Source organism: Bifidobacterium platyrrhinorum, from assembly GCF_010667645.1.
Classification (GTDB): domain Bacteria; phylum Actinomycetota; class Actinomycetes; order Actinomycetales; family Bifidobacteriaceae; genus Bifidobacterium; species Bifidobacterium platyrrhinorum.
This window is the reverse complement of record NZ_WHZV01000013.1, coordinates 1-56,879: the sequence shown is the minus strand read 5'-3', so window position 1 is coordinate 56,879 and position 56,879 is coordinate 1. Positions and strand designations below refer to the sequence as shown.

The following is a 56,879-nucleotide window of genomic DNA, read 5'->3' as shown; positions in this document are numbered from 1 at the left end:
AGTAGCACGTCGCCGCTATTAACATACTGGACCCCCGGTCGAGCACAGCTCCCGGGGGTCCTTCGCATACCCACACACAACCAACAAACAAACCGGGAACATCAACGGGGAGCACGGTATCCAAGCTCATCCGCCATGTTCCCTACCAAACGGTGGATAACCATCATCCATCCACATTCCATCCACAACACGGCCGACATTGCCAAGCTCTGTACACATAGGTGCGCATCGTTTGCCCGCTTCGGCACGGATGACGCAAGCTGATGTCCATCGAAGAGGCGCATGCAACGGTGGTGCACCCCGCATAGGCGGAGTCCTTTTGCCATCGGCGTCGATGCGGTATGTCGAGGACCGCCGTTGCCTGTCCTGCCGTCTTCGACATAACCGAAAGCACAACCAAACAGGACTGGTAAGCATCTGAACGATGTCGGCAGCGTGGCCGGCAGGGAAGGACCAATCATGGGCATCCAACAAGCGCTGGTGACCGTCACTGGCAATCTCGGGGCGAGTCCCGTCTCCTTCGTCACGGGCAAGGACGTCCCCGCCTGCTCGTTCAGGGTCGGGGTGACTCCACGGTATTACGACGCGAACAGCGGGCAGTGGCGTGACCGCGGCACCTCATGGATCGGCGTGTGCGCCTATCGCGCGCTGTCGATGAACGTGATGGGGTCGCTACGCAAAGGTGATCCGGTGATCGTGACCGGCACGCTGCGTACGGAACGATGGCAGAAGGACGGCGTCGACCGGCTGTCCCCGGTCATCGACGCGACGGCGGTCGGCCCGGATCTCAGCCAGGGCGTGTCCACATTCAGCCGTCGTAGCGGCCGCAAGCCGGGCAGTGTGGATGCCCCGGACGGTGCGAACGCTTCCGGTGTCGGCGCGCCGGCGAATCCTCTATTGCAGACCGGAGGCGGGCAGCCCGGTGTGGGAGCTGGCGACGCTTCCATGAACGGCGTCGTACCGCCCGTGAGCATCGATGTCTCCCGGACGCCTGGTACGACCGCCGGCACGGATATGGGCGTGCCGCGGAACACCGCGGATATGGAGACGCAGGTCGTCGTGGACGAAGCCACGGGCGAAGTGGCGGCGGATGGCGTGGATGCACCGCCCTCGTCCATGGAGACGGACACGCAGCCGACAGGCGTACAGGCCCAATATGGTCAGGATTCCATCCCGGGAGCGTCCATGACCGGCGACGGCGGCAATCCCGCCGACGGCACCGGAGCCGAATTCTGAGACGTGGTTTCGACGTGGTTCCGACGCGGTGCGGTTGCGGTGCGGTACGCCGGTCCCGTTTTCGCATACGGCTTATCGCCGTGTGCGCATATGCCGGCCACCGCGGGGAACGTGCGAACGGGTTCCTGATCGCATCCTGATCGCCTCTGATCGCATCACGAAAGTGACGCATACGAATGTGGCGTATGGACGCGGCTTCGCATCCATACGCCACAGGTATTACGCCACAGGCATCACATGCCGTCGCCCCCCACCCGATGAATCAACCCCATCAGGAGAGCGGGGCGAGGCCGTTACCGGCAGGTCACCAGATATGGACGCGCTCCTGCGGGGCCAGCCACATGGCGTCGCCCTCCTTCACGTCGAAGGCCTTGTAGAACAGGTCCACGTTGCGCACGATGCCGTTCGTACGGCATTCGGCGGGGGAGTGCGGGTCGATCTGCAGGTACTGTTCGGCCAGCTCGTCGCGGTTCTTCGTGCGCCAGATCGTGGCGTAGCTCAGGAAGAAGCGCTGCAGACCGGTGAACCCGTCGAGCTCCGGCGCGGTCGCGAGCGACGCCTCGATCGCCGCGGCGGAACCGTCCTCGGGGCGGCCGGCGGCCTTGTCCAGCGCGAACGCGTACGCCTTGAGCGCGATGTTCACGCCGCCCAGGTCACCGATGTTCTCGCCGATCGTCAGCGCGCCGTTCACGTGCGGGGCCTTGTCCGGCTCGTCCGCGTACTTCTCGGCGAGCTGCTTCGGCACGAACGCGTTGTACTGTTCGATGAGCGCCTTCGTGCGCCGTTCGAAGTTCGCCTTGTCGTCGGCCGTCCACCAGTCGTCGAGCTTGCCGTCGCCGTCGTACTGGGCGCCCTGGTCGTCGAAGCCGTGGCCGATCTCGTGGCCGATCACCGCGCCGATGCCGCCGTAGTTGGCCGCGTCCTCCGCGTCCGGGTCGAAGAACGGGGGCTGCAGGATCGCCGCGGGGAACACGATGACGTTCATGGTCGGCTCGTAATAGGCGTTCACCGTCTGCGGGTTCATCAGCCACTCGTCCTTGTCGACCGGCTTGCCGGCCTTGCCCAGCTCGTAGCCCATCACGTACAGGGCCACGGCCTTCATGTTGTCGGCGAACACCGCGTCCTCGTGCACGTCCAGCGCGGCATAGTCGCGCCAGTGGTTCGTGTAGCCGATCTTCGGCGTGAACTTGGCGAGCTTCTCCAACGCCTTCGCCTTCGTGTCCTCGCCCAGCCAGTCCGAGTTCGTGATGGACACGCGGTACGCGTCGATGAGGTTCGCGACCAGCTGCTCCATGCGCTTCTTCGAGCTTTCCGGGAAGTGACGCCGCACGTATTCGCGGCCCACGTCCTCGCCGCAGACGCCGTTGACCATGCTCACGCCGCGCTTCCAGCGGTCGCGCTGCTTCTTCTGGCCGGACAGCACCTTGCCGAAGAAGTCGAAGTTCGTCCTGTCGAACTCGTGCGACAGGTAGGAGGCCGCGCCGACGATCATGTGGACGCGCGCCCACAGCTTGAGGTCCTCGAGGTCGGCGGCCTCCCAGAACGCGTCGAGCCCCGTCAGGAAGCTCGGCTCGTGCACGATCACGCGGCCGAAGATCGCACGGAAGTCGAGCGGCTGCACGCTCGCCGCGGGCTTGGTGTCGTAGCCGGCCTGGCAGGCGTCGATCCACGCTGCGATGTCGAAGTGCCTGAGCATCGCGGCCAGGTCGGCGAAGTCGGTGGGATTGTAGGTCTTCACCGAGTCGCGCGTCGCCACGTTGTCCCAATGGTTCGCGGCGATGCGGGTTTCCACGTCGAGGAAGCGGCGGGCCATGTCGAGGGCCGCCTCGCTCGGCGTCGGGATCGGGGCCCCGTCTTCGGCGACGTCGTGCTCGTCTTCGCCGTGCGACGGCAGCTCGTCGCCGACGTTCGGGTTCTCCTCGGCGGCGGGCGCGTAGCCGGCGTTCACGAGTTGGGTGGCGACCATGTGCACGTACGCCTCGCGCACCGGCGCGTAATGATCCTCGCGGTAGTACGCCTCGTCCGGCAGCAGCAGGCCGGCCTGTTCGATGTGCAGGATGTTGTGGTCCGGGTCTCCCGGGTCGCCGTAGACGGCGATGCCGAGGATGTCCGATCCGCCCTCGGCGTTGAGCTCGCCGAGCGCGCGCGTCATGCCCGCCTTGTCGGTCACGGCGTCGATGATGTCGAGCGCCGGTTTGATCGGCGCGATGCCGGCCTTCTCGATCGCATCGGTGTCGAGGAACGAACGGTACAGGGCGCGCGACTTCGCGCCGGGTTTGTCACCCGCGGCGGCGCCATCGGCGTCGTCCTCCTCGAGGATGTCGCGGATCTGGTTCTCCGCGTCCTCGGCGAGCTTGTCGAACGAACCGTAGCGGGAACGGTCGTCGGGCAGGCGGTACGTGTCGATCCACGGGCCGTTCACGTAACGGAACAGGTCTTCGGAGGGCTTGACGACGCCGGAGAACGACGCCGGGTCGATGCCGGACTTGAGCGTGCCGGCGGCGTTGGTTGCAGATGTTTCACTCATACCGCCCAGCCTAGTCGGTGGACGGCCGGCCCGCCGGGATATGCCCGCGGCGTCCGTCGTCCACCGTCGGTTGCCCACCATCCGTCGTCCGTCGTCCACCGTCGGCTGTCCGTTGTCCGGCATCCGTCGTCCGCCGGCGACGTCATCGGCGGACGACGAACAGCGGGTAGGAGGACGGAACGGTCACAGCAGGATGATCTGGCGGTTGAGGATGGCGTCGTTGTTCTTCGTCGGCACGGTCTTCCAGTCGACGGTCCCGAAACCGCCGCGGCCCGCATGACGGTCCACGTACTTGTGCAGCCATTCGAAGCACTGCTGCGTCTGGATGGCGTCGCTCAGCGCGCGGTGCTCCTCGTTGTCGGCGATGTCGAACCGTTGGATCAGGTCGAGCAGGCGATGATGGCGCTCATGGGAGAACAGCGTGCGGCTGATCTGCATCGTGTCGAAATCCACGCAGGAGAACGGGCCGTCCAGCACCTTGCGGGCGTTCCAATCAAGGAAACCCAGATCGAAGCGGATGTTGTGGCCGATCAGCGGCTCGATCATGGTGATGCCGGGCGCGGCGGCCGCGGTGCCGTCGCCGGTGCTCTCCGCGTCCGCTCCCTGCCCCAGCCAGGCGACGAACTCGGGCAGCACCTGGTCGATCGGGTCGAGCCCCGCGACCATATCGTCCGTGATGCCGGTGAGCCGCACCACCGCCGCCGGAATCGGCTTCAACGGGTTCACCAGACGCTGGAACCGGTCCACGATGCGCCGGTCGCGCACGCGCACGGCGCCGATCTCCGTGATCGCGCAGCTGTTCGGATAGAAGCCCGTGGTCTCCAGATCGAGCGCCACGTAATCGGTCGGGAACCCCTCGATGCCTGCAACGGTCATGGAACACTCCTGTCTGTCGTCCTGCCTTCGTCTGACCGCACGGCCCGTCCGACGGGTCCGATGCGCATCCCATAGTAAAGGCGCGTACGGAATACGGAACATATCTACCGGTTTTCGCCCCGCCGCGCGTGTCAACGCGTGCGTCCCGCGTCCGCCGCCGGTCCGGTCGGCTCCCGCCGGCGTCTATATTGGGAAGGTACGCGCTGCGGCGAACGGGCTTCGCGGGCGCGACGGCCGCCGGCGAAGCCGCGCGGCATGTCCGGCGCGACCGGCGGTTTCGCGAATGGAGAAAGGAAGCTGATGAAACGGATCGTGGCGGGAATCGTGGCGCACGTGGACGCGGGCAAGACCACGCTCTCCGAAGCCCTGCTCTACCGCACCGGCGAGATCCGCAGACTCGGCCGCGTCGACCACGGAGACGCGTTCCTCGACACGAACGCGCTCGAAAAGGCCCGCGGCATCACCATCTTCGCGCACCAGGCGCTCGTCGACTACGGCGACCTGGACCTCACCCTGCTCGACACCCCCGGGCACGTCGACTTCGCCGCCGAAACCGAACGCGTGCTGCGCGTGCTCGACTACGCGATCCTCGTCGTCTCCGGCACCGACGGCGTGCAGGGGCACACCGAAACGCTGTGGCGCCTGCTCGCCCGCTACCGGGTGCCCACGTTCGTCTTCGTCAACAAATGCGACGCCGCCGGCTTCGACCGCGAAGCGACGCTCGCGCAACTGCGCCGCCGGCTGGGCGACGCCGTGTTCCCGCTGCCGATGCCCGAATCCGGCCAAGGCGGCGCCGCGCCCGACGACGGCGAGACGGTCGACCTGGGCGACGCCGCCGAGGACGTGGCCACGCTCGACGAGTCCGCGATGGACGAATACCTTGAAACCGGCGCGCTGTCCGTGGGCACGCTGCGCGCGATGATCGCCGGGCGTGCGCTGTTCCCCGTGTATTTCGGCTCCGCGTTGAAGCTCGACGGCGTCGGCGAATTCCTCGACGGACTGACCGCGTACACGCGCGAGACCGAGTGGCCGCGCGGATTCGGCGCACGTGTGTTCAAGATCTCGCACGACGACAAACACAACAGGCTCACCTGGCTGCGCGTCACCGGCGGCACGCTCAAGGCCAAGTCGATGGTGGCGGTCGGGACCGGGAACGCGGCGGGGGAGACCGAGACCGGTCGATCGGAGGACGGTCCCGGGAAGACCGACGAGAAAATCGACCAGGTGCGCATCTACAACGGCGCGAAATCCGAAATCGTCACGGAACTGCCCGCCGGCGCGGTATGCGCGGTCACCGGACTCGAACGCACGTTCCCCGGAGCCGGATTGGGAATGGAGCCGGACGCCGGCAGCCCTGAAATGCAGCCGGTGCTCACCTATACGGTGCTGCCCGCCGGTGTGCAGGACGCGGAGGCGGCGGGCGGATCCGCCGGGGCCGCCGAGGCCGGCGACGACGGGAGCACGGGGGAGAGCGCCTCAGACCGCCCGCGCTTCGACGACCTCACCCTGCACCGGGTGATCGCCGCGCTGCGCGAGCTGGAGGACGAGGACCCGCTGCTGCGCGTCGACTGGGTGGAACGCGTGCAGGAACTGCGCGTGCAGCTCATGGGCGCCGTGCAGCTGGAGATCGTCCAGCAGACCCTGCACGACCGGTTCGGACTCGACGTGACGTTCGGCGCCGGCGCGATCCTCTACCGCGAGACCATCACCGCACCCATCGAAGGCGTCGGGCATTTCGAACCGTTGCGCCACTACGCCGAAGCGCACATCCTGATCGAACCGGGGGAGCCGGGCAGCGGCGTGACCGTCGCGTCGGCGATGGGCGTGAACGACCTTGACCGCAACTGGCAGCGGCTCATCCTCACCCACCTGACCGAACGCGACCATCTCGGCGTGCTCGTCGGCGCGCCGCTCACCGACGTGAGGATGACGCTCGTCGCCGCACGCGCGCACCTGAAGCATACGGAGGGAGGCGACTTCCGGCAGGCTACCTACCGTGCGATACGGCAGGGGCTGATGGAGGCGCGCGCCGGCGTGACGGGCCGGCCGGTCGTGGACAGGGACACCGCCGCGCCCGCATACGAGCCGCCGGAGGAGGATGCCGCGTCCGGGAACGATGCGAACGACGGGAATGGCCGGACCGCGGGCGAGGGACGCGACGTCGACGCCATGGTGAAGGACGTCGCCTCGGACCCGGGCAACTGCCGTCTGCTCGAACCGTGGTACCGGTTCCGTCTCGAGGTGCCGAGCGACATGATCGGGCGCGCCATGGCCGATGTGCAACGCATGTCCGGCACGTTCGACCCGCCCGCGGACGACGGCGAATACGCCGTCATCGAAGGCGGGGCGCCGGTGAGCGAGATGCGCGACTACGCGATGGACGTGAACGCGTACACGCACGGCCGTGGGCGCTTCTCCGCCTCGTTCGGCGGCTACCGGCCCTGCCATGACGAACGGCGCGTGATCGAAGCGGCCGCATACGATCCGGAGGCCGACCTGGAGAATACGCCCGACTCCGTGTTCTGCGCCCACGGCGCCGGATACCCGGTCAAATGGTACAAGGTGCCCGAATTCGCGCACGTGGCGTACGCGACGGCGTGAGGGCGCCGAGACAGGTATATGGCCATAGGTATGGGCGAAGCGCAGGGAGACTGATCTAGGGAAAGGCGTCGGTGTCGGTCCGGGCTTTTCGTACTGGGATTCGTCCGTTGCGGTACCGGATCGGCCCCTTTCTCCGCCGAAGCCGGCTGCTTCCGGTACCAAGGCGGCCCCGCCCGTTCTTCCGAGTTTTGCGGCGTGGGTTTCGCTGAATTCCTCCGAAGTGTTCGTAGTGCTCCGTAATAGCCATGGCGCTCGCAGTACGTTCGCCGGGGTGTTTTCCGCGTCCATCCGGTCGGACGTACGCTGAGGAATCGTAAGCGTACGTCCGACCGGATGCCGAGTGAAAAAGCCCGTATGGACGTACGCCCGTAGTCCGGCGGTCTGGTCGAGGTGAGGACGGTTCGGGACAGGGGGATCCGCTCTGAGTGTCACGCCTCCTTGTCTTGGATTCTGCGTGGTGTGGATGGTGAAGTGGGGGATACTTCGCCTTCGGTGTGTTGCGGATTGACGATAATAATTCAATATGATTTAATAACTCATGTCGATGATGACGACATCCCTTTGAGGAAAAGAAGTTCTAGCGAAGGAGCAAAGAATGAAGACCGGTAAACTCTTCAAGGTGGCCGCGGTCACCCTTGCCGCGTGCATGGCCCTCGCGGGCTGCGGGGGGGGGTCATCGGCTTCCGATGACAACACCATCAAGGTGATGTACTACAAGACGGATTCCTTCACCCAGTTCGACACCCTGATGAAGAAGGTCAAGGCGAAGATCGAGAAGGAGAATCCGGGCAAGACGGTCGAGCTGCAGCCGGTCACCGCCAGCGACACCGATTACAAGACCAAGCTCGCGCTGGCGCAGCGTTCCCCCGAGACCGCGCCGGACGTGTTCTATGAGGACTCCTCGCAGATCCGCGCCGATGCGGATGCGGGATACCTGCTCAACCTCGACGAATACCTGAACAAGTGGGACGACTGGAACAACGAGTTCACCGCCGCCGCCAAGAAGGTCGGCCAGGGCAAGGACGGCACGTACGCCGTCCCGCTGAGCACCGACACCCGCGTCATCTGGTACAACAAGCACGTGTTCGAGAAGGCGGGCATCGAGACCCCGTGGCAGCCGGAAAGCTGGCAGGACATCCTCGACGCCGCCGCGAAGATCAAGGCGAACGTGCCCGACGCGGTGCCGTTCAACATGTTCGCGGGCACCGCGATCGCCGAGGGCAGCGTGATGCAGAGCTTCTACGAGCTGCTCTTCGGCACCAAGCTGGGCGATGACGCCCTCGTCGACAGCTCCACCGACAAGTGGGTGATCGGCTCCCAGGGTATGAAGGACTCCCTGAACTTCATCAAGACCCTCTACGACAAGGGCTATGCGCCGACCGCCGCCCAGGCGCTGGACGCGAACCTCGGCAGCACCATCGCCAACGAGTGGCTTCCGCAGGACAAGATCGGCGGCACCGTCGACGGCAGCTGGATGCCCTCCACTTGGATGAAGGGCGGCTCCTACGAGTGGCCCGACTACGAGAACGTGATCGGCGCCGCGCTCTTCCCGACGCAGAAGGGCGGCGATCCGGGCTACGTGTCGATGTCCGGCGGCTGGACCCTGGCCGTGGGCTCCAAGACCAAGAACGCGCAGCTCGCGTTCGACTTCGTCAAGGAGGCGACCAGCAAGGACAACTCCCTCGACTACGTCAAGAAGATGTCCCTGACCGCCGTGCGTAACGATGTCGCCGAGGACAAGGGCTACCTGGCCTCCACCCCGTACACCAAGACCACCACCGAGGCTGTGAAGTACACGCACTTCCGCCCGAGCACCACCGAGTACACCAAGGTGTCCGCGGAGATCCAGAAGGCCATGGAAAGCGTCATCACCGGTCAGGCTTCGGTGAACGAGGCCGCCAAGACCTATGACGAGGCCGTCACCAACATCGTCGGCGAGGAGAACGTCATCAAGAAGTAATCCTCTCCGGTCGACATACCGATTCCCCATTTCCGATCCCGAGGCCGCCCGTGCGCGTTCTTCCCCTTCGCCGGGCGGCCTCTCCATACCTATCGTTTCATCCATTTCATCAGGAAAGGATCTGTCCATGCGTGATTTCACCAAACGGTATTGGACGGTGCTGCCCGCGATAGTCCTGCTGTGCGTGTTCATGGTGGGTCCGATTCTGTGGGCCTTCTATGGCTCCATGACGAACATGTCCCTCACCGGCGTCACCGCCACGGACACCTCGTTCGTCGGCATGAGGAACTACCAGAAGCTGTTCACCGACAAGTCGTTCCCCCAGTCGGTGTGGCTCACCGTCATCTTCGTGGTGGTCAGCGCCATCATCGCCCAGAACCTTCTGGGCATGACCGTCGCCGTGCTGCTGTCCCGCGCCAACCGCACCGTCGGCCAGTTCGTCTCGGTCGCGGTCATCTCCGCCTGGGTGCTGCCCGAGATGGTCGCCGGCTTCGCCTGCTACGCCTTCTTCTCCAAGAACGGCACGCTCAACCAGTTGCTCGGATTGTTCGGATTGGGCAATACGGAATGGCTGTACACGTTCCCGATGTTCGCCGTGATCCTCGCCAACGTGTGGCGAGGCACCGCGTTCTCGATGATGAACTACCAGGCCGCCATCGGCGAAGTGGACCGTTCCCTGACCGAGGCCGCCGTCGTGGACGGCGCGAACTCCTGGCAGGCGTTCATCCACGTGACCATCCCGGTCATCAAGCAGACCATCATGACCAACCTCATGCTGATCACCCTGCAGACCATGTCCGCCTTCACGCTCATCTTCGTGATGACCGCCGGCGGCCCCGGCGACAAGAGCTCCACGTTGCCGATCTTCGCCTACAAGGCCGCGTTCAAGTTCGGCGACATCGGCTACGGCAGCGCCATCGCCGTCGTGATGCTCATCATCGGCGCGATCTTCGGCCTGGTGTACGTCCGCGCCCTGAAGGACGAGAAGGGAATTACCAATGAGTGAGGCAACCGTTTCGACCACACGTCGCGCCGCCCGCGGGAACGAACGCCGGCGCCCGCACCTGAACACCCCGACCTCGCCCCGTCACGGAGCGTCCGCGTTCTTCGCCTACCTGGCGATGGCCATCATCTTCATCGTGTTCATCACGCCGATCCTGTGGTTGCTCTTCGCGGCGTTCGACATGAAGGCCACGTTCCAGACCAAGATCCCCACCCATTGGACGTTGGACAACTTCTCGGCCATCATGACCACGGACCTGACGTTCCGACCCCTGTGGAACAGCTTCGTGCTCTCCCTGGCCGTGACGCTGATCGTGTTGGTCTGCTCCGTGCTGTGCGCCTACCCGCTGTCCAGGTACCAGTCCCGCTTCAACAAGCCGTTCCTCTACACGGTCCTGTTCGGCACCTGCCTGCCGATCTCCTGCCTGATGGTCCCGGTGTACGCGCTGTTCGTGTCGATGGGCCTGCTGGACTCCACGGTCGGCACCATCCTGTTCATGGCCGCGTCCTCGCTGCCGATGGCGATCTGGATGACGAAGAACTTCATGGACTCCGTGCCGATCGAGCTCGAGGAGGCCGCATGGGTCGACGGCGCGAGCCTGCTGCGCTCCCTGCGCCTGATCGTCGTGCCGCTGATGAAGCCCGGTCTGGCCGTCGTGAGCATCTACGTGTTCATGGGCGCGTGGGGCAACTTCTTCGTGCCCTACATGCTGCTCCTGTCGCCGAGCAAGCAGCCCGCCGCCGTCACGATCTACTCGTTCTTCGGCCTGTACGGCACAGTGGCCTACGGTCAGCTGGCCGCATTCTCGCTGATCTACTCCATCCCCGTGATCGTCATGTACATCATCTCCAACAGGTTCCTCGGAACCTACTCCCTGGCCGGCGGCGTCAAGGGATAAGGGAATACAGGCACCAAACCCCGCCGTCCCGGCTTCGAACGAATAAGCCGGGACGGGCATCATGAAAGGAAACGCATATGGCAAGGATGACATATGACGAGAAGGTGACGATGCGCGTCGAACGCGCCATCCGCCAGCATCTCGCCGACGCCGTCTACCCGCAGCGCGTCCCGGTCTCCATCGAATGCTGGAAGGTCGGGGGAGAGCCCGTCCCGTTCGAGACGGCCAAGAACGCGCAGTACCGGCCGTTCGAGGTCGGCGAAACATGGGGCGCCGCATGGGACACCTGGTGGTTCCATGTCACCGGCACCGTGCCCGCCTCCTGGAAGGACATCGAGGGGACCCGCCCCGAGTTGGTGGTGGACCTCGGCAGGATCGGCCTCGGCCCGGGATTCCAGGCGGAAGGTCTGGCCCGCACCCCGGACGGCGAAGTGGTCAAGGCCATCGAGCCCTACAACGCCTGGGTACCGCTGCCGGAGCCGGGCGAACCCTTCGAGTTCTACATCGAGGCCGCAGCGAACCCGCAGATTCCCAACGGTTTCCCCTACCTGCCCACCGACCTCGGCGACGAAGGCGTCAAGGACGGTCCGGAACTGTACCGCATGCAGCGCATGGACGCGTCCCTGCTCGATCTGGAGGTCTGGCAGCTCACCCAGGAGCTGAAGGTCCTTCTCGGGCTCGGCAAGGAGACCGACCCGCAGCGTACCCGTCATGCCGACATCATGATCGCGCTCGAGAACGCCGTCGACCGCATCGACCCCAACGACGTGCACGACACCGCGGCGGCCGCCCGCAAGGCCCTCGTCGACGTGCTGGCCGCCCCCGCCCCGGACAAGGGACATACGGCGTTCGCCGTCGGCCACGCGCACATCGACACCGCATGGCTGTGGCCGTTGCGCGAGACGAAGCGCAAGGTGGCCCGCACGTTCAGCAACGTGGTCGAGCTGACCGACGAGGACGACGACTTCGTGTTCGCGGCCTCCTCCGCCCAGCAGTACAAGTGGCTCAAGGAGAACTACCCCGAGGTGTTCGCCAAGGTCAGACGCAAGGTCGACGAGGGCAAGTTCATCCCCGTCGGCGGCATGTGGGTCGAATGCGACGCGAACATGCCCTCCGGCGAATCCCTCGCCCGCCAGTTCCTGCAGGGCACCCGTTTCTTCGAGGAGAACCTCGGCGGCTGCTCGCCGGTGGTATGGCTGCCGGACAGCTTCGGCTACTCCGGCGCGTTCCCCCAGATCGCCCGTCTCGCGGGATACAGGTACTTCCTCACCCAGAAGATCTCCTGGAACGACACCAACACGTTCCCCCACCACACGTTCCTGTGGCAGGGCATCGACGGCACCGAGATCTTCACCCACTTCCCGCCGTCCGACACCTACAACTCCGACATGTCCCCGGCGGACGTCGCGAAGACCGAACGCCAGTATTCCGAGAAGGGTAAGGGCGCTTCCAGCCTCATGCTCTTCGGATGGGGCGACGGCGGCGGCGGTCCCACGCGCGAGATGCTCGCGTCCGCGCACCTGCAGAGGAACATCGAGGGCGCCCCGAAGGTGAGGATCGCCACGCCGCTCGAGTTCTTCGAACAGGCGGAACGCGAGCTGGAGCATCCGGCGCGCTGGAACGGCGAACTGTACCTCGAGCTGCACCGTGGCACCCTCACCTCCCAGTCCCACACCAAGCACGGCAACCGGCGCACCGAGTCGCTGCTGCGCGAGGCCGAGACGTGGGCCACCGCGGCGACCGTCCTGGAAGGCCGCGACTACCCGTACGAGGAGCTCGCGGAGATCTGGCAAAGGACCCTGCTCTACCAGTTCCACGACATCCTGCCCGGCTCGGCGATCGCATGGGTGTACAGCGAGGTCGAACGCAACTACGCGGACATGGAGCGCAGGCTCGAGGCGATCATCGCCGAATCCATCGAAGCGCTCGCCGGCAAGGGCGACAGGCCCATGCTCGCGAACGCCGCGCCGCTCGCCCAGCTGGGCGCGCCCGCGGCCGGCATCGCCTCCGCCCCGGTCTCTGTTGCGGCGACGGCGACGGCCCTCGAGGACGGCGCCGTCCGCATGGGCAACGAGCATGTCTCGTTCACGCTCGACGACCATGGCCGCATCATTTCCGCCGTCGACCTGAAGACCGGTCGCGAGGCCATCGATCCGTCGCAGCCCGGCAACGACCTGCAGCTGTTTGTGGACGCCCCGGCCGAATGGGATGCGTGGGACATCGAGAAGGGCTACGAGAACGGTCGTCTCGATGCGGTGACCGTGTCCGGCTCCCGCCTTGGCGAGGACGGCGTCATGACCGTGGAGGGCGTCATCGGGAACTCCCCGTACACGCAGACCATCGGCCTGGACGACGATGTGGACGCCCTCACCATCCGCACCCACATCGACTGGAAGGAAAGCGACAGGCTCCTCAAGCAGGCGTTCCCCGTCAGGGTGTACGCCACCGAGGCGCAGTCCGAGATCCAGTACGGGCACATCACCCGGCCCATCCACCGCAACACCACGTGGGACGAGGCGCGCTTCGAAACGCTCGCCCACCGCTGGGTGCACGTCGAGGAAGGCGACTTCGGCGTCGGCATCGCCAACATGGCGAACTACGGCAACGACATCCAGCAGATCACCATGGCGGACGGCAGGCCCGGCACCAGGATCAGGCTGTCGCTGCTGCGCGCGCCCCACTTCCCGGCCCCGCACGCCGACGTCGGCAAGCACGACTTCGCCGTGTCGTTCACCGTCGGCGCCGGAACCGAACGGGCCATCGCGCAGGGCTACCGTCTCAACGTGCCGGCCCGCGAGGTTCTCGCGGACCACGAGGTGGCGCCGTTCGTGTCGGTCGACGGCGAGGGCGTGCTCGTCGAGGCCGTGAAGATGGCCGAGGACCGTTCCGGCGACGTGATCGTGCGCCTGTACGAATCCCTGGGCACGCAGAGCGCCGTCACGCTGCGCACCGGCTTCGCGTGGAGGACCGTCAGCGAGGTCGGACTGCTCGAACGCGAATGCGACGCGGTCCGTCCGGCCGTGATGGACGCCGATTCCGGAAAGTCGAGCGTCGACATCCAGGCGCATCCGTTCCAGATCGTGACGTTGCGCTTCTCCCGTGCATAGTCCGAACGCCGAAACGACCGAATCGCGATGCATGATGCGCCGCCCGTGACATCCACGCGGGCGGCGCATCCTTATACGGGAGTACGGGCCCATCGTCGGGCGGAGACCAAGGGCATCGCCGCCCGCACGGACCTTATAATTGACAAGTTGCAATGCCGCGCCCTTACCGAGCAGAAAGCTGGTTTCACATGTGTGATGTCCGCTCGTCGTTCCGTAAAGGAACGAACATGCCCGCCGTCGCCGGGTATAACAGCAGCGTCGTCCTCGAAGCCGTCCGCAAACGTGAGGGATTGAGCCGCAGCGACATCGCGAAGCACACCGGGCTGACCGCCCAGACCGTGTCCAACATCGTTCGGAAGCTCCTCGACGACGGGCTGATCGAGGAGACCGGCACCCAGGCGGGCAGGTCCGGCAAACCGCGCACCCTGCTGCAGCTCAGGGCCGACAGCCGGTTCGCCCTCGGCGTGCATCTCGACCCCATCGTGACCACCATCGTGCTGGTCAACATCGCCGGCGAGGTCGTCGCACGCTCCCATCCCGCCATCACCGGGGACGCGGGCGCCGCCATACGCGACATCGCCGATTCCTGCGAGCGGCTCATCGCCTCGAGCGGCGTCGACAGGTCGGCCGTCATCGGTCTTGGTCTGGCGATGCCGGGGCCGCTGGACGTGCGGACCGATACGGTCCTCAACCCGCCCAACCTCAACGGGTGGCATGAAGTGCCCGTCGTCGAACGGCTTTCCGAAGCGCTGGACATGCCGGTGATCCTGGAGAAGGACGTCACCGCGGCCTGTTACGGCGAGTCCTGGGTGGGCGGTGGCGCCGCCGACCGTGATTTCCTGTTCTTCTACCTTGGATTCGGTCTGTCGTTCGGCGTCTCGCGCCACGGCGACGTCTACCGGGGGCATACGGGCAACGAAGGCGAGATCGGCCATATCGTCGTGGATGTGGATGGGCGCGAATGCTGGTGCGGACAACGCGGTTGCGTGTCGATCTCATGCGATCCGACGGCCATCGTGCTCAAGGCCGTGCAACGCGGCGTCTACGACGGTGCGGAGGAGATCGACCTGACGGACATGTTCGCCATCAACGGCAGGTTCAACGACGTGTGCTCGAAGGCGCGGCAGGGAGATAAGACCTGTGACGCGATCCTCCATGAGACCGGTCGGGGCATCGGGCGTGCGGCGGTCATCCTCTCCGATCTGTTCGACATCGACCACATCGTGCTCGGCGGTCCCAACTGGAAACAGCTCGAGCACGCGTATCTCGAAGAGATCGAGCCGATGCTGCGCACCAAGACGGTCATGCGGCACGTGCACGATTTCAAGGTCACCTCGACCGCCGTCGGCGACGACGTCGCCGCGTTGGGGGCCGCGGTGTCGGTGCTCGACCGCAAGCTCAGCCCCAAGGCGGCGCCTCTGCGGTTCGTGCGCGAATAAGGAAAGTGGACGCGTTCGTCGCCGCAGGTGGGCTGCTGCCGTGGATTCCTGACCTTGGGGTCCGTTGATTTCTCTGATGGATGATGGCGGCCGCAAATTTATTGGGCAATGTGACCAATTGTGCCGATGGTGGGAATTAGACAGTTTGTCTAGCATGGGAACCGGTATCGGACATAAGGAGGTCATGATGACGAACGCCGACTATGATCCCGGCGATCCGTATGCGGGACGCCCCGCCGATGCGCAGGGGAACGGTCAACCCGAATACGGACAGTACGCCCGGGCAGGGCAGGGGCGCTACGATTCGGCAGGACAGGGCAGCCAGGGCGGAACCCCGCAGGACGGACGTCCGCAGGACTCCCGGTACGGCCGGCCGCAGGCCGGGCAGGACGGCAACCCGTACGCCAACCCCTACGTGAACAACGCCGGCACCAATCCGTACAACGGCTGGAACCCGAACGATCCGAACGCCGCGTACGGCGCGAACGGCAACCCGTACGGCGGCCCGCAGGGTTGGAGGCCCGTCGACCCGTTCAAACTCGTCGAAAGCATGCTCCCGCAACCCGCCAAGAACTGGGTGCGCGGCTTCTACGCCGTCATCGGCGTCGCCGCCGTCGTCCTCGGCGCGGCGCTGCTCGTCTGGCCCGGCATCACGCTGAAGATCGCCGCCGTCCTGCTCGGTGTGTACTTCGTGGTCTCCGGCCTGGTGCGCGTGGTCACCGCCATCGTCGAACTCGGGCTTCCCGGCGGCTGGCGCGTGCTCGACATCCTCGTCGGCGTGCTGCTCGCCGTCGGCGGCGCGGCCATGCTCAAGAACGCCGCCGTCTCCGGCCAGGCGCTCGCCCTGCTCCTGACGATGACCGTCGGCATCGGCTGGATGCTCGAAGGATTCATGGCGCTTGTCGAATCGTGGCGCCTGCCCAGCTCCGGATGGGCCGTGCTGTACGCGATCGTGTCCATCATCGCCGGATTCGTCGTACTCGTCTCCCCGGTCGCCTCCACCGTGTGGCTCGTCGTCTTCGGCGGCTGCGCGCTCGTCGTCATGGGCGTCTCCGCCATCGTGCGCGCCTTCACGTTCGGGCGCCTACCGAAGAACCGTCGCTGACGGCCGTCCGTGTCCCGGCCGCGCCGGCGTCGCGGCGGGAGGCGGCCGGCGGGAAGCGGACGGTCCGGCCGGGACGTGCGGGCGAGGCGAATGACGAGGCGACGCACTATCGTTAGGACCCAGTCGCGGCGGGGCGTCTATCCCGCCGAGCCAAGGCAGAACAAGGTAGAAAGAATCCCATGATCGAACTGAAGACCCCTCGCGAAATCGAGGAGATGAAGCCCGCCGGCCGCTTCGTCGGCTCCATCCTGCGCGAGCTGAAGGAATACACGAAGGTCGGCACCAACCTGCTCGACATCGACGAGTTCGTCCACAAGAAGATCGTCGACCGCAAGGGCGCCGAATCCTGCTACGTGGACTACGCGCCTGACTTCGGCACCGGCCCGTTCGCCCACTACATCTGCACCTCCGTCAACGACGCGGTGCTCCACGGCGTGCCCTACGACTACAACCTCAAGGACGGCGACCTCGTCTCCCTCGACCTCGCGATCAGCGTCGACGGCTGGGTGGGCGACTCGGCCATCAGCTTCGTGGTCGGCAAGGACAAGGACCCGGAGGACCTGCGCCTCATCAAGTGCACCGAGGAGGCGCTCGCCGCCGGCATCGAAGCGGCCCAGCCGGGCAACCGCCTCGGCGACGTGTCCAGCACGATCGGCGACATCGCCCGCGAATACGGCTACCCGATCAACCTCGAATTCGGCGGCCACGGCGTCGGCCACATCATGCACGGCGACCCGCACGTGCCGAACGACGGCAAGGCGCGCCACGGCTACAAGCTGCGCCCGGGCCTGGTCATCGCCATCGAACCGTGGTTCCTCAAGACCACCGACGAGATCTACCAGGATCCGAAGGACGGTTGGACCCTGCGCTCCGAGGACGGCTCCCGCGGCGCCCACAGCGAGCACACCATCGCCATCACCGAGAACGGCCCGGTGATCCTCACCACGCGCGACTAGTCGCCTCGCGGTCGGTTTCCGCCGGATCCGCGGCATCCCGTCCCACGCTCCCCGCGGAACGACCCTTTTGAGACGTCGCAGGCCGGCGTGCGTTCGCCCTTGTTAGGATGAGCGCACGCCGGCCTTTTCGCATCCGATCCGCTCGTCCCCGATGGCCGGAACGGCATCCGGCTTCCCCAGGACCCGGCGTCCCGCGTATCGACCACCGGCCGGTGGCGGTAACACGGGCGGGCTAAGGTGACCGGCGAATCATCAAGCAGGAAGAGGTACCCATGGCAACAGCACAGCTGAACGTCGACGATAGCAAGTACACGCTGCCGGTCGTCAAGGCCAGTGCCGGCCCGGACGGCATCGTGGTGTCCAAGCTGCGCAACGACGGATGGGTGACGCTCGACCCCGGATTCCTCACCACCGCGCAGTGCGAATCGAAGATCACGTACATCGACGGGCAGCACTCGATCCTGCGCTACCGCGGCTACCCGATCGAGCAGCTGTGCGAGAACTCCGACTTCCTCGAGGTCGCCTGGCTGCTGCGCCACGGCGAACTGCCCAACAAGGAACAATACGAGAAATTCGTCTCCGCCATCAACCACCGCACGATGGTGGGGGAGGACTTCCGCACGTTCATGGGATCGTTCCCGCGCACCGCGCATCCGATGAGCGTGCTCGCCTCCGCGATCAACGCGCTCGCCACGTTCTACCCGGACACCACCGACATCACCGACTCCGACCAGCTCGACGAGTCCGCGATCATCATCATGGCGAAGGTGCGCACCATCGTCTCGTACATCTTCCGCCGCCGGCGCGACGAGCCGATGCTCTACCCGGACTACGCGCGCGGCTACGTGGACGATTTCCTGCGCATGTGCTTCGCCGTGCCGTACGAGCCGTTCGAATCCGACCCGCTGTACGTGCACGCGCTCGGCCGTCTGCTCATCATCCACGCCGACCACGAGCAGAACTGCTCCACCTCGGTAGTGCGCATCGCCGGCAGCGCGCACGCCAACCTGTATTCCGCGGTCGCGGCCGGCGTCAACGCGCTGTCCGGCCCGTTGCACGGCGGCGCGAACGAGGCCGTGCTGCGCCAGCTCAAGGCGATCCGCGATTCCGGCAAGTCGGTGCGCGAGTTCGTCGAGGACGCCAAGAAGGACGGCCGCCGCATCTCCGGGCTCGGCCACCGTGTGTACAAGTCGTACGATCCGCGCGCGGCCATCGCCAAGGAATACCTCGAGAAGATCATGGACCGTGAGGACACCTCGAAGCTGCCGGCCGACGAACGCGCCCTGTTCGACGTGGCCACCCAGCTGGAGGACATCGCGCTCAACGACGACTACTTCGTCTCGCGCCACCTCTACCCGAACGTCGACTTCTACACGGGCCTCATCTACCGTGCGATCGGCTTCGACCCGGCCATGTTCACCACGCTGTTCGCTTTGGGGCGCATCCCCGGGTGGATTGCCCAGTACCGCGAGATGCTCGCCGACCCGGCCACCAAGATCGGCCGCCCGCGCCAGGTGTACACCGGCGCCACCAAGCGCGATTACGTGCCGCTCGAGGAACGCTAGCGTCGATGCTCCGTGAGGGGAGAGAAATCGCACATGGGATGTGCGGTGCTCCTCAAGCGGCCATGGGATCCGGGTCCGTCGGTCCCCATGCCGGGCCATATCGAGCCATATAAGGAACGGCCCGGCAAATCGTCCCCTGGATGGGGAGCGGTTCGCCGGGCCGCGCGCATAGGAAACCGACGGGGTCAGTTCTTATGCAGCTTGGCGTTGAGCTCGATGCCGGTCTTGCGGTAGCGGGCCTCGATGCGGCCGTTCACCGAGTTGCGGATGAACAGGATGTTGTCCTTGCCGGACAGGTCCGCGCCCTTGACGACCTCGAGCGGCTCGCCCGCGGCGGCCTTCGCCTTGTCCCAGATGGTGACCTTGGTGCCGGCGGTGACGTACAGACCCGCCTCGACGACGCAGTTGTCGCCCAGGGAGATGCCGATGCCCGCGTTGGCGCCGAGCAGGGAGTGCTCGCCGATCGAATTGCGCAGCTTGCCGCCGCCGGACAGGGTGCCCATGATGGAGGCGCCGCCGCCGATGTCGGAGCCATTGCCGACGACCACGCCCTGCGAGACGCGGCCCTCGACCATGGAGACGCCGAGCGTGCCGGCGTTGAAGTTCACGAAGCCGGCGTGCATCACGGTGGTGCCCTCGGACAGGTGGGCGCCCAGGCGCACGCGGTCGGCGTCGCCGATGCGCACGCCGGAGGGCACGACGTAGTCGATCATGCGCGGGAACTTGTCCACGCCGAACACGTTCACGGTGGCGGCCGGCGCGGCGGCGGGCAGGCCGGCGTTGGCGGCGAACGACTGGGCGGCCGCGGTGGCGGCGGCCTCCACGTCCGCCTTGCGGGCGTTGAAGTCCTCCACGGCGAACGGGCCGTAGTTGGTCCACACCACGTTGTTGAGGGCGCCGAAGATGCCGTCGAGGTTGAGCGTGTTCGGCCTGGCCAGACGCATGCTCATGAGGTGCAGCTTGAGGTAGGCGTCCTCGGCGCCGGCGACGGGGGCGTCCAGGTCGCTGACGGTGAACACCGGCACGCGGCGCACGCCGCGGGCGTCGGCCTCGTCGTGGGCGAGCACGCCGAAGTCGTGGTTCGGGCGGTCGGCCTCGGCCGGCGCGGCTCCGATGGTCAGGTTCGGGTACCACACGTCCAGGGTGTTGCCGGCTGCGTCGACGCTCGCCAGACCCCAGCCGTACGCGGTGCGTTCATCGGTCATCTGCGTTGCTCCTTATGACTCTACGGATGCTGGATGATTCCTGCTCCACCTTAGCGCCTGGGGACGGCGTCGTCGGCCCCGTGCCCGGACGATGTTTCACATGATGTTCCACGAGCGTTCCACGCGGCGTTTCACGCATGGCCGAACGATGACCAACCGGTACGGTACAATCGCACATCGTGAATGACTATCAGCAGGACGAACGCGCGGCACGCGAACGCCGCCGCCGCACCATGGTGCGTGCGGTGTGCATCGTCATCGCCGCGGCCATGCTGATCTCCCTGGTGGTTCCCGCCATCTACGCCGGTCTTTGACGTCCCGTCACGCGCATCCCCGCGTGACGTCCCTCGGGCACGCCCCGGCAGGTTCGCGGCCGGGCCAGGCGGCCGCAAGGGGACGCGGCGCACTTGCGGGAGGCGCGGGCCCAACGCAGGGCGGCGCCGGCGAGGCACCAATCCAAGGTTTTACGAAGGTACGAAACATAAGGTAGACAACGATGGCTGAATTTGACTATTCCCAGGCGATCGCCGACGTGCGCGCCAAGTACGACTCCATCGCCAACGCGCTGGACGTCGACCGCATGAAGGCGGACATCGCCGACCTCGAACAGCAGGCCGCCGCGCCGGGCCTGTGGGACGACCCGGAGAACGCGCAGAAGGTGACGAGCAAGCTCTCCGCCGCCGAATCGCAGCTCAAGCGCCTCACCTCCGCGTCCTCGCGCATCGACGACGTGGAGACGCTCGTCGAGCTCGGCCGCGAGGAGGGCGACCAGGAGTCGCTCGACGAGGCGCAGAACGAACTCGGCGAGATCGCCAAGGACCTCGACGCCATGGAGATCCAGACCCTCCTCGACGGCGAATACGACGAGCGTTCCGCCGTGGTGACGATCCGCTCCGGCGCCGGCGGCGTCGACGCGGCCGACTTCGCGCAGATGCTGCTGCGCATGTACCTGCGCTACTGCGAACGCATGGGCTTCAAGGCCAAGGTGATGGACACCTCCTACGCCGAGGAGGCGGGCATCAAGTCCGCCACCTTCCAGGTGGACGCGCCGTACGCCTACGGCCGACTGAGCGTCGAGGGCGGCACCCACCGCCTCGTGCGCATCTCCCCGTTCGACAACCAGGGCCGCCGCCAGACCAGCTTCGCCGCCGTCGAGGTGGTGCCGCTCGTCGAGGCGACCGACCACATCGACATCCCGGACACCGACATCCGCGTGGACACCTACTGCTCCTCCGGCCCCGGCGGCCAGGGCGTGAACACGACCTACTCGGCCGTGCGCATCACCCACCTCCCCACCGGCCTGGTCGTGACCATGCAGGACGAGCGCTCGCAGATCCAGAACCGCGCCGCCGCCATGGCCGTGCTCCAGTCCCGACTGCTCGTGCTGCGCCACGAGGAGGAGGCCAAGAAGAAGAAGGAGCTCGCCGGCGACATCAAGGCCAGCTGGGGCGACCAGATGCGCTCCTACGTGCTGCACCCCTACCAGATGGTCAAGGACCTGCGCACCGGCCACGAGACCAGCCAGACCCAGGCCGTGTTCGACGGCGACCTCGACGGCTTCATCCAGGCGGGCATCCGCTGGCGCCACGAGCAGCGCCGCGCCGCCAAGGAAGAGAACTAGACCGCATGACGTGCCGCCGGCCGCGCCCCGCGCGAGGCCGGCGCCACGTCGGTGAAGGAGAACCATGGCACTCATTTCGCTGGACCATGTCAGCAAGATCTACCCCAAGGGCACGCGCCCCGCGCTCGACGACGTCAACCTGGACATCGAACGCGGCGACTTCGTGTTCCTCGTGGGCGCCTCCGGCTCCGGCAAGACCACGCTGCTGAGCCTGCTGCTGCGCGAGGAGGAGGCCACCGACGGCGAGATCCGCGTGGCGGGCAACGACCTGCGCCGCATCTCCGACCGCCAGGTGCCGCAGTACCGCCGCACCATCGGCTTCGTCTTCCAGGACTACAAGCTGCTCAACAACAAGACGGTGTGGCAGAACGTGGCGTTCGCGCTCGAGGTGATCGGCACGCGCCGTTCCGCCATCAGGTCGATGGTGCCCAAGGTGCTCGAAACCGTGGGGCTCACCGGCAAGGAGAACAACTACCCGCACGAGCTGTCCGGCGGCGAGCAGCAGCGCGTGGCCATCGCCCGCGCCTACGTGAACCATCCGCAGATCCTGCTCGCGGACGAGCCCACGGGCAACCTCGACCCGACCACGTCGCTGGGCATCATGGAGGTGCTCGACGCCATCAACCGTACCGGCACCACCATCGTGATGGCCACCCACAACGAGGAGATCGTCAACTCGATGCGCAAGCGCGTCGTCGAGCTGCATACCGGCCGCATCGTACGCGACGAGGAGCACGGCTCCTACGATTCCGCCGTGTTCTTCCCGGATGCGGAGGTCACCTCCAAGGCGCATCAGGCCATCGGCGACGCGCGGTTCCGCGCGGGCGCGGGCGTGGCCGACCCGTCCTCCATCGAGGACGGCACCGAACGCATGGACGCCACGGTCGCCATCGAGGCGGGGGCGCTCGCCGCCGGCACGATGGACGGCGACGAGGGCATCGCCCGTCTCGCCCAGTCCGTGCATTCCGGCCGCACCGGCCGTTACGGCGAGGCGTTCGCCCCGGTCGAGACCACGCTCACGTGGGGCAAGGGCCTGAACCTCGACGAGATCGCGAAGGCGAAGGGCGGCGCGCAGGACGCGCAGGCCGAATCCGGGGACGCGCAGGTTTCTCGGGACGAACGTGCGCAGTCCGGCGATGTGCGTGCGCGGTCCGGCGGCCAAGCTGCGGACCCGCAGGGCGAACGTGCGCAGTCCGGACAGGTTCCTGCGCAGGGGGCCGCCGAAGAGAGCGATCCGGACGCCAAGTTCAAGCCGCAAAACGGCCTTCTGGCGCCGCCCGCGCCGCCGGCCGCCGCCGGCGTACGGCGCAGGGGTGCGCAGGATGCCGCCCCGACCGCGCAAGAGACGACGCAAACCCCGCAGGAAAGCGCCGGAACCCCGCAGGTTCCCGCGGGATCCGCCGACAACGGCGCGGCGGGCGCTGCGGCGAACGCCGACGCTTCCGCAACCGTCGCCGCCGCGAACGGCGGCCACGACACCGATGACAACGAGAACGGGGAGGACAACCGATGAGGGCGCGATTCATCCTGTCGGAGACGTGGACGAGCCTGAAGCGCAACGTGCCGATGATCATCTCGGTGATGCTCGTCACGTTCATCTCCTTCGTGTTCATCGGCGCCTCGGCGCTCATGCAGGCGCAGGTCACCAAGGCCAAGGGCGAGTGGTACAACAAGGTCGAGGTCGTGGTGTGGCTGTGCCCCGACGGCACCAGCCAGGCCGCCACCTGCGCGTCGGGCAAGGCGCCCACCCAGCAGGAGATCGTCGAGCTGGAGGACTTCATCCACCAGGAGCTGCGCGACAACGTCTCCAAGATCACGTACGTGAGCCGTGAGGACTTCTACAAGAACACGTTCCTCAAGCAGTACCCGAACGGCGACTACCAGGGGCGCACCCTGACCGCCGCCGACATGCAGGACTCGCTGCAGCTCAAGCTCAAGGACCCGACCAAGTACAAGATGGTGGCCGAGGTGCTCAACGGCAAGACAGGCGTGGAGGACGTCGTCGACCAGAAGCAGATCTTCGATCCGGTGTTCGCCGTGCTCAACCGCGCCACGGTCGTCACCGTCGTGCTCGCCGTGGTGATGGTGGTGGTCGCCATCCTGCTCACCGGCACCACGATCCGCATGTCCGCGGCGTCGCGCAAGAACGAGACCGAGATCATGCGCCTGGTGGGCGCCTCCAACTGGACGATCCGCCTGCCGTTCATCCTCGAGGGCGTGGTCGCCTCGCTCATCGGCTCGCTGCTCGCCTGCGGCACGTTGGCCGCGATCGTCAAGGTGTTCATCACCGACTGGCTCGCCCAATCCGTCAGCTGGATGCCGTTCGTCACCCAGACCACCGTGTGGCTCGTCGCCCCGGTGCTGGTGCTCGGCGCCGTGCTGCTGTCCGTCATCGCCTCCGCCATCTCGCTGAGGCGCTATCTCAAGGCCTGATACGCCGTCCGGCGCCCGTCGGCATGGGGTGCCAAGGGGGTTGCCGTTTCAGGAACCTTCGTTACAATGTGCCACAGTTGTGAATAAGGAAGGATGATCGTCAGTGTCGAACCGTACGAAGCCGTTCGTGCCCGGTCTGGGATTCGTGGTGTCCGTCGCGATGATGGCCGTCTGCGGTCTGGCCATGACCTCCGCGTATGTGCCGGAGGCCAAGGCCGTCTCCGTGTACGACTACCAGCAGAAGGTCGCCAGCCAGGCGAACATCAAGGCGAAGCTCGCCGGCGTGAACGCCGATCTGGCCAACCAGATCATCGAGCTCAACAGCCTGGCGAACGAGCAGATCCCCGCCGCGCAGGAGGCCGCCACCAAGGCGCAGCAGGCCTCGCAGCAGGCGCAGGCCCTCGCCGAGGCCACCAACGAGCGTCTTGAGGCGGCCAAGAAGGACAAGGCCGACCTCGAGGAGAAGATCAAGCAGACCGGCATCGAATACGACGACGCGAAGGACTCCGTCGCCGAGATGGCCCGTTCCAGCTTCCACGGCTCCGAGGCGTCCACGGTGATGGACGTGGTGACCAACGCCACCACCACCGACGACTTCGTCAACCAGATGCAGTCCGACGCGGCCGCCACCCGTTCCGCCGCCAACGCGGCCAACGACGCGGCCGTGACGATGAACACCTCGATGAACCGCAAGGAACGCCTCGCCGCCATCGAGGAGCAGATCACGCAGCTCAAGAACCAGGCCGACCAGCAGGCGGCCAGCGCCCAGCGCGCCGCCGAGGACGCGGCCGCCAAGCAGGCCTCGCTCGAGGCGCTGCAGGCCAAGGGCACCGCCGCGCGCGCCTCCCTCGAGGCGCAGAAGAGCAGCCTGACCTCGCAGGCCGCCAAGGAGGCCGCGGACATCGTGTCCATCCAAGCGCAGCTGGCCGCCCAGGGCGGCAGCAGCGCCGGCGGCTACACGCCCGGCTCCGGCGGCCAGCAGCAATCCGGCGGCAATTCGGGCGGCTCGACCGGCGGCGGTTCCACCGGCGGCAACTCGGGCAACTCCGGCGGCAACTCGGGCGGTTCCGGCAACTCCGGCGGCGCCAGCGGCATGAACTACGCGGTGCCGGGCAGCTGCCCCGAAGGCTCCGGCTACTGCTATGGCCACAACACCGGCAACACGGTGGGCGGCTCCGCCTATCCGGCACGCCAGTGCACGCTGTGGGCGTACATCAAGCGCTCCCAGCTGAGCCTGCCGGTCGGCTCGTACATGGGCAACGGCGGCCAGTGGGCCGACACCGCCCGCGGCCTCGGCTACTACGTGAACAACACGCCGCACGTCGGCGCCGCCATGGTGTTCCTGCCCGGCCAGAGCGTCGGCGGCCACTGGACGGCCGACTGGCAGTACGGCCATGTGGCGGTCGTCGAACGCGTCAACTCCGACGGCTCCGTGCTCATCTCCGAGGGTGGCACCGGCTTCGCCACCTTCCCGGCGTGGGAGACCATCTCCAACTCCGGCGCCTACCAGTACATCCACTACTGATCGGCCGTCGGGTCCGTGCCGGCGGGCGACCGCCGGGCATCGGGATTCGGATATCCCCGGATACCGCGCGCACCGGCACCGCCGGCTATGCGCTGAGCGTGAGAAGCGCCGCCAGGCTTCGGCCGGCGGCGCTTCATGCTATCGTCTATGGGGCAAGAACCGGCCGCACCGGGGCGGCGGAAGAACGGAAGGAGGTCCCCGATGGCCAAGGAACAGGGAACGAAGCTCATCGTCCAGAACAAGAAGGCGCGTCACGACTACGCCATCGAGGACAAGTACGAGGCGGGTCTCGTGCTCACCGGCACCGAGGTGAAATCGCTGCGCGAGGGACGCGCCTCGCTCGCCGAGGCGTTCATCAGCATCGACCGGCGCAATGAGATCTGGCTCGAGAACGCGAACATCCCCGAATACCTCAACGGCACGTGGAACAACCACGCGCCCAAGCGCAAGCGCAAGCTGCTGCTGCACGAGCGCGAGATCCTCAAGCTCGCGCGCCAGAGCGAGGCGAAAGGGTACACCATCATCCCCATCAGCCTGTACTTCAAGGACGGCCGCGTCAAGGCGGAGATCGCGCTGGCCCGCGGCAAGCGCGAATTCGACAAGCGCCAGGCGCTGCGCGAGGCGCAGGACAAGCGCGAGGCGCTGCGCGCCATGCGCTACGCCAACAAGCGTTCGAACTGACGCGGCATGTCCACGTTGTGGGACGTGATGGTGAGATTTACGGCTTCGTAGCATAGGGGACCTACTCTCGCGAATCAGTCGGGAAACATACCCGCCCGGCCGACATTTTCTGAGAGAGGAAATCCAATGTCATTCAGCAAGGGAATACGATCCGTCACGGCCGCGGCGTTGAGCGCGGCAATGCTGTTCGCCGCCGCGGCATGCGGCACCTCCGACGCGTCCGACGACTCCGGCTCGAAGTCCGGCTCGTCCGATTCGTCGTCCAAGATCGAGAGCTTCGACGTCTCCGGCATCGCCAAGGACGAGGAGATCGCCAAGCTCCTGCCCGAATCCGTCACCAAGGACGGCGTGCTCACCGTCGGCACCGACACCTCCTACGCCCCGGCCGAATTCCTCGCCGAGGACGGCAAGACCCCGGTCGGCTACGACGTCGACCTCACCAAGGCCCTGGGCAAGGTGTTCGGCCTCAAGACCGAGAACGTGACCAGCACGTTCGACTCGATCATCCCGTCCGTCGGCTCCAAGTACGACCTGGGCATCAGCTCGTTCACCATCACCCCCGAGCGCGCCGAGGCCGTCGACTTCGTCAGCTACTACAAGGCCGGCTCCACGTGGGTCGTCAAGAAGGGCAACCCCGAGAAGTTCGACTCCGCGAACCTGTGCGGCCTCAAGATCGCCGTCCAGACCGGCACCACCCAGGAGGAGGAGGTCAACGCCGCCGACAAGAAGTGCCCGGCCGACAAGAAGATCGACGTGCTCTCCAACAAGCTGCAGACCGACGTGACCACCAACGTGGTCACCGGCAAGGCCGTCGCCTTCTACGCCGACTCGCCCGTCGCCGGCTATGCGATCAGCCAGACCGGCGACCAGCTGGAGTCCTTCGGCGAGGACGTCGGTGTGGCCAAGCAGGGCGTCGCCGTCAGGAAGGGTGACACCGCCACCGCCGAGGCCGTGCAGAAGGCCATCCAGAAGCTCATGGACAACGGCACGTACGCCAAGCTGCTCGACCACTGGGGCGTCAAGTCCGGCGCCATCGACAAGGCCGAGATCAACCCGACCGACGTGGAGGGCTGACCGGCCGCGCGCACGGCGCGCACATCATCTTGTATATGTATGCAGCATAGTGTATATATACTTGCATAACGAAACGGAGGGGTGGTCGTCGCGACGGGGGATCGCCGCGGCGGCCACCCCGCCGTTCCCATAGGAAGAACAGAGAAGAAGGACACCATGTCGTTCACCATGAAGATGAAGACCATCGCGGCCGCAGCGCTCAGCGTCGCCGTGCTGCTGCCGCTTGCCGCCTGCGGCACCACCGACGATTCCACGGGCTCGGACGGCGCCTCCGGCTCCGACGCCGCCGCCATCACCAGCTACGACGTCTCCGGCGTCAAGAAGGACGACGCGATCGCCAAGCTGCTGCCCGAATCCGTCACCAAGGACGGCAAGCTCACCATCGGCACCAACCCGTCGTACGCCCCGGCCGAGTTCCTCGACGCCGACGGCAAGACGCAGATCGGCTACGACATGGACCTCGCCCGCGCCCTGGGCAATGTGTTCGGCCTCAAGACCGAGATCGTCTCCTCCAACTTCGACACCATCATCCCGGCCATCGGCTCCAAGTACGATCTGGGCATCGCCGCGTTCACCATCACCCCCGACCGCATGAAGTCCGTCGACTTCGTCTCCTACTTCACCGCCGGCATGGGCTACGCCGTCAAGAAGGGCAACCCGAACAAGGTGAACGAGAACGACCTGTGCGGCCTCAAGGTCGCCGTCGAGACCGGCACCGTCGAGGAGACCGCCATCAACGAGACCGCCAAGAAGTGCAAGGCGGACGGCAAGAAGGACATCGAGATCCAGTCCTCCAAGCAGCAGACCGACGCCACCACCGCCGTGGTCACCGGTAAGGCCGACGTGTTCTTCGCCGACTCCCCGGTGGTCGGCTACGCAATCGCCCAGACCGATGGCCAGCTCGAGCAGCTCGGCGACGACTTCGATTCCGTGCCGAATGCCATCGCCATCAAGAAGGGCGACACGGGCACCGTCGAGGCCGTGCAGAAGGCCATGCAGAAGCTCATGGACGACGGCACCTACGACAAGATCCTCAAGCACTGGGGCGTCGAGTCCGGCGCGCTGAAGACCGCCGAGGTCAACCCGGACGTGGAGGGCTGAGCCCCTCCGCGGCACGCTCCATCCGCGCGGACCGGCGGCTCCGGCCGTCCGCCGCGCGCCACCCATGACGGACGGATGGCGCACGCGTTCGTAACACGCGCGCGCCATCCGTCCGTTACACTTATCGACGTTCACGCACGCGCGCGCCCGGCGAGACGCGGGCGCGGGACGTGGTCTTCACGCAAAGGAACCGGAGAAATGGCAAAGAAACAAGTCGATGGCGAGGGACTGAACATCCCGAACCGCATCAAGGCGCTGCCGGTCAGGAGCCCCGGCCCGGTCGTCGCGGCCGTCATCGTGGTCCTGCTCGCCGCGATGCTCATCCAGGGGCTCGTCACCAACCCCCGTCTGGACTGGCCCACCGTCTGGAAATACCTGTTCAACGAGAACGTGCTCGAGGGCATCGGATACACGCTGATCCTCACCGTGCTCTCCATGGTCGTCGCGATCATCCTGTCCGTGATCCTCGCGATCATGCGCAAGTCCATCAACCCGGTGCTGCGCGGCGTGAGCTGGTTCTTCATCTGGTTCTTCCGCGGCACGCCTGTGTACACGCAGCTTGTGTTCTGGGGCCTGTTCTCCGTGCTCATCCCCAAGATCAGCCTCGGCATCCCGTTCACCGACGTCTCCTTCTGGAGCATCGACTCCTCGGTGGTCATCACCGCGTTCAACGCCGCATGGATCGGCCTGGCCCTCAACGAGGCCGCCTACCTGTCCGAGATCGTGCGCGCCGGCCTCGAGGCCGTCGACCCGGGCCAGACCGAGGCCGCGCAGGCGCTCGGCATGAGCCGCACGCTCATCATGCGCCGCATCATCCTGCCGCAGGCCATGCGCATCATCATCCCGCCCACCGGCAACGAGACCATCGGCATGCTCAAGACCACGTCCCTCGTGCTCGCCGTGCCGTTCACGCTCGAACTCCAGTTCGCCACCAACGCCATCGCCAACCGCATCTACAAGCCGATCCCGCTGCTCATCGTGGCCTGCATCTGGTATCTGCTCATCACCTCCATCCTGATGGTCATCCAGTCCCGCCTCGAGAAGCACTTCGGCAAGGGCTTCGACGCCCGCCCGGCCGGCGCGCGCGGCAAGCAGCCGCCGCTGCCCGGCAAGACCGAAGGCGAGCCGAAGGACAATGTCGACAAGCTCAACGACGCCACGTTCAGCGGGCTCACGGCGTGAGCGGGAAGGAAGACACACGATGACACAGACCAGCATCCCCGTGAACGGCCCCGCAACCCCGACCGCCGCGGTCCCGGCCGTCAAGGCCACGCAGGTGCACAAGGCGTTCGGTTCGCTGCACGTGCTCAAGGGCGTCGACCTGACCGTCCAGCCCGGCACCGTGACCGTGATCCTCGGCCCCTCCGGTTCCGGCAAGTCCACGTTCCTGCGCCTCATCAACCAGCTCGAGACCCTCACCGGCGGCTCCATCGAGGTCGACGGTGAACTCATCGGCTACAAGCACGTGACCAAAAACGGCCAGGACGTGCTGCAGACCCTCAACGACAAGGAGATCGCCGCCCAGCGTTCCAAGCTCGGCATGGTGTTCCAGCGCTTCAACCTGTTCCCGCACATGACCGCGCTGGAGAACGTGATGGAGGCGCCCGTCCACGTCAAGCACATGAACAAGGCGCAGGCCAAGCAGCTCGCCGTCCAGGAGCTCGAGCGCGTCGGCCTCGGCGAGCGCCTCGACTACTACCCGGCCGAACTCTCCGGCGGCCAGCAGCAGCGCGTCGCCATCGCGCGCGCCCTCGCCATGCAGCCCGAGATCATGCTCTTCGACGAGCCCACCTCCGCGCTCGACCCCGAACTCGTCGGCGAGGTCCTCAACGTCATGCTCTCGCTCGCCAAGGCCGGCATGACGATGGTCGTCGTCACGCACGAGATCGGATTCGCCCGCGAAGTGGCCGACCAGATCGTGTTCATGGACGGCGGCGTCGTCGTCGAGGCCGGCGGCCCCGAGATCATCGACCACCCCACCGAACCGAGGTTCAAGGACTTCCTCCAGCACGTCCTGTAGTTGTAAGCATTTCGTGTGGTTTCCGGTGTCCGTGACGGGAGCCGGCATCCGACGCCCGACACGCTCCGGGCCGCTCAGGCCGAGTCTTTACGGTCTGGCATCGGATGCCGGCTCCCGTCACTCGTATCGTGGTTCTCCTGCGTTTCCTGCGATGGGGCCGGGCGCGCGCGGCTCGACCGTAGGCTTGGCCGAACGGCCTGGAGTGTGTCGAGCGGCGTGCGCCCGGCCCCATCGCCCACCTGCGGACGTTACGGAAGATTGGTAGGGTAGAGGGCTATGTGTGGAATCGTTGGATATGCAGGACATGTTGATACCGCGTGCGGCAAGCCCCTCGAGGTGTGCCTCCAGGGCCTGAAGCGCCTCGAATACCGCGGCTACGACTCGGCGGGCGTGGCGCTGTCCGCGCCGGGCATGGACCGCGTGGTGGTGCGCAAGAAGGCCGGCCGACTCGCCAACCTCGTCGAGGACATCGAGGCCAAGCCCATGCCGCTGGCGACCGTCGGCATCGGCCATACGCGCTGGGCCACCAACGGCGTGCCGAGCGACGTGAACGCGCATCCGCACACCAGCATGGACGGCAAGGTCGCCATCATCCACAACGGCATCATCGAGAACGCCTCACAGCTGCGCCTCGACCTGCAGGCCGAAGGCTACCGCTTCTCCTCCGCCACCGACACCGAGGTGGCCGCCAAGCTGCTCGGCAAGATCGTCGACACCATCATCCGCGAGGAAGGCGCCCCGGACCTGTTCAAGGCGATGCGCCGCATGGCGCGCATGCTCAAGGGCGCGTTCACCATCCTCGCCACCGACTGCCGCCAGCCGGACATCGTCGTCGGCGCCCGCCACGACTCCCCGCTCGTCGTCGGACTCGGCGACGGCGAGAACTTCCTCGGCTCCGACGTGGCCGCGTTCGTCGCGTACACCAAGCGCGCCATGGAGGTCGACCAGGACCAGGCCGTGTGCGTGAGCGCCGACACGGTCGTCGTCACCGACTTCGACGGCAACGTGGTCGAGCACCCGAAGACCTACACCGTGGATTGGGACGCCTCCGCCGCCGAGAAGGGCGGCTGGGACTCGTTCATGGACAAGGAGATCCACGAGGATCCGGCCGCCGTGCAGCGCACGCTGCTGGGCCGTTTCGACGAGAAGGGCGACGTCACGCTCGACGAGGTGCGCATCGACGAACACGACTTCAAGGCCATCGACAAGATCATCGTCATCGCCTGCGGCACCGCCGCCTACGCCGGCATGGTCGCCAAATACGCCATCGAGCATTGGGTGCGCATCCCCGTCGAGGTGGAGCTCGCCCACGAGTTCCGCTACCGCGATCCGATCCTCACCCCGCGCACGCTCGTCGTGGCCGTCTCCCAGTCCGGCGAGACGATGGACACGCTCATGGCGCTGCGTCACGCGCGCGAACAGGGCTCCAAGGTGCTCGCCATCTGCAACACGCAGGGCGCGTCCATCCCGCGCGAATCCGACGCCGTGCTGTACACGCACGCCGGCCCGGAGGTCGCCGTCGCCTCCACCAAGGCGTTCGTCGCGCAGATCACCGCCGCCTACCTGCTCGGCCTGTACCTCGCGCAGGTCAAGGGCGCGATGTTCCGCGACGAGATCCGCCAGGTCGTCGACTCGCTCAAGGACATGCCGCGCAAGATCCAGTGGGTGCTCGACACGCAGACCGGCTCCATCCACGACGCCGCCGAACGCATGCTGCACGCGCAGTCGTTCCTGTTCCTCGGCCGCCACGTCGGCTATCCGGTGGCGCTCGAGGGCGCGTTGAAGCTCAAGGAGATCGCGTACACATTCACCGAGGGCTTCGCCGCGGGCGAGCTCAAGCACGGCCCGATCGCGCTCGTCGACGAAGGCGAGCCCGTCGTGTTCATCGTGCCGCCGGAACGCGGCCGCAACGTGCTGCACGCCAAGGTGCTCTCCGGCATCGAGGAGGTCAAGGCGCGCGGCGCGTTCATCATCGCCGTGGCCGAGGAGGGCGACAAGGACGTCGAGCATTACGCCGACGTCGTGTTCTGGCGCCCCGCGTGCCCCACGCTGATGAGCCCGCTCGTCGACGTGGTGCCGCTGCAGCTGTTCGCCATGGACATGGCCAAGCTCAAGGGCTACGACGTCGACAAGCCGCGCAACCTTGCCAAGTCCGTCACCGTGGAGTGATGAAGCCGCACCGCTATGTGACGGATGAGCCGCGGATCCCGTTCGAATTGGACGTGGTGTACGAGGATGCGGGGATCATCGTGGCGGACAAGCCGCATTTCCTCGCCACCACGCCGCGCGGCATGTGGTACCGCGAGACGGCGCTGATGCGCCTGCGCGAGGCGTACGGCGACGACGCGATCACGCCGGCGCACCGGCTCGACCGGATGACCGCCGGCATCGTCGTGTTCGTAAGGGACCCCGCGCTGCGCGGGGCGTACCAGATGCTGTTCCAGGAGCGGCGCGCGGAGAAGACCTACGAGTGCCTGGCACCGGCCCGGCCGGTCGCGCGGCCGCGCACCGGCACCGTGGAACGCCTGGAACCGCCGCGTGCGTTCCCGCTGCGCCGCCGATCGCGCATCGTCAAGGAGCGCGGGGTGCTGCAGGCGTACGAGACGCGCGGCGAGGTGAACGCGGAGACGGTCATCGAACTGGGGACGTCGGGCACGATGACCCCGCCATGCCCGTCGGGGGACCTCCTCGCGCACGGTTCGCCGGCGAGGCCGGGGATGCGCGCGTACACGCTCCACCCGCGCACCGGCAAGACTCATCAGCTGCGCGTGCACATGAACTCGCTGGGATTGCCGATCGCCGGCGACGACTTCTACCCGCGTGTGCGGCAACGCGCCTACGATGACTTCTCCGAACCGCTCGCGCTGGTGGCGCGGCGGCTCGCGTTCGCGGATCCGGTGACGGGGGAGCGTAGGGAATTCGTCTCGCGCATGCCGCTGTGACCGCCGTCGTGACGGTCGTGGCGGCCATGCGCGAGATGTCACGACGGCGGTCACGGCGTAGTGAAACCGGTCGTCGCCGGCGCTTAGGCGCCGATGTCGCGCACCGAGCCGCGTTCCACCAGTTCGGTGGGGATGACGGTCTTCACGCCGACCGGCACATGGCCGCCCTCGCACTGCCGTTCGAGCATGGAGAACGCCTCCAGGCCGATCTCGTCGAACTTCATGCGCATCGTGGTCAGACTCAGGCGCGGCACCATGCCGACGAGCGAATCATCCACGCCGACGACGCTCACGTCCTCCGGCACGCGGCGGCCTCCCGCGCGAAGGCCGAGGATCGCGCCGTACGCCATCTGGTCGTTCGCCGCGTAGATGGCCGTGCAATCCGGATCGTGAGCGAGGGCGAGGCCGGCCTGATAGCCGCTGTCCGCGTCCCAGTCGCCCACATAGGTGGGCGGGATGCGCAGGCCGAGCTGTTCGAGCGCGTCGCGCCAGCCCTGCGCACGGCTCTGCGCCGCACGCGAGGTGGAGGGGCCCGCGATGTGGTAGACGGTCTTGTGCCCCTTGCTCAGCAGATAGTCGACGATGGCGGTCGAGCAGCCGTGCTGGTCGGCGTCGACGGTGGCGCAGGTGTCCGACGGGTCCTCGGAGATGAGTACCACGGGCAGTTCGCGCGGGGGCGTGAACGTGTTGAAGTCGGGCAGGTTCTCCTCCATGACGATGATCACGCCGTCGACCGGCAGCTGCTTCATGCGTTCGACCGCGGCGGCGAGGCTGCGGTCGCGGTCCTTGCCCATCATGTGGATGGTGATCGCGTAGCCGCTGGCGTTCGCGGCCATCGCGATGCCCTTGAGTATGCGCGAGTTGCCGAAGCTGGCGATGTTGAACATGACCACGCCGATGTCCTTGAACCGGCCGTGCTTGAGGGCGCGGGCCGCGTAGTTCGGACGGTAGCCCAGCTTGTCCATCGCGGCCTCGACGCGGCGGCGGGTCTCCGGCTTCACGGCGTCGCTGCCGTTCGCCACGCGGGATACGGTCTGGGGCGAGACGCCGGCCTCCTTGGCGACATCCTGCATGGACACCGTTGATGTGCGTTCCATAACTGCCTTCTCCATCAAAGGGGTCTTGTGTTTTCGTTATCAAATTGTAACACCCGCCATGTGATCATAGCCACGCCGAAAATGGCGGAAATGTTGGATGGTGATATTATGGTTGCGTAAACATTTTATGGGTCGCGGAATCAAAGCGGGATTCCCGCCCATGACGATCCTTCGAAGGAGAGGGTTGGTATGGCCTCAAATGATGTGACCGCGGCGGCGGTCTCGCGCCATTCCTCCGTGGCCCGTGTGAACAGGCACAAGGCGGACTGGCGCGGCTGGAAGTTCATGTGGCCGTTCGCGGTGGTGTTCGTGTTCGTGTTCATCATTCCGATCGTGTACGCCATCTACATTTCGTTCTTCAAGAAGCAGATGATCGGCGGCACCAGATTCGTCGGGCTGGGCAACTACGCGGCGCTGATGCACGACCAGCAGTTCTGGTCGTCGGTCGGCCGCGTGGCCCTGTTCACGGTGGTGCAGGTGCCGATCATGCTGTTCCTCGCGGCGGCGATGGCGCTCGCCATCGACTCGATGAAGCTGCACGGCACCAAGTTCTTCCGCATCGCCACGTTCCTGCCCTACGCGGTGCCGGCCGTGGTCTCGACCCTGATCTGGGGCTTCGTATACGGCGCGAAGTACGGCCTGGTCGGCTCCCTCAACGACCTGCTCGGCACGAACATCGACATGTTCGACCCGAACGTGCTGCTCGCCTCGATCGGCAACATCAACACGTGGGAGTTCACCGGCTACAACATGCTGATCTTCTACTCGTCGCTGTCCACCATCCCGCATTCGCTCTACGAGGCCGCGTCCATCGACGGCGCCTCCGAGTGGCAGATCGTCAAGTCCATCAAGCTGCCCGAACTGCGCGGATCGCTCGCGATCACCGTGATCTTCTCGATCATCGGCTCGTTCCAGCTGTTCAACGAGCCGTCCATCCTGCAGTCGATGGTGCCGGGCAACGCGATCACCACGTACTACACGCCGAACATGTACGCCTACAACCTGTCGTTCTCCGGCAACCAGGCGAACTACGCGGCCGCCCTCGCCATCGTCATGGCGATCATCACCATGGCCATCGCGTACGCGGTGCAGCTCAGGAGCATGAAGGAGCAGATGAAGTAACATGACCGCCGCAACCACTTCAACGACATTGACGCCCGCCGAGCTCAAGGCGCACGAACACGCGGCGAAGGCCGCCGAGAAGGCGCGCCAGAAGCGCGTCGCCAAGGACGAGGCCGCCGAACGCAGGCGCGCGCAGAAGTCCGGGTTCGCGAACGTGAACAACCCGCGCCGCAGCGTGCTGATGACCATCCTGTGCGCGATCTTCGCCGTGTACTGCCTGTTCCCGTTCGTCTACCTCATGATCAACGCGACCAAGACGCAGGCCGACTTCACCTCGACGTTCGGCCTCGGATTCGGCCACACGTTCGCCCTATGGGACAACATCGTCACCGTGTTCACCTACCACAACGGCATCTTCGGCCGCTGGCTGGTCAACACGCTCATCTACGTGGTCGTCGGCGCCGGCGGCGCGACCCTGCTCGCCATCATGGGCGGCTACGCGCTCGCCAAGTTCCGCTTCCCGGGCCGCAAGGCCGTGTTCGCGGTGATCATCGGCTCGATCTCCGTGCCGGGCATCGCCCTGGCGGTGCCGCAGTTCCTCCTGTTCGCCAAGCTGGGACTCACGAACACGCCGTGGGCCATGATCATCCCGTCGCTCATCTCGCCGTTCGGCCTGTACCTCATGTGGATCTTCTCCGAGCAGGCCGTGCCGACCGAGCTGCTCGAGGCGGCCCGTGTGGACGGCGCCAGCGAGTTCCGCACGTTCTGGACGATCTCGCTGCCGCTGCTCGCCCCCGGCATCGTGACGACCGCCCTGTTCACGATCGTGGCGACGTGGAACAACTACTTCCTGCCGTTGATCATGTTGAAGGACGAGGCGTGGTACCCGCTGACCATCGGCCTGAACCAGTGGAAGGACCAGGCCTCGACCGCGGGCGGCCAGGCCATCCAGAACCTGGTGATCACCGGTTCGCTCATCACCATCATCCCGCTGGTGATCGCGTTCCTGTGCCTGCAGAAGTATTGGCAGTCCGGCCTCGCCGCCGGCGCCGTCAAGGAGTGACGGGGACCATCATGATGGAACATAGGACATTCAGATGGCCGCAGCCGTTGGCGGGGGAGAGGCCCCGCATCTGGTACGGCGGCGACTACAACCCCGACCAATGGCCCGAGGAGGTGTGGGACGAGGACGTCGCCCTGATGAAGCAGGCCGGCGTGAACCTCGTGTCCGTCGCCATCTTCAGCTGGGCGAAGCTCGAACCGCGCGAGGGCGAATATGATTTCGACTGGCTCGACCGCGTGATCGACAAGCTCGGACGCGCCGGCATCGCCGTCGACCTCGCCTCCGGCACCGCCTCGCCGCCGATGTGGATGACGCAGGCGCACCCGGAGATCCTCTGGGTCGACTACCGCGGCGACGTGTGCCAGCCCGGCGCCCGCCAGCACTGGCGCGCCACCAGCCCGGTCTTCCTCGACTACGCGCTCAAACTGTGCCGCAAGATGGCCGAGCACTACAAGGACAACCCGTATGTGGTCGCCTGGCATGTGAGCAACGAGTACGGCTGCCACAACCGCTTCGACTACTCGGACGACGCCGCGCGCGCCTTCCGTGACTGGTGCGAGAGGCGCTACGGCACGATCGAGGCCGTCAACGAGGCGTGGGGCACCGCGTTCTGGGCGCAGCGCATGAACGACTTCTCCGAGATCGTCCCGCCGCGTTTCATCGGCGACGGCAACTTCATGAACCCGGGCAAGCTGCTCGACTGGAAGCGTTTCAGCTCCGACGCATTGCTCGACTTCTACCGCGCCGAACGCGACACGCTGCTCGAGATCGCGCCCAAGCCGCAGACCACGAACTTCATGATCTCCGCGTCCGGCACCGGCCTCGACTACGACAAGTGGGGCCACGACGTCGACTTCGTGTCCAACGACCACTACTTCACGCCCGGCGAGGCGCATCTCGACGAGCTCGCGTATGCCGCCTCCCTCACCGACGGCGTGGCGCGCAAGCGTCCGTGGTTCCTCATGGAGCACTCCACCTCGGCCGTGAACTGGCGTCCGGTCAACTACCGCAACGAGCCGGGCGAGCTCGTGCGCGACTCGCTCGCGCACCTGGCCATGGGCGCGGACGCGATCTGCTACTTCCAATGGCGCCAGTCCAAGGCGGGCGCCGAGAAATGGCATTCCTCGATGGTGCCGCACGCGGGCCCCGATTCGCAGGTGTTCCGCGACGTGTGCGAGCTCGGCCGGGACCTGGACCTGCTCGCCGACGAAGGCCTTCTCGGCACCACGCTCGTGAAATCCAAGGTGGCCGTGGTCTTCGACTGCGAGTCGCAGTGGGCCACCGAGCACACCGCCACCCCCAGCCAGAACGTGCGCCACTGGACCGAGCCGCTCGACTGGTTCCGCGCCCTCGCCGACGTCGGCGTCACCGCCGACGTGGTGCCGGTGCGCGGCGACTGGGATTCCTACGAGACCGTCGTGCTGCCCGCCGTCTACATCCTCTCCGGGGAGACGTCGCGCCGCGTGCGCGAGTACGTGGCGAACGGCGGCAAGGTCATCGTCACCTACTACACGGGACTGTCCGACGAACGCGACCACGTCTGGCTCGGCGGCTACCCCGGCTCGATCCGCGACGTCGTCGGCGTGCGCGTCGAGGAGCACGCGCCGATGGGCGACGATTTCCCCGGCGCGATGGACCATCTGGACCTCTCGAACGGCGCCGTCGCGCATGACATCGCCGACGTGATCGGCTCCGTGGCCGGGACTGCCCGCGTGCTCGAGACCTTCAAGGCCGACAGGTGGACCGGCTTCGACGGCGCGCCCGCCATCACCGTCAACGATTTCGGCGACGGCAGGGCCGTGTACGTCGGCGCGAAGCTCGGTCGCGAAGGGCTGGCGACGAGCCTGCCGGAAATCCTCGGCGCGCTCGGCGTCGACCTGCCGGCCGGCGACGACCGCGGCGAGGTGCTGCGCGTCGAACGCGCGGACGCGACGGACGAGAACCATTTCGTGTTCCTGTTCAACCGCACGCACGATGTGGCCGTCGTGGACGTGGAGGGCAAGGCGCTCGTCGCCTCGCTCGCCCAGGTCAACGAAAGCGAGCACACGGCGGCCATCCGGCCGAACGGCGTGCTGGTGGTCAAGCTGTGACGCGGTCTCTCGTCCCGCGGTGACGCGGCCCCGCCGTGCCGTGTCCCGGGCATCCGGCGCATGGCGGGCGGGGCGTGCGCCCCACACGGATTTTCCGACTTCAGCGTGTTTGCGATAACACGCCGAAGGCGGTGGCGGAAAAGACCTCCGCATGTATAATAAATGTTATCGCAACCATCAACGAGGAAATGGTGACCAACCGGTTCTCGCCGCCGAGAACCATTCACGGGCCGGCGGAGCAGATGGGAACGGTAGACAACAGATCCCCGACCGCACAGGAGACGACCGGGGGGAAGGAGCACAAGGACGATGAAGTTCACCAATGCGAAGAAGGCCATCGCGCTCGCCGGCGCGGTCGCGATGCTCGCCGGCGTGGCGGCCTGCGGGTCCGACAGCAGCAGCTCGCAGCCGACGCAGGAGAAGGACGTCAAGGAGATCACCGTGTGGGCGTGGGAGCCCACGCTGACCCAGGTGGCCAAGGACTTCACGAAGGAGACCGGCATCAAGGTCAACCTCAAGAACGTCGGCACCAACACCAAGGAGTACACGCAGCTCGACAACGCCATCTCCGCCGGCTCCGGCGCCCCGGACGTCGCCCAGATCGAGTACTACGCGATCCCGCAGTACGCCATCAAGGGCAACCTGCTCGACATCACCGACAAGACCAGCGGCTATGAGGACTTCTACACGCCCGGCCCGTGGGCCTCCGTGCAGTTCGCCGGCAAGGTCTACGGCCTGCCGATGGACTCCGGCCCGATGGCCTTCTTCTACAACAAGGAGGTCTTCGACAAGGCCGGCGTCGACGCCACCCAGATCAAGACCTGGGACGACTACTACGAGGCGGCCAAGAAGATCCACGCCCTCGGCGACAACTACTACATCACCTCCGACACCGGCGACGCCGGCTTCTACGATTCGATGACCTGGCTGGCGGGCGCCACCCCGTTCAAGACCTCCTCCGACGGCTCCGAGGTGACCATCAACCTCACCGGCGACGCCAAGGTCAAGGAGTTCAACGAGTTCTGGCAGAAGATGCTCGACGAGGGCCTGCTCGACACCAAGACCACCGGCTGGTCCGAGGACTGGTTCAAGGGCATGACCGACGGCACCATCGCCTCCCTGCTCACCGGCGCCTGGATGCCGGCCAACCTCGCCAACTCCGCCGCCGCGGGCGCCGGCAAGTGGCGCGTCACCCAGATGCCGACCGCCGACGGCTCCGCCACCAACTCCGAGAACGGCGGCTCCTCGCTCGCCGTGCTGAAGTCCTCCGCCAAGGCCGACGCCGCGTACAAGTTCATCGAGTACGCCAACCACGGCGACGGCGTGGCCACCCGCGTGGCCGGCGGCGCCTTCCCTGCCGACAAGGCCTCGATGGAGTCCGACTCCTTCAAGAACGCCACCACGGTGAAGAACTCCGACGGCGAGGACGTCGACTACTTCGGCGGCCAGAAGTACAACGAGGTCCTCGCCCAGGCGGCCGAGAACGTGTCCTCCGACTACCAGTTCCTGCCGTTCGAGGTCAAGGCCCGCACCATCTTCGGCGATTACCTCGGCAAGTCCTACACCGGCGATCAGAAGCTCTCCGACGGCGTCGCCGCCTGGCAGAAGGCGCTGCAGGACTACGGCAAGGACCAGGGCTTCACCGTCAAGTGACCCCGTCCCGGCCCGCGCCGAACCCTTCGAGAGCCCCGTCGGCCCATGCCGGCGGGGCTCCGTCCGTATCGTGGCCGGTCCGGGGTCCGGGGCGTTTTGGCATGCCCGCCGTCGCGCGGATGGCATATCCCCGTCACCCCGTCACCCGTCGCCCGCGGCCCGGCGCAAGGGGCTGTGTAGACTTGTCACGGTAAGGACACGGGGCCGGTGGAGCGGCGTGACGGCAAGGAGCGGGGCATGGCATCACGAATGGTCGCACGGATCGGACGCGCCGTGGCCGTCGCATGCACCGTGCTCGCCGTCGTCGCCACGGCGGCCTGCGGATCCGCCGTGGACGACCGCACGCACATCACCGTGTGGAGCTGGGAGCCGAGCATGGAGGAGGTCGTCGACCGGTTCGAGGAGGAGAACCCGGACATCGTCGTCGACCTCGAGAACATCTCCGGCTACGACAACCTCAACACCGCCATCCAGGACGGCTACGGCATGCCCGACGTGGCGCAGATCGAATACTTCGCGCTCCTGCAGTACGCCGTGTCCGGCCAGCTGCTCGACATCTCCGACTACGTGGGCGACGACTACCCGAACTTCTACACGCCCGGCACGTGGTCGAGCGTGCAGCTGGCCGGACGCATCTACGGCCTGCCGATGGACTCCGGCCCGATGGCGTTCTTCTACAACAAGGACGTGTTCGACCAGGCGGGCGTCGACGCCACGAAGATCAGGACCTGGGACGACTACTACGAGGCGGCGAAGAAACTCAAGCAGATCGGCGCGTACATCACCGCCGACGCCGGCGACGCCAGCTTCTACGCGGCCATGATCTGGCTCGCCGGCGGCCAGCCCTTCCACACCAGCCCCGACGGCAGGACCGTCACCGTCGACCTGGACGGCGACGAGGGCACGAAACGCTTCACCGAGTTCTGGCAGAAGATGATCGACGAGGGGCTCATCGACACGCGACGCACCACCTGGTCGGACGGCTGGAAGCGCGCGCTCGGCACCGGCACCGTCGCCTCCGTCTTCTCCGGCGCGTGGATGCCGTCCATGCTGCTCAGCAACGTGCTCGGCGCCGCCGGACTGTGGCGGGTCGCGCCGATGCCCACGCCCGACGGCCGACCCACCAACGCGGAGAACGGCGGTTCGGCGATGACCGTCCTGCAGTCGACCCGCAAGCCGGAGGCCGCCTACCGTTTCGTCGACTTCGTCACGCACGACCGGCAGGGCATCGAGGCGCGCGTCGCCGGCGGCTCGTTCCCCGCCGACCTGGCCACGCTGTCCAGCCGCGAGTTCCTCACGAAGACCACCGTGCGCGCCTCCAACGGCATCGACATCCCCTACTTCGGCGGCCAGCAGTTCAACCGCGTGCTCGCCGAGGCGGCCGAGAACGTGTCCGTCGGCTACCAGTACCTGCCGTTCGAGGTGTATTCGCGCTCCGACTTCCGCACCACCGTGGGCAAATCGTACAAGTGGTCGAGCGCCTGGCAGTCGTATGTCAAACGCCAGCGCGAGGTGCAGATGGGCATGACCGACGAGGACGGCAACCCGCTGCAGCCCTTCGACGACCCCGGTCCCAAGGTGAGCCTGCGCAAGGGCATCGCAGCCTGGCAGGCCGACCTGCGCGAATACGGGACCAACCAGGGCTTCACCGTGAAGTGAGGTCCGGCCGCGCGGAACGCCCGCGCGGCCCGCTCACACGGCCCGTTCCCGCTCACACGTTGCGCGAGTAGATGTAGGCCATGCCCTTGAAGATCAGGTCCGGATCGTAGATGTCGATCATATCCGTGTCGTCCTTGAAGATGCGGCTCAGCCCACCGGTGGCCACCACGCGGAACGGCTCGTCGATCTCCTTGCGGAACTGGCGGATCGTGCGCTCGATGCCGCCCAGGAACGTGTAGTACAGGCCCGCCTGCATGGCGGTGCGCGTGTTCGTTGCCAGGATCGACTTCGGGCGCGTGATCTCCACCTCCGGCAGCTGCGCGGTCTGCCCCCACAGCGCCTCGGCGCCGGTGCGGATGCCCGTGGTGATGAAACCGGAGACGATGGTGCCCGTGCCGTCCACGTAGTTGAACGTCGTCGCCGTGCCGAAATCGGCCACCAGCACCGGGCCGCCGTACGTGTGGTAGGCGCCCGCGCAGTCGGCGATGCAGTCGGATCCCAGGGTCTTGGGGTCGTCGAGGCGGATGTTCATGCCGGTCTTGATGCCCGGGCCCACCACCATCGGCTCGAGCCCCAGGAACTTGATGATCGACGAGCGGAACGAGTACATGACCTTCGGCACCACCGAGCAGACGATCACGTCGTCCACGTCGCGCGCCGTGTAGCCGCTCAGCGCGAGGAACTGCGTGATCATCAGGCCGTACTCGTCCGAGGTGTGCGTCGCCTTCGTCGTGATGCGGTAGGAGCCGACGATGCGGTCGTCCTCCAGGAAGCCGACCACGATGTTCGTGTTGCCGATATCGACCGCCATCAGCATATGCGTATCTCCTTTGATTCGGATTGTGTTCGGATTGTGTTCGGATTGTGATCCGGACTGGTCTTGTTCCGCCCCCGATGAGGGGCCTCCCGCGGAGCCGTGCGGGCGGGGAAGCGGGCGATGACGCCACGGTCTCCCCGATGCCGCCGCTATCCGCGCAGCGCGGCGAGGCGCAGCAGCAGACGCTTGGCCAGCGCCGTCTTGTCCATGAGGTCCCAGTGCTCGATGTGCGGGGTCTGCTCGTCCGGGCCGCCCGGCGTGAGCACCGTCACCACGTTCGTGTCCGTGGCGAACCCGGCCCCCGGCTCGCGCAGGTCGTTCGCCACGAGCATGTCGCAGTGCTTGCCGGCGAGCTTTTTGGCCGCGTTGCGCACCAGATGCTCGGTCTCCATCGCGAATCCGCACAGCACCTGCGAGCCGTCGTCGCGCTTGCGGCCGCCCGCCCACGCGAGGATGTCCGGGTTCGCGACCAGACGGAGCGTGATCGACTCGCGTCCCGCCTTCTTGATCTTCTCGGGGGCGACCCCGTCCACGCGGAAGTCGCCGACCGCCGCCGCCATCACCGTGATGTCCGCCGCGGCGAACGCGTCGGACACCGCCTCGAACATGTCCTGCGCGGTGGTGACGCGCACGACGTCCACCCCCGCGGGCGCCTCCAGCGAGACCGGGCCCGAGACCAGCGTGACGCGCGCACCCAGCTCGGCCGCCGAGGCGGCCAGCGCATAGCCCATCTTGCCGGTCGAATGGTTCGTGAGATACCGCACCGGGTCGAGCGGCTCCTGCGTGGGGCCGGCCGTGACCAGCACGTTCAGGCCCTTGAGCGGCAGGGATGCGGTCGCGCCGCGGGGACCCGCCCCGTCGATGCGCTCGGTCGGCGCGCCGTCGGCGTCGCGATGCCCGTCGGCATCGGTGCCGCCGGCGTCGCGCGCGTCGTCGTCCCCGCCTTCCAGCAGCGCGGCCGCCGCCTTCTCGATCTCCTCCGGCTCGGGCATGCGCCCGCGACCGGTGTCGCCGCACGCGAGCGCGCCGGACGCCGGGTCGAGCACCGTCCAGCCGAACCCGCGGCAGACGTCCAGATTGCGCCGCGTGGCCAGATTGTCGTACATGTGCACGTTCATCGCCGGGCACAGCAGCTTCGGCCCCTCGTAGGCGAGGACGGTGGAGGCGAGCGTGTCGTCCGCCATCCCCGCGGCGATGCGCGCGATCGCGTCGGCGCTCGCCGGCGCCACGACGAGCAGGTCCGCCCACGCCGCGTCCTTCACATGGTTGATGGTCGCGGGGGACGTGTTCGCCGCCACGTCGCCGGGAACCGCGGGCGGGTCCGGGAACATCGCCGTCCGCGTCGGCTCGCCGGTCAGCGAGGTGAAGGTCAACGGCGTGACGAACCGCTCCGCCGCGGCCGTTTCGACCACGCGCACCGTATGCCCCGCCTTCGTCCAATCGGATGCCAGATGGCACGCCTTGAACGCGGCGATGCTGCCCGTGACCCCCAGAAGAATATGTGCCATGACCGTACTGCCTCCCGGCCGGAGCCTCCCGACCGACCCGATGCCGATGCCGCCGTGCATGCGGTCGCCGCGGACCACCCGTCGACGCCGCACACCAGTATAGCGACGAACCGCGGGACCCCCGTGCGGGCGTTCGCGCACGGCGGGCCGGTAGAATACGAGGGCATGCGCCGGGGCGCGCGACGGACGCGCGCCGATCGGGGGAGACGGCCCCGTCCCGCCGCGCGCACGCGGAAGGAGACGCGCATGGGCATCAGCGTGTTCGGGCGCACGCCCGCCGAGGACGCCGCGGCGGGGGAGGAGGCGATGCTCGCCCGGCTGCGCCTGTCGCTCGCCTTCGAGGCCGATCCGGCGGTCGTCTCCCGCGCGAAGGCCATCGCCGGCCGCGCGCGCACGATGATAGACGCCCTCGCCTACACCCCCGACGACGGCGAAGGCGCCGCCGAGATCTCCGGGCGGATCCGCGGCACGACGAGCCCGTCCAGCAGATACACGACGAACCTGTACTTCGACGCCGAATCCGGCGACGTGACCGGCGGGGGATGCACCTGCCCCGCCCACGCGCGCGGATACGACATCTGCAAGCACATGGCCGCGCTCGCCCTCGCCTTCATCGACGACCCGGACGGGTTCGACGGCTACCGGGGCGGGACGGCCATACGCTCCTCGCACGGGCTGCTCGAGGCGATGCGGCGGATCGACGAACGCCACGAGGCCGAGCGCGATGCCGGCCGCCGCGCCGCGATGCTGCGCGCCGGCACCTCCGACGGCCCCGTCGCGGGACACGGCACGTTCGGCGCCCGGGGGAGGGCGGCCGAGCCCCCGCGCACGCGCGTCGCCCCCGGCACCGTGGAACTCGCACCCGTGCTCAGCCTGCTCGACGGGCGGTGGAGCGTGCAGTTCCGCATCGGCGTGCGGGACGGTGCCGACTACGTGCTCAAGTCGATATCCGACCTGCTCGACGACGTGCGTGCGGGGCGGCACCGCGAATACGGGCGCAAACTCGCGTTCGTCCACACGCGCGACATGTTCGACGGGCGTTCGCGCGCCCTGCTCGGGTTCCTCGAACGCGCCGTGGACGTGCGGCGGGCGCTGGACGTGCAGAACACCCGCCGCGGCAACCTGGGCGCCATCGACATCGACCGCCACATGGCGCTCGCCGAAACGGAGGTCGCGTCGCTGCTCGACATCGTCGTCGGGGGCGAGGTGGGGCTCGTACTCGACTCCTGGTACCAGTCCTCGCCTTCCGAGGCGCCCGTGGAGCCGTCGCCGGACGAGGACCCCGCCGCCGCGGCCTCGGCGCAGCCGTTCGCGCCGATCGTGTCCATGACCCGCGTCAGCGGCGAGGACGGCGTCGCCGGATACGCCCTGCACGGCACGCCGCCCGTGGCGAAGGCCATCGAGGGGGAGCGCAGCGCGTGGCTGCTGCTGCCTCCCGCCGACGTGCTGGGCCGGCCGACCCCGCGCGGCGCCGCGTTCGCCACGGCCGGTCGGACGCCCACGGTGCGCCTGAGCGCCGCCGGATACCGGTTCGTGCGCTGCCCGGAACGGCTGCTGCCGGTCGCCCGCCTGCTGCCGGTGGTGTGCGCCGCGGACGGCGGGGACCCCGGGGACGGCGGACGGCGCGGCGGCGCCTCGGCGGGCGAACGCATCGCCTTCGACGACGCGCCCCTGTTCGCCCGCACGCTGCTGCCCGAACTGCTCGACAGCGGCCTCATGCCCGCCGGCAACGTGCCGCGGGAGATCGAACTCATGCGGCCGGTCGAATGCGAACCGGAGTTCTACCTCGACCGCGACGAGCGCGGCGTCGTGTGCACGGCGAAGGCGCGCTACGGTTCGCGCGAATCGGTCATCGTGCCCCAGCGCGGCGGCGACTTCGCCCCCGGCGCGATCCCCGTGGCGGGCGCCGGGCACGACTTCGGCGCCGAACGGGCCATGCTCGACACGGTGCGCGCGTACTTCACCATCGCCTCGCCGGACGCGCCCGGCGTCATCGGGCGCGACGAGACCACGCGCATCGTCGCCCTGTTCGACGAGGGACTCGCCGCCCTGCGCGCGGCCGGCAAGGTGTTCACCACGCCCGCGTTCGACCGTCTGCTCGCGCCCAGGGCCCCGAGCGTGAAGGTGGGCCTGTCCGTCAGGTCGAACCTGGTGGAGATCTCGCCGATCGCCGACGAGGTGCCGCCCGACGAGGTGGGGGCGCTCCTCGCCGCATACCGGCGCCGCCAACGGTTCCACCGTCTCAAAGACGGCACGTTCGTGGACCTGCGCGGCGCCGACCTCGACGCGCTCGACCGCGTCGCCGACGACCTGGACCTGGACGAGTCGGAACTCGACGACGGCCCGGTCACCGTGCCGGGCATGCAGGCGTTCCTGCTCGACGCCGAACTCGCCGGCGGCGACGTGGACAAGGAACCGTCGTTCATGGCGTACGTGGGCGAGCTCAAGGCCGTGGACCCGTCCCGCTACGAGGTGCCCGGGCCGCTCAGGGGCGTGCTGCGCCCCTACCAGGCGGACGGCTACCGCTGGCTGCGCACGCTGTGCGACAAGGGGTTCGGCGGCATCCTCGCCGACGAGATGGGACTGGGCAAATCGGTGCAGCTCATCGCCCTGCTGCTCGCGCTGGCCGGGGGACGCGCGGGATCGGGGACGGCCGGGGACGGTGCCTCGCTCATCGTGTGCCCCGCCTCGCTCGTCTACAACTGGGCCGCGGAATTCGCGAAGTTCGCGCCCGGGCTCGACGCCGTGCCGGTGGCCGGCACGAAGACGGAACGCCGTGCCGCCATCGAACGGCACGCGGGAGACCCGTCCGCCGTGCTCATCACCTCCTACGACCTGCTGCGCCGCGACGCGGACGACTACCGGGGCAGGGGCTTCGACGTGATGGCGCTCGACGAGGCGCAGGTCATCAAGAACCACACCACCAAGACCGCGAAGGCGGTCAAATCCATCGACGCCGCCCACCGGTTCGCCCTCACCGGCACACCCATCGAGAACCGGCTGAGCGAACTGTGGAGCATCTTCGACTTCCTCATGCCCGGGCTGCTCGGCTCCTACAAACGCTTCCACGAACGCTACGAGCTGCCGATCTCGGGCGGCCGCGCCGCCGACGCCGACAGCGCCGAGGGGCGCGCCGCCGCCAAGGTCAACCCGGAAGGCGAACGCGTGGCCCGCCGTCTCCAGGCGCTGACCGGCGTGTTCATCAAACGCAGGCTCAAATCCCAGGTGCTCACCGACCTGCCGGACAAGATCGAGACCACCGTCACCGTGCAACTGGAGGGCGAGCAGCGCAAACTGTACGCGGCGCACGAGCAGCGGCTGCGCAAACAGCTCGAACACGAGGCGGACGACGACTTCAACACGTCGAGGATCCGCATCCTCGCCGAACTGACGAAACTGCGCCAGCTCTGCTGCGACCCGCGCCTGCTGTACTCCAACGCGAAGGATCGGTCCGCCAAGCTCGCCGCCATCGCCGAACTCGTCTCCAGCTGCATGTCCGAAGGCAAGAAGGCGCTCGTCTTCTCCCAGTTCACCGGATTCCTCGACCTCATCGGCACGAGGCTCGACGCGGCGTCGATCCCCTGGTACCGGATCGACGGCTCCACGCCGAAGAAACGCCGCCTCGAACTCGTCGACCGGTTCAACGCGGACACGACCCCCGTGTTCCTCATCTCGCTCAAGGCCGGCAACACCGGGCTGAACCTCGTGGGCGCCAGCGTGGTCATCCACGCCGACCCATGGTGGAACGCCGCCGCGCAGGACCAGGCCACCGACCGCGCCCACCGCATCGGCCAGCGCCACGACGTGGACGTGTACCGGATCGTCGCCAAGGACACCATCGAGGAACGCATCCTCGAACTGCAGCGGACCAAAAGCGAACTCGCCCGTCGGTTCACCGACGTTTCCGCTCTCGCCGGCGCGGCCCCCGCGTCCATCGCCTCCCTCACCCGCGACGACCTGCTGGGATTGTTGGAATAGAGGACCGGCTGCAATGGTCTGCCGGAACGAGCGGGAGGCGGGGCGTCTCGCTTCGGACCGTAAGGACTTGGCCTGAGCGGCCCGGAGCGTGTCCGGAGCAAGACGCCCCGCCTCCCGCGGACGGAACCTGGACGGAACCGGAACTGTCTGCCAGATGGGCGAAACGGCGGCGCCAACGCGTGCGGTGATAGTCTCGTGACGGATACGACAAGCATGGTCCTCGAAGGAATGGAGTACAGCATGATCAGGGTTTCGGTGGTCGGCGCCAAGGGTCGCATGGGATCGCACGTGGTCGAGGCGGTGAACGGCGCGGACGGCATGCAGCTCGCGCTCGCGCTCGACGCCGGCGACGACCTCGCCGCCATCACGCCGGACAACACCGACGTCGTCGTCGAGTTCACCGTGCCGTCCGTGAGCCTGAAGAACGTGCTCGCGCTCGTCGCGCAGGGCGTGGACGTGGTCGTCGGCACCACCGGCTGGACCGAGGAGAAGCTCGCCGAGGTGCGCGAGGCCATCGCCGCCGGCCCGCGCCCGGACACCCAGAAGGTGTTCATCGCGCCGAACTTCGCCATCTCCGCCGTGCTCGCCGACCACTTCGCCGCGCAGGCCGCGAAGTACTTCGAATCCGCGGAGATCATCGAACTGCACCATCCGAACAAGGTGGACGCCCCCTCCGGCACCGCCATCCACACCGCGGCCGGCATCGCCGCCGCGCGCAGGGCCGCGGGCCTCGGCCCCGTGCCGGACACCACCGAGACCGACGGCGGTTCGCGCGGCCAGGTCGTCGACGGCATCCACGTGCACGCCGTGCGCCTGCGCGGCCTCAACGCGCACGAGGAGGTGCTCTTCGGCAACGCCGGCGAGCAGCTCGTCATCCGAGCCGACAGCTTCGACCGCGGCTCGTTCATGCCCGGCGTGATCCTCGCCGTGCGCAAGGTCGCCGGCGACGCCCCCGCGGGCCTGACCGTCGGCCTCGACAACTTCCTCGACCTGTGACCGGGCGTTGCGGCGGAACGTCACATCAGAGTCGTTACATAAGAGTCCACAACGCGAAGTACGGTGAACACTATGACTGAGAGCGCTATGCATCTGCTGAATCCGGCCCCGTTCGGGCGTATCCTGCCCGCGATGGTCACCCCGATGAAGTCCAACGGCGACGTCGATTACGAGGCGGCGCAGAAGCTCGCCAAGCAGCTCGTCGCGGACGGCGCCGACGGCCTCGTCGTCAACGGGACCACCGGCGAATCGCCCGTCACCCACATGGACGAGAAGGTCGAACTCGTCCGTGCGGTCAAGGAGGTCGTCGACGTGCCGGTCATCTCCGGCGCCGGCTCCAACGACACCGCGCACACCGTGCGCATGGTCGAACAGACCCAGGAGGCGGGCGCCGACGCGGTGCTCGTCGTCATGCCCTACTACTCCCGCCCGTCCCAGGACGGCGTCTTCGGCCACTACAAGGCCGTCGACGAAAGCACCGACAAGCCGATCATCGTCTACGACGTGCCCGGCCGCACCGGACTCAAGGTGAAGGTCGAGACCTACGACCGCCTCGCCGAGCTCGAGCACGTCGTGGCCGTCAAGGACGCCACCGGCGACCTCGCCGCCGCCGTCGAGAAGCAGCAGCGCACCGGACTCGCCTGGTATTCGGGCGACGACGGGCTGTTCCTGCCGTTCCTCTCCATTGGTGCCGTCGGCATCATCTCCGTCATCGCGCATGCGGCCGCGAACCCCATGCGCCGACTCGTCGAGGCCTTCGACCGCGGCGACATCCACGAGGCGCAGCGCCTCGCCAACCAGCTCGCACCGCTCGTCCACGCGCTCAACGGCGACGGCTACCAGGCCGTCATGGCCAAGGCCGCGCTCAAGGTCCGCGGCGTGCTCGACTCCACGTTCATGCGTCTGCCGAACGTCGGCCCGGACGCCACCCAGCTCGAAAAGGCCGAGATGGGCATGAGGGCCGCCGGACTGCTGTAACGCCGGCGAACCCAGGCTCCGGGCCCCGGGTCGTCCCGCAACGGGGCGGCGCCGGGGCCGTCGCGTGTGCGCGCGTCCGGCGCGGCCGCCACACATGTCGCCTTCGTGAGAGCACGAAGGCAAGTAATCAGGAAACACAAGAAAGCAATGGCACAAGACAAGAACACCAAGAACACGAACAACTCCCGCCGCCGCGGATCGTCGAGCCGCGGCAAGGGCACCGGCCGCGGTCGCGGCGGCGCCACCCGCGCCCGTCGACAGAACGTCGGCACCCAGGCCACCGCGCCCCAGCAGGACGCCGTCCTCATCGCCCCGCCGAAGTACCGCAAGGGCTCGATGCGCATCACGCCGCTCGGCGGCCTGGGCGAGATCGGCCGCAACATGAACGTCATCGAGTACAACGGCCACCTGCTGCTCATCGACTGCGGCGTGCTCTTCCCGGAGGAGGAGCAGCCGGGCGTCGACCTCATCCTGCCCGACTTCCACTACATCAAGGACCGTCTCGACAAGGTCGAGGCGCTCGTCCTCACCCACGGCCACGAGGACCACATCGGCGGCGTGCCCTACCTGCTCAAGCTGCGCCCGGACATCCCGCTCATCGGCTCCAAGCTCACCCTCGCCTTCGTGGACGCGAAGTGCAAGGAGCACCACATCAACCCCACCAAGGTCGAGGTGCAGGGCCGCGACAAGCTCAAGGTCGGCCCGTTCGACCTCGAGTTCATCACCGTGACCCACTCCATCCCGGACGCGCTCGCCGTGTACGTGAAGACCCCGGCCGGCTCCCTCATCGACACCGGCGACATCAAGCTCGACCAGCTGCCGCTCGACCACAAGATCACCGACCTCGTCGAGTTCGGCAAGATCGGCGAGAAGGGCGTGGACCTGCTCATGATGGACTCCACGAACGCCGAGGTGCCGGGCTTCGTCAAGCCGGAGACCTCCATCGGCCCGGCGCTCGACCAGGCGTTCGCGCAGGCCACCCGCAAGATCATCGTCGCGAGCTTCTCCTCGCACGTGCACCGCGTGCAGCAGGTCGTCGACACCGCCCACAAGTACGGCCGCAAGGTCGTGTTCGTCGGCCGTTCGATGGTGCGCAACATGTCCATCGCCGCCGACCTGGGCTACCTGCACATCCCCGAGGGCACCGTCGTGGACCTGAAGCAGGCCAACGACATCCAGGACGACAAGCTCGTCTACATGTGCACCGGCTCCCAGGGCGAGCCGATGGCCGCCCTCGGCCGCATCGCCGACGGCAACCACCGCGACATCCACATCAACGAGTTCGACACCGTGATCCTCGCCAGCTCGCTCATCCCGGGCAACGAGCACGGCGTGTACAAGGTCATCAACAAGCTCGTGCAGCTCGGCGCGAAGGTCGTCAACCGCGACAACGCGGCCGTGCACGTGTCCGGCCACTGCAACGAGGGCGAGCTGCTGTACATGTACAACATCGTCAAGCCGAAGTGCGCGATGCCGATCCACGGCGAGAACCGCCACCTCGTGGCCAACGGCCTGATCGCCGTGAAGACCGGCGTCGACCCGCAGAACGTCGTGCTCGCCGAGGACGGCGACGTCGTCGACCTGTACCACGGCAAGGCCGCGGTCGTCGGCTCCGTGCCGTGCGGCTACGTGTACGTGGACGGCGACTCGGTCGGCGAGCTCACCGACGAGGAGCTGGAGAAGCGTCGCATCCTCGGCACCGAGGGCTTCGTCTCCGCGTTCGTCGTGGTCGACTCCGAGACCCGCGAGGTCGTCTCCGGCCCGAAGATCTACCTCAACGCCGTGGCCGAGGACGAGAGCGAGTTCGACAAGGTGCGCCACCAGATCGTCGAACAGCTCAACGACGCGCTCATGGCCGGCACCACTGACACCTACAAGCTGCAGCAGATCATGCGCCGCACGCTCGGCGGCTGGATCGCCCGCCAGCTGCGCCGCAAGCCGATGATCGTGCCCGTCGTGGCCGACATCGCCACCGATGTCGCCGAACAGCGCTGACCGCGGCCCGTCCGGACCGCGATCCCTCCCAGGCCAGGCCTCCCCGCACGGGGAGCCTGGCCGTTGTCACGTCATCACCAACCATCACGCCATCACGTCATCACGCAACCGTCACGCACGCCCGTGCGTACCGCCGTGCATCCCGCACACCAGAAGGAGAACACCATGCCCGGATCGAATCTGACCCGCATCGAGGCCGAGGAGCGCAAGGCCATCGTCGAGGCCCCCATCCACTACCACGTGAGCCTCGACCTGACCGTCGGCGCGAAGACCTTCGGCTCGCACGCCCTGATCTGCTTCAACGCGAAGCCGGGGTCCTCCACCTTCCTCGACCTCATCGCCGACGAGGTGAGCGCGGTCACGCTCAACGGCGTCGAACTCGACCCCGCCGAGGTGTTCGCCGACGACCGCATCGAGCTCAGGGACCTCAAGGAGAAGAACGAGGTCGTCGTCGATGCCAGGTGCCGCTACTCCAACACCGGCGAGGGCCTGCACCGCTCCGTCGACCCGTCCGACGGCAACGTGTACCTGTACTCCCAGTTCGAGGTGCCGGACGCCCGCCGCGTCTACGCCGTGTTCGACCAGCCCGACCTCAAGGCCACCTTCGACTTCAAGGTGCTCGCCCCCAAGAGCTGGATCGTCACCTCCAACATGCCCGCCGCATCCGTCGAGGACTACGCGCGCGAGACGCTCGACGGCACGCTCGAGGCGAAGCCGAACGAGACGACGAAGCTGTGGAGCTTCGAGCCGACCCCGGTGATGAGCTCCTACCTGACCGCCATCTGCGCCGGCCCGTACGCCGAATGGCACACCGAATACGCCAACGAGGACGGCCGCATCGTGCCGATGGCCCAGTACTGCCGCCAGTCCCTCGCCGAGGCGTTCGCCAAGGACGTCGACTACCTGTTCGACATCACCAAGAAGGGCTTCGCCTTCTACGCGAAGACCTGGGGCGTGCCCTACCCGTACGCCAAGTACGACCAGATCTACGTGCCGGAATACAACGCGGGCGCCATGGAGAACATCGGCATGGTCACCATCCGCGACTCCTACGTGTTCGAATCCAAGGTGACCGACGCCCTGGCCGAGCGCCGCGTCGTCACCGTGCTGCACGAGCTCGCCCACATGTGGTTCGGCGACTACGTGACGATGAAGTGGTGGAACGACCTGTGGCTCAACGAGTCCTTCGCCGAGTTCACCTCCACGCTCGCCACCGCCGAGGCCACCGAATGGCACGACGCCTGGGCCACGTTCTGCTCCGGCGAGAAGAGCTGGGCGCTGCGCCAGGACCAGCTGCCCACCACGCACCCGATCGTCGCGCCGATCAACGACCTCAACGACACGTACGTGAACTTCGACGGCATCACCTATGCGAAGGGCGCCTCCGTGCTGAAGCAGCTCGTGTTCTACGTGGGCCGCACGAAGTTCTTCCAGGGCATCCACAACTACCTCGACAAGCACGCGTACTCGAACGCCACGCTCGCCGACCTGCTGGGCGAGCTGGAGGCGACCTCCGGCCGCGACCTCAAGGCGTGGAGCGCGAAGTGGCTGGAGGAATCCGGCATCAACACCATCACGCCCGCCATCGAGGAAAGCAAGGACGGGGTGATCGGCTCGCTCACCCTCACCCAGACCGCCCCGGCCGAGCACGCCGTGCTGCGCCCGCACCGCCTCGCCGTCGGCTTCTACGACCTGGACAAGGCCAGCGGCAAGGTCGTGCGCACCGACCGCATCGAACTCGACGTGGACGGCGAGACCACGCCCGTCGAGGCCGCCGCCGGCAAGCGCCGCCCCGCGCTCCTGCTCGTCAACGACGAGGACCTCACCTACACGAAGATCCGCTTTGACGCCGCCTCGCTCGCCTTCGCCGAGGAGCATCTGCAGGACGTCGACGTCGCGCTCGCCCGCGCCGTGATCTGGCTCGCCTTCTGGGACATGACCCGCGACGGCGAATTCCCGGCCGAGCGCTTCGTCGATATGACGCTGCGCCTGCTCGCCCACGAGACCGAATCCACCACGTTCCGCTACGCGCTGGCCTGCATGAGCACCACCGCGCACCACTACGTGGCCGCCTCGCGCCGCGACGAGGTGTTGAAGCACGTGGCCGCCGAGCTGTTCGAACTCGTGCGCGCCGCCGAACCCGGCTCCGACGCGCAGTTCCAGCTCGCCACCGCCTACCTCGGCTACGGCGAGGAGGGCGACGCCGCGTTCGCCGCCAACGCCCGCGGCCTGCTCTCCGGCGACGTCGCGTTCGACGGCCTCGAGATCGACAACAACTTCACGTGGACGATCGTGAACGCGCTCGCCTCCGTGAACGAGTACTCCGACGAGGACATCGACGCGCAGCTGAAGAAGAAGGAGACCACCGAGAACCGCGAGTTCGCCTACGGCGCCCACGCGGTCAAGGGCACCGCCGAGGCGAAGGCCTGGGCGTGGGACCAGGCGCTCAACAACGACGGGCTCACCAACAGCCAGCTGGAGGCCGTGGCCCGCGGGTTCGCCGCCACGCCGCGCCCCGACCTGGCCGAGCCGTACGCCGGCAAGTACTTCGAGACCATCGACTGGATCTGGGAGCACAAGACCTACCACATGGCCGAGGCGCTGCTCAATGGCCTCTACCCGGGCTACGCCGATCCGGCCACGCTGGTCTCGCTCGGCGAATCCTGGCTGGCCTCCCACGCCGATGCCGCCGACGCGCTCAAGCGCCTCGTCGTCGAGAACGTCGCCTCCTCGCGTCGCACCCTCGCCGTGCGCCGCTACAACGAAGGCCTGTGATCCCGAGCGTTCTCCCGGTTCCCTTGGCCCCACGGCCCTCGAGGCCATAGGGGCCTGGAGGGGAGGGGTCAGGGGCCGCAAGGTCCATATTCCAAAAGAAAACCCGCGATTCGTCCCCAACGGCGTATCCTCGCTCAAGGCCCGGTGACGGGCCCTGAACCGTGAAGGAGCTGCAAGGGATGATCGCGGGTTTCTCCGTTCTTACGCTGCTGTTGATCCTGCTCGCCGGAGTCGGCGCGGGATTCGTCGGATACGCGGTGGGCGCCTCGTCGCTCGTCTCGTACCCGGCATTGCTCGCCTGCGGCATCCCGCCCGTGCTCGCCAACGCGTCGAACACGGTGGGCGTGGTCGGCACCGGCATCGGCGGCGTGATGGGCGCGCACCGCGAACTCAAGGGGCAGGCGCTGCGCTCGGTCGTCTATGTGGCCATCGGCGCGGTCGGTGGCGTGGCCGGCGCGTACCTGCTGCTCGAACTCGACCCGAAGGTGTTCGAATTCGCCGCGCCGGCGCTGATCCTGTTCTCCTCGCTCATCATCGCGGTCAATCCGCGCGGGCGCATGCAGGCCAAACAGGCCGCCGCCGACGCGCACGCGCAGCTGAACCGCATGCAGGCAGGCGCGTCCGTCGCGTCCGGTACCGCATCGGATTCCCTCGAACGGCCGGTGCAGCCGCTCAAGCGGGACTCCTGGTGGGTGTGGATCGGCGTCGTCACGGTCGCCGTCTACTCCGGGTACTTCGGCGCCGGCGCGGGCACTCTCGCGCTCGCCGTGCTCGACGCGGCGAAGATCGGCCCGTTCCACAAGATCAACGCGTTGAAGACGCTTATCGGCACGGGGGCGAACATCACCGCGTCCGTCGTGTTCATCGCACGCGGCGCCGTCGACTGGCCGGCCGCGATCATGCTGTGCATCGGCTGCTTCATCGGCGGGTACATCGCCCCGCCCATCACCCGCCGCATCCCCGCGAACGTGATGCGCGCCGCCGCCGTCATCGCCGGCGTCGTCCTCACCATCGACCTCGCCCTGAAGACCTACTGACGGTTTGAAGGTCTACTGACGATCTGAAGGCCTACACTGACTGTCCTGAAGACTTACTGAGTCCCGGCGTCCGCTGGTTTGCAATGGCTGATGCGGACGGTGTCGCATGTGCCATGTCCCGGTACGGTCGAATCATCCGATTTCTCCGCGTGGGGCAAGAATCCGTACCACCGTATGCGGAAACGTAGGGATTCAGTCAACGGGGGTACATGCGTGTGCCTGTATTGTCTCGGGGCATGGTTGACGCATGTCTCGGGGCATGGTTGACGGTGTCTCCTGGGGCATGGTTTACATGT

At 67.1% G+C, this 56,879-nt stretch carries 39 protein-coding genes; 33 read left to right on the top strand and 6 right to left on the bottom strand.

Annotation, left to right across the window (positions count from 1 at the left end; translation table 11 throughout):
* Positions 1 to 435 precede the first annotated feature (435 nt).
* Entirely contained in the window at positions 436 to 1,236 is an 801-nt protein-coding gene (locus GFD21_RS10755) for a single-stranded DNA-binding protein (RefSeq protein ID WP_163197970.1), read from the top strand.
* A gap of 304 nt (positions 1,237 to 1,540) precedes the next feature.
* Here the strand turns inward: GFD21_RS10755 and GFD21_RS10750 are convergent, their stop codons facing one another.
* Both GFD21_RS10750 and GFD21_RS10745 read right to left on the bottom strand, forming a co-directional pair.
* Positions 1,541 to 3,763 carry a M13 family metallopeptidase gene (locus tag GFD21_RS10750; protein ID WP_163197969.1) on the bottom strand — a complete coding sequence of 741 codons (2,223 nt, stop codon included), beginning with the start codon at positions 3,761 to 3,763 and terminating at the stop codon, positions 1,541 to 1,543.
* Positions 3,764 to 3,946: 183 nt separating this feature from the next.
* The gene (locus GFD21_RS10745; RefSeq protein WP_163197968.1) at positions 3,947 to 4,639 is read right to left on the bottom strand and encodes a 3'-5' exonuclease; all 693 of its coding nucleotides are present in this window, start codon (positions 4,637 to 4,639) and stop codon (positions 3,947 to 3,949) included.
* A 300-nt stretch (positions 4,640 to 4,939) separates the two neighbouring features.
* Between GFD21_RS10745 and GFD21_RS10740 the strand changes: the two genes are divergently transcribed.
* The 9 genes from GFD21_RS10740 to GFD21_RS10700 all read left to right on the top strand — a co-directional run bounded on the left by GFD21_RS10740 (position 4,940) and on the right by GFD21_RS10700 (position 19,273).
* Positions 4,940 to 7,240, top strand: a complete 2,301-nt coding sequence (locus GFD21_RS10740) for an elongation factor G (protein ID WP_163197967.1) — start codon at positions 4,940 to 4,942, stop codon at positions 7,238 to 7,240.
* Positions 7,241 to 7,835: 595 nt separating this feature from the next.
* Entirely contained in the window at positions 7,836 to 9,200 is a 1,365-nt protein-coding gene (locus tag GFD21_RS10735) for an extracellular solute-binding protein (RefSeq protein ID WP_163197966.1), read from the top strand.
* 127 nt (positions 9,201 to 9,327) lie between these two features.
* Complete coding sequence (locus GFD21_RS10730) at positions 9,328 to 10,206, top strand: carbohydrate ABC transporter permease (protein WP_163197965.1); 879 nt, start codon at positions 9,328 to 9,330, stop codon at positions 10,204 to 10,206.
* Positions 10,199 to 11,101: a carbohydrate ABC transporter permease gene (locus GFD21_RS10725; protein WP_163197964.1), complete on the top strand. Its 903-nt coding sequence runs from the start codon at positions 10,199 to 10,201 to the stop codon at positions 11,099 to 11,101. Before GFD21_RS10730 ends, GFD21_RS10725 begins: the two co-directional genes overlap by 8 nt.
* A gap of 77 nt (positions 11,102 to 11,178) precedes the next feature.
* Positions 11,179 to 14,208, top strand: coding sequence for an alpha-mannosidase (locus tag GFD21_RS10720; RefSeq protein WP_225431807.1), 3,030 nt, complete (start codon positions 11,179 to 11,181; stop codon positions 14,206 to 14,208).
* A 227-nt stretch (positions 14,209 to 14,435) separates the two neighbouring features.
* Positions 14,436 to 15,647 (top strand): ROK family transcriptional regulator, encoded by a 1,212-nt coding sequence (locus tag GFD21_RS10715; RefSeq protein ID WP_163197963.1) that lies wholly within the window; start codon positions 14,436 to 14,438, stop codon positions 15,645 to 15,647.
* Between the two features lie 187 nt (positions 15,648 to 15,834).
* Positions 15,835 to 16,752 (top strand): HdeD family acid-resistance protein, encoded by a 918-nt coding sequence (locus GFD21_RS10710; protein ID WP_163197974.1) that lies wholly within the window; start codon positions 15,835 to 15,837, stop codon positions 16,750 to 16,752.
* 179 nt (positions 16,753 to 16,931) lie between these two features.
* On the top strand, positions 16,932 to 17,708 hold the full coding sequence (gene map, locus GFD21_RS10705; protein WP_163197962.1) for a type I methionyl aminopeptidase: 777 nt from the start codon (positions 16,932 to 16,934) through the stop codon (positions 17,706 to 17,708).
* 272 nt (positions 17,709 to 17,980) lie between these two features.
* Positions 17,981 to 19,273 carry a citrate synthase gene (locus tag GFD21_RS10700; RefSeq protein WP_163197961.1) on the top strand — a complete coding sequence of 431 codons (1,293 nt, stop codon included), beginning with the start codon at positions 17,981 to 17,983 and terminating at the stop codon, positions 19,271 to 19,273.
* 185 nt (positions 19,274 to 19,458) lie between these two features.
* Here the strand turns inward: GFD21_RS10700 and dapD are convergent, their stop codons facing one another.
* The gene (dapD, locus tag GFD21_RS10695) at positions 19,459 to 20,478 is read right to left on the bottom strand and encodes a 2,3,4,5-tetrahydropyridine-2,6-dicarboxylate N-succinyltransferase (RefSeq protein WP_163197960.1); all 1,020 of its coding nucleotides are present in this window, start codon (positions 20,476 to 20,478) and stop codon (positions 19,459 to 19,461) included.
* A 179-nt stretch (positions 20,479 to 20,657) separates the two neighbouring features.
* Here dapD and GFD21_RS11305 point away from each other — a divergent pair, with 179 nt between their 5' ends.
* The 12 genes from GFD21_RS11305 to GFD21_RS10640 all read left to right on the top strand — a co-directional run bounded on the left by GFD21_RS11305 (position 20,658) and on the right by GFD21_RS10640 (position 33,875).
* Complete coding sequence (locus GFD21_RS11305; protein ID WP_318643764.1) at positions 20,658 to 20,792, top strand: hypothetical protein; 135 nt, start codon at positions 20,658 to 20,660, stop codon at positions 20,790 to 20,792.
* A 182-nt stretch (positions 20,793 to 20,974) separates the two neighbouring features.
* On the top strand, positions 20,975 to 22,099 hold the full coding sequence (gene prfB, locus GFD21_RS10690; RefSeq protein ID WP_163197959.1) for a peptide chain release factor 2: 1,125 nt from the start codon (positions 20,975 to 20,977) through the stop codon (positions 22,097 to 22,099).
* 64 nt (positions 22,100 to 22,163) lie between these two features.
* The gene (ftsE, locus tag GFD21_RS10685) at positions 22,164 to 23,612 is read left to right on the top strand and encodes a cell division ATP-binding protein FtsE (RefSeq protein ID WP_163197958.1); all 1,449 of its coding nucleotides are present in this window, start codon (positions 22,164 to 22,166) and stop codon (positions 23,610 to 23,612) included.
* On the top strand, positions 23,609 to 24,532 hold the full coding sequence (gene ftsX, locus GFD21_RS10680) for a permease-like cell division protein FtsX (RefSeq protein WP_163197957.1): 924 nt from the start codon (positions 23,609 to 23,611) through the stop codon (positions 24,530 to 24,532). The genes ftsE and ftsX overlap by 4 nt, the downstream gene beginning before the upstream one ends.
* 160 nt (positions 24,533 to 24,692) lie before the next feature.
* Positions 24,693 to 26,057, top strand: coding sequence for a CHAP domain-containing protein (locus tag GFD21_RS10675; protein ID WP_163197973.1), 1,365 nt, complete (start codon positions 24,693 to 24,695; stop codon positions 26,055 to 26,057).
* Between the two features lie 201 nt (positions 26,058 to 26,258).
* Positions 26,259 to 26,738: an SsrA-binding protein SmpB gene (smpB, locus tag GFD21_RS10670; protein WP_163197956.1), complete on the top strand. Its 480-nt coding sequence runs from the start codon at positions 26,259 to 26,261 to the stop codon at positions 26,736 to 26,738.
* Between the two features lie 126 nt (positions 26,739 to 26,864).
* Positions 26,865 to 27,812, top strand: a complete 948-nt coding sequence (locus GFD21_RS10665) for an ABC transporter substrate-binding protein (RefSeq protein ID WP_163197955.1) — start codon at positions 26,865 to 26,867, stop codon at positions 27,810 to 27,812.
* Positions 27,813 to 27,968: 156 nt separating this feature from the next.
* Positions 27,969 to 28,913: an ABC transporter substrate-binding protein gene (locus tag GFD21_RS10660; RefSeq protein ID WP_163197954.1), complete on the top strand. Its 945-nt coding sequence runs from the start codon at positions 27,969 to 27,971 to the stop codon at positions 28,911 to 28,913.
* A gap of 198 nt (positions 28,914 to 29,111) precedes the next feature.
* Positions 29,112 to 30,095, top strand: a complete 984-nt coding sequence (locus GFD21_RS10655; protein WP_163197953.1) for an amino acid ABC transporter permease — start codon at positions 29,112 to 29,114, stop codon at positions 30,093 to 30,095.
* Between the two features lie 19 nt (positions 30,096 to 30,114).
* Positions 30,115 to 30,933, top strand: coding sequence for an amino acid ABC transporter ATP-binding protein (locus GFD21_RS10650; protein ID WP_163197952.1), 819 nt, complete (start codon positions 30,115 to 30,117; stop codon positions 30,931 to 30,933).
* Between the two features lie 276 nt (positions 30,934 to 31,209).
* Positions 31,210 to 33,102 carry a glutamine--fructose-6-phosphate transaminase (isomerizing) gene (gene glmS / locus GFD21_RS10645; protein WP_163197951.1) on the top strand — a complete coding sequence of 631 codons (1,893 nt, stop codon included), beginning with the start codon at positions 31,210 to 31,212 and terminating at the stop codon, positions 33,100 to 33,102.
* Positions 33,102 to 33,875, top strand: coding sequence for a pseudouridine synthase (locus GFD21_RS10640; RefSeq protein ID WP_163197950.1), 774 nt, complete (start codon positions 33,102 to 33,104; stop codon positions 33,873 to 33,875). Before glmS ends, GFD21_RS10640 begins: the two co-directional genes overlap by 1 nt.
* An 83-nt stretch (positions 33,876 to 33,958) precedes the next feature.
* On the opposite strand, the gene GFD21_RS10635 is transcribed toward GFD21_RS10640, so the two are convergent.
* Positions 33,959 to 34,948 (bottom strand): LacI family DNA-binding transcriptional regulator, encoded by a 990-nt coding sequence (locus tag GFD21_RS10635; RefSeq protein WP_163197972.1) that lies wholly within the window; start codon positions 34,946 to 34,948, stop codon positions 33,959 to 33,961.
* Between the two features lie 213 nt (positions 34,949 to 35,161).
* Between GFD21_RS10635 and GFD21_RS10630 the strand changes: the two genes are divergently transcribed.
* The 5 genes from GFD21_RS10630 (at position 35,162) to GFD21_RS10610 (ending at position 42,499) form a co-directional block, all read left to right on the top strand.
* Positions 35,162 to 36,094, top strand: coding sequence for a carbohydrate ABC transporter permease (locus GFD21_RS10630; RefSeq protein ID WP_163197949.1), 933 nt, complete (start codon positions 35,162 to 35,164; stop codon positions 36,092 to 36,094).
* 1 nt (position 36,095) lies between these two features.
* Positions 36,096 to 37,097 carry a carbohydrate ABC transporter permease gene (locus GFD21_RS10625; protein ID WP_163197948.1) on the top strand — a complete coding sequence of 334 codons (1,002 nt, stop codon included), beginning with the start codon at positions 36,096 to 36,098 and terminating at the stop codon, positions 37,095 to 37,097.
* Between the two features lie 14 nt (positions 37,098 to 37,111).
* Entirely contained in the window at positions 37,112 to 39,187 is a 2,076-nt protein-coding gene (locus GFD21_RS10620) for a beta-galactosidase (RefSeq protein ID WP_163197971.1), read from the top strand.
* A 309-nt stretch (positions 39,188 to 39,496) separates the two neighbouring features.
* On the top strand, positions 39,497 to 40,840 hold the full coding sequence (locus GFD21_RS10615; protein ID WP_163197947.1) for an ABC transporter substrate-binding protein: 1,344 nt from the start codon (positions 39,497 to 39,499) through the stop codon (positions 40,838 to 40,840).
* Positions 40,841 to 41,089: 249 nt separating this feature from the next.
* On the top strand, positions 41,090 to 42,499 hold the full coding sequence (locus tag GFD21_RS10610) for an ABC transporter substrate-binding protein (RefSeq protein WP_225431809.1): 1,410 nt from the start codon (positions 41,090 to 41,092) through the stop codon (positions 42,497 to 42,499).
* Positions 42,500 to 42,551: 52 nt separating this feature from the next.
* Here GFD21_RS10610 and GFD21_RS10605 read toward each other — a convergent pair whose 3' ends face one another.
* Positions 42,552 to 43,316, bottom strand: a complete 765-nt coding sequence (locus GFD21_RS10605) for a type III pantothenate kinase (RefSeq protein WP_163197945.1) — start codon at positions 43,314 to 43,316, stop codon at positions 42,552 to 42,554.
* Positions 43,317 to 43,465: 149 nt separating this feature from the next.
* A complete protein-coding gene (locus GFD21_RS10600) occupies positions 43,466 to 44,824 on the bottom strand; it encodes a bifunctional phosphopantothenoylcysteine decarboxylase/phosphopantothenate synthase (RefSeq protein ID WP_163197944.1) in 1,359 nt (452 codons plus the stop codon).
* A 246-nt stretch (positions 44,825 to 45,070) separates the two neighbouring features.
* On the opposite strand from GFD21_RS10600, the gene GFD21_RS10595 reads away from it, so the two are divergent.
* The 6 genes from GFD21_RS10595 (at position 45,071) to GFD21_RS10570 (ending at position 56,583) form a co-directional block, all read left to right on the top strand.
* Positions 45,071 to 48,802: an SNF2-related protein gene (locus GFD21_RS10595; RefSeq protein WP_404801584.1), complete on the top strand. Its 3,732-nt coding sequence runs from the start codon at positions 45,071 to 45,073 to the stop codon at positions 48,800 to 48,802.
* Between the two features lie 240 nt (positions 48,803 to 49,042).
* Entirely contained in the window at positions 49,043 to 49,798 is a 756-nt protein-coding gene (gene dapB / locus GFD21_RS10590) for a 4-hydroxy-tetrahydrodipicolinate reductase (RefSeq protein ID WP_163197942.1), read from the top strand.
* Between the two features lie 72 nt (positions 49,799 to 49,870).
* A complete protein-coding gene (gene dapA, locus GFD21_RS10585) occupies positions 49,871 to 50,776 on the top strand; it encodes a 4-hydroxy-tetrahydrodipicolinate synthase (protein WP_163197941.1) in 906 nt (301 codons plus the stop codon).
* Between the two features lie 147 nt (positions 50,777 to 50,923).
* Positions 50,924 to 52,771 (top strand): ribonuclease J, encoded by a 1,848-nt coding sequence (locus GFD21_RS10580; protein WP_163197940.1) that lies wholly within the window; start codon positions 50,924 to 50,926, stop codon positions 52,769 to 52,771.
* A gap of 165 nt (positions 52,772 to 52,936) precedes the next feature.
* On the top strand, positions 52,937 to 55,546 hold the full coding sequence (pepN, locus tag GFD21_RS10575) for an aminopeptidase N (protein WP_163197939.1): 2,610 nt from the start codon (positions 52,937 to 52,939) through the stop codon (positions 55,544 to 55,546).
* Positions 55,547 to 55,725: 179 nt separating this feature from the next.
* The gene (locus tag GFD21_RS10570) at positions 55,726 to 56,583 is read left to right on the top strand and encodes a sulfite exporter TauE/SafE family protein (RefSeq protein ID WP_163197938.1); all 858 of its coding nucleotides are present in this window, start codon (positions 55,726 to 55,728) and stop codon (positions 56,581 to 56,583) included.
* Positions 56,584 to 56,879 lie beyond the last annotated feature (296 nt).

Coding starts and splice junctions, on each gene's coding strand:
- GFD21_RS10750 (WP_163197969.1), bottom strand. CDS start 3,763: ATGAGTGAAACATCTGCAACCAACGCCGCCGGCACGCTCAAGTCCGGC.
- GFD21_RS10745 (WP_163197968.1), bottom strand. CDS start 4,639: ATGACCGTTGCAGGCATCGAGGGGTTCCCGACCGATTACGTGGCGCTC.
- GFD21_RS10740 (WP_163197967.1), top strand. CDS start 4,940: ATGAAACGGATCGTGGCGGGAATCGTGGCGCACGTGGACGCGGGCAAG.
- GFD21_RS10735 (WP_163197966.1), top strand. CDS start 7,836: ATGAAGACCGGTAAACTCTTCAAGGTGGCCGCGGTCACCCTTGCCGCG.
- GFD21_RS10730 (WP_163197965.1), top strand. CDS start 9,328: ATGCGTGATTTCACCAAACGGTATTGGACGGTGCTGCCCGCGATAGTC.
- GFD21_RS10725 (WP_163197964.1), top strand. CDS start 10,199: ATGAGTGAGGCAACCGTTTCGACCACACGTCGCGCCGCCCGCGGGAAC.
- GFD21_RS10720 (WP_225431807.1), top strand. CDS start 11,179: ATGGCAAGGATGACATATGACGAGAAGGTGACGATGCGCGTCGAACGC.
- GFD21_RS10715 (WP_163197963.1), top strand. CDS start 14,436: ATGCCCGCCGTCGCCGGGTATAACAGCAGCGTCGTCCTCGAAGCCGTC.
- GFD21_RS10710 (WP_163197974.1), top strand. CDS start 15,835: ATGACGAACGCCGACTATGATCCCGGCGATCCGTATGCGGGACGCCCC.
- map (WP_163197962.1), top strand. CDS start 16,932: ATGATCGAACTGAAGACCCCTCGCGAAATCGAGGAGATGAAGCCCGCC.
- GFD21_RS10700 (WP_163197961.1), top strand. CDS start 17,981: ATGGCAACAGCACAGCTGAACGTCGACGATAGCAAGTACACGCTGCCG.
- dapD (WP_163197960.1), bottom strand. CDS start 20,478: ATGACCGATGAACGCACCGCGTACGGCTGGGGTCTGGCGAGCGTCGAC.
- prfB (WP_163197959.1), top strand. CDS start 20,975: ATGGCTGAATTTGACTATTCCCAGGCGATCGCCGACGTGCGCGCCAAG.
- ftsE (WP_163197958.1), top strand. CDS start 22,164: ATGGCACTCATTTCGCTGGACCATGTCAGCAAGATCTACCCCAAGGGC.
- ftsX (WP_163197957.1), top strand. CDS start 23,609: ATGAGGGCGCGATTCATCCTGTCGGAGACGTGGACGAGCCTGAAGCGC.
- GFD21_RS10675 (WP_163197973.1), top strand. CDS start 24,693: ATGATGGCCGTCTGCGGTCTGGCCATGACCTCCGCGTATGTGCCGGAG.
- smpB (WP_163197956.1), top strand. CDS start 26,259: ATGGCCAAGGAACAGGGAACGAAGCTCATCGTCCAGAACAAGAAGGCG.
- GFD21_RS10665 (WP_163197955.1), top strand. CDS start 26,865: ATGTCATTCAGCAAGGGAATACGATCCGTCACGGCCGCGGCGTTGAGC.
- GFD21_RS10660 (WP_163197954.1), top strand. CDS start 27,969: ATGTCGTTCACCATGAAGATGAAGACCATCGCGGCCGCAGCGCTCAGC.
- GFD21_RS10655 (WP_163197953.1), top strand. CDS start 29,112: ATGGCAAAGAAACAAGTCGATGGCGAGGGACTGAACATCCCGAACCGC.
- GFD21_RS10650 (WP_163197952.1), top strand. CDS start 30,115: ATGACACAGACCAGCATCCCCGTGAACGGCCCCGCAACCCCGACCGCC.
- glmS (WP_163197951.1), top strand. CDS start 31,210: ATGTGTGGAATCGTTGGATATGCAGGACATGTTGATACCGCGTGCGGC.
- GFD21_RS10640 (WP_163197950.1), top strand. CDS start 33,102: ATGAAGCCGCACCGCTATGTGACGGATGAGCCGCGGATCCCGTTCGAA.
- GFD21_RS10635 (WP_163197972.1), bottom strand. CDS start 34,948: ATGCAGGATGTCGCCAAGGAGGCCGGCGTCTCGCCCCAGACCGTATCC.
- GFD21_RS10630 (WP_163197949.1), top strand. CDS start 35,162: ATGGCCTCAAATGATGTGACCGCGGCGGCGGTCTCGCGCCATTCCTCC.
- GFD21_RS10625 (WP_163197948.1), top strand. CDS start 36,096: ATGACCGCCGCAACCACTTCAACGACATTGACGCCCGCCGAGCTCAAG.
- GFD21_RS10620 (WP_163197971.1), top strand. CDS start 37,112: ATGGAACATAGGACATTCAGATGGCCGCAGCCGTTGGCGGGGGAGAGG.
- GFD21_RS10615 (WP_163197947.1), top strand. CDS start 39,497: ATGAAGTTCACCAATGCGAAGAAGGCCATCGCGCTCGCCGGCGCGGTC.
- GFD21_RS10610 (WP_225431809.1), top strand. CDS start 41,090: ATGGTCGCACGGATCGGACGCGCCGTGGCCGTCGCATGCACCGTGCTC.
- GFD21_RS10605 (WP_163197945.1), bottom strand. CDS start 43,316: ATGCTGATGGCGGTCGATATCGGCAACACGAACATCGTGGTCGGCTTC.
- GFD21_RS10600 (WP_163197944.1), bottom strand. CDS start 44,824: ATGGCACATATTCTTCTGGGGGTCACGGGCAGCATCGCCGCGTTCAAG.
- GFD21_RS10595 (WP_404801584.1), top strand. CDS start 45,071: ATGGGCATCAGCGTGTTCGGGCGCACGCCCGCCGAGGACGCCGCGGCG.
- dapB (WP_163197942.1), top strand. CDS start 49,043: ATGATCAGGGTTTCGGTGGTCGGCGCCAAGGGTCGCATGGGATCGCAC.
- dapA (WP_163197941.1), top strand. CDS start 49,871: ATGACTGAGAGCGCTATGCATCTGCTGAATCCGGCCCCGTTCGGGCGT.
- GFD21_RS10580 (WP_163197940.1), top strand. CDS start 50,924: ATGGCACAAGACAAGAACACCAAGAACACGAACAACTCCCGCCGCCGC.
- pepN (WP_163197939.1), top strand. CDS start 52,937: ATGCCCGGATCGAATCTGACCCGCATCGAGGCCGAGGAGCGCAAGGCC.
- GFD21_RS10570 (WP_163197938.1), top strand. CDS start 55,726: ATGATCGCGGGTTTCTCCGTTCTTACGCTGCTGTTGATCCTGCTCGCC.